This window comes from Pseudomonas sp. K5002, assembly GCF_013386655.1.
Classification (GTDB): domain Bacteria; phylum Pseudomonadota; class Gammaproteobacteria; order Pseudomonadales; family Pseudomonadaceae; genus Aquipseudomonas.
On sequence record NZ_JACARK010000172.1, the window covers coordinates 1 to 47,717 of the forward strand.

General features: G+C 56.8%; 56 protein-coding genes and 4 tRNA genes. 55 read left to right on the top strand and 5 right to left on the bottom strand.

All coding sequences use genetic code 11. The annotated features are described in order from the left end of the window. Positions 1 to 141: 141 nt before the first annotated feature. From birA to bfr, 49 genes are all read left to right on the top strand, one after another. The gene (gene birA, locus HX846_RS09535; RefSeq protein ID WP_178965314.1) at positions 142 to 1,101 is read left to right on the top strand and encodes a bifunctional biotin--[acetyl-CoA-carboxylase] ligase/biotin operon repressor BirA; all 960 of its coding nucleotides are present in this window, start codon (positions 142 to 144) and stop codon (positions 1,099 to 1,101) included. After that, a complete protein-coding gene (locus HX846_RS09540; protein ID WP_087692333.1) occupies positions 1,091 to 1,840 on the top strand; it encodes a pantothenate kinase in 750 nt (249 codons plus the stop codon). The genes birA and HX846_RS09540 overlap by 11 nt, the downstream gene beginning before the upstream one ends. Positions 1,841 to 1,847: 7 nt before the next feature. Beyond that, entirely contained in the window at positions 1,848 to 2,294 is a 447-nt protein-coding gene (locus HX846_RS09545; RefSeq protein ID WP_003210101.1) for a hypothetical protein, read from the top strand. Positions 2,295 to 2,437: 143 nt separating this feature from the next. Continuing rightward, positions 2,438 to 2,522: transfer RNA gene (locus HX846_RS09550), tRNA-Tyr, on the top strand. 23 nt (positions 2,523 to 2,545) lie between these two features. Further along, positions 2,546 to 2,619 (top strand) — tRNA-Gly (locus HX846_RS09555). Positions 2,620 to 2,645: 26 nt separating this feature from the next. Continuing rightward, positions 2,646 to 2,721: transfer RNA gene (locus HX846_RS09560), tRNA-Thr, on the top strand. 163 nt (positions 2,722 to 2,884) lie between these two features. Beyond that, positions 2,885 to 2,960, top strand: a tRNA-Trp gene (locus HX846_RS09565). A 45-nt stretch (positions 2,961 to 3,005) separates the two neighbouring features. Further along, positions 3,006 to 3,374: a preprotein translocase subunit SecE gene (gene secE / locus HX846_RS09570; RefSeq protein ID WP_003210099.1), complete on the top strand. Its 369-nt coding sequence runs from the start codon at positions 3,006 to 3,008 to the stop codon at positions 3,372 to 3,374. Between the two features lie 9 nt (positions 3,375 to 3,383). Further along, entirely contained in the window at positions 3,384 to 3,917 is a 534-nt protein-coding gene (gene nusG, locus HX846_RS09575; RefSeq protein ID WP_003176436.1) for a transcription termination/antitermination protein NusG, read from the top strand. Positions 3,918 to 4,034: 117 nt separating this feature from the next. Next, positions 4,035 to 4,466: a 50S ribosomal protein L11 gene (gene rplK / locus HX846_RS09580; RefSeq protein ID WP_003210097.1), complete on the top strand. Its 432-nt coding sequence runs from the start codon at positions 4,035 to 4,037 to the stop codon at positions 4,464 to 4,466. Beyond that, positions 4,466 to 5,161: a 50S ribosomal protein L1 gene (gene rplA, locus HX846_RS09585; RefSeq protein ID WP_003176434.1), complete on the top strand. Its 696-nt coding sequence runs from the start codon at positions 4,466 to 4,468 to the stop codon at positions 5,159 to 5,161. Before rplK ends, rplA begins: the two co-directional genes overlap by 1 nt. A gap of 198 nt (positions 5,162 to 5,359) precedes the next feature. Further along, a complete protein-coding gene (gene rplJ / locus HX846_RS09590) occupies positions 5,360 to 5,860 on the top strand; it encodes a 50S ribosomal protein L10 (protein WP_003210095.1) in 501 nt (166 codons plus the stop codon). Between the two features lie 78 nt (positions 5,861 to 5,938). After that, entirely contained in the window at positions 5,939 to 6,304 is a 366-nt protein-coding gene (gene rplL / locus HX846_RS09595; protein WP_003210093.1) for a 50S ribosomal protein L7/L12, read from the top strand. 220 nt (positions 6,305 to 6,524) lie between these two features. Then, positions 6,525 to 10,598 (top strand): DNA-directed RNA polymerase subunit beta, encoded by a 4,074-nt coding sequence (gene rpoB, locus HX846_RS09600; protein WP_008436421.1) that lies wholly within the window; start codon positions 6,525 to 6,527, stop codon positions 10,596 to 10,598. Positions 10,599 to 10,662: 64 nt separating this feature from the next. Continuing rightward, positions 10,663 to 14,862 (top strand): DNA-directed RNA polymerase subunit beta', encoded by a 4,200-nt coding sequence (gene rpoC / locus HX846_RS09605; RefSeq protein WP_003210090.1) that lies wholly within the window; start codon positions 10,663 to 10,665, stop codon positions 14,860 to 14,862. Between the two features lie 216 nt (positions 14,863 to 15,078). Beyond that, a complete protein-coding gene (gene rpsL / locus HX846_RS09610) occupies positions 15,079 to 15,450 on the top strand; it encodes a 30S ribosomal protein S12 (RefSeq protein WP_002555494.1) in 372 nt (123 codons plus the stop codon). Between the two features lie 118 nt (positions 15,451 to 15,568). Then, positions 15,569 to 16,039 (top strand): 30S ribosomal protein S7, encoded by a 471-nt coding sequence (rpsG, locus tag HX846_RS09615; protein ID WP_002555493.1) that lies wholly within the window; start codon positions 15,569 to 15,571, stop codon positions 16,037 to 16,039. A 30-nt stretch (positions 16,040 to 16,069) separates the two neighbouring features. Next, entirely contained in the window at positions 16,070 to 18,175 is a 2,106-nt protein-coding gene (gene fusA, locus HX846_RS09620; protein ID WP_003210087.1) for an elongation factor G, read from the top strand. Positions 18,176 to 18,205: 30 nt separating this feature from the next. Continuing rightward, positions 18,206 to 19,399 carry an elongation factor Tu gene (gene tuf / locus HX846_RS09625; protein ID WP_003210085.1) on the top strand — a complete coding sequence of 398 codons (1,194 nt, stop codon included), beginning with the start codon at positions 18,206 to 18,208 and terminating at the stop codon, positions 19,397 to 19,399. Between the two features lie 141 nt (positions 19,400 to 19,540). After that, the gene (gene rpsJ, locus HX846_RS09630; protein WP_003210084.1) at positions 19,541 to 19,852 is read left to right on the top strand and encodes a 30S ribosomal protein S10; all 312 of its coding nucleotides are present in this window, start codon (positions 19,541 to 19,543) and stop codon (positions 19,850 to 19,852) included. An 81-nt stretch (positions 19,853 to 19,933) separates the two neighbouring features. Continuing rightward, positions 19,934 to 20,569, top strand: a complete 636-nt coding sequence (rplC, locus tag HX846_RS09635; RefSeq protein ID WP_003194649.1) for a 50S ribosomal protein L3 — start codon at positions 19,934 to 19,936, stop codon at positions 20,567 to 20,569. Between the two features lie 12 nt (positions 20,570 to 20,581). Beyond that, positions 20,582 to 21,184, top strand: a complete 603-nt coding sequence (gene rplD / locus HX846_RS09640; protein WP_003210082.1) for a 50S ribosomal protein L4 — start codon at positions 20,582 to 20,584, stop codon at positions 21,182 to 21,184. Next, entirely contained in the window at positions 21,181 to 21,480 is a 300-nt protein-coding gene (gene rplW, locus HX846_RS09645) for a 50S ribosomal protein L23 (RefSeq protein ID WP_002555488.1), read from the top strand. The genes rplD and rplW overlap by 4 nt, the downstream gene beginning before the upstream one ends. A 14-nt stretch (positions 21,481 to 21,494) precedes the next feature. Beyond that, positions 21,495 to 22,319, top strand: coding sequence for a 50S ribosomal protein L2 (rplB, locus tag HX846_RS09650; protein ID WP_003210080.1), 825 nt, complete (start codon positions 21,495 to 21,497; stop codon positions 22,317 to 22,319). 16 nt (positions 22,320 to 22,335) lie between these two features. After that, a complete protein-coding gene (gene rpsS, locus HX846_RS09655; RefSeq protein ID WP_002555486.1) occupies positions 22,336 to 22,611 on the top strand; it encodes a 30S ribosomal protein S19 in 276 nt (91 codons plus the stop codon). Between the two features lie 13 nt (positions 22,612 to 22,624). After that, the gene (gene rplV, locus HX846_RS09660) at positions 22,625 to 22,957 is read left to right on the top strand and encodes a 50S ribosomal protein L22 (protein ID WP_003210077.1); all 333 of its coding nucleotides are present in this window, start codon (positions 22,625 to 22,627) and stop codon (positions 22,955 to 22,957) included. A gap of 13 nt (positions 22,958 to 22,970) precedes the next feature. Beyond that, complete coding sequence (rpsC, locus tag HX846_RS09665) at positions 22,971 to 23,657, top strand: 30S ribosomal protein S3 (protein ID WP_003176422.1); 687 nt, start codon at positions 22,971 to 22,973, stop codon at positions 23,655 to 23,657. Between the two features lie 12 nt (positions 23,658 to 23,669). Then, positions 23,670 to 24,083 (top strand): 50S ribosomal protein L16, encoded by a 414-nt coding sequence (rplP, locus tag HX846_RS09670; protein ID WP_003210075.1) that lies wholly within the window; start codon positions 23,670 to 23,672, stop codon positions 24,081 to 24,083. Beyond that, positions 24,083 to 24,274, top strand: coding sequence for a 50S ribosomal protein L29 (gene rpmC / locus HX846_RS09675; RefSeq protein ID WP_002555481.1), 192 nt, complete (start codon positions 24,083 to 24,085; stop codon positions 24,272 to 24,274). Before rplP ends, rpmC begins: the two co-directional genes overlap by 1 nt. Before the next feature lie 2 nt (positions 24,275 to 24,276). Continuing rightward, complete coding sequence (gene rpsQ / locus HX846_RS09680; RefSeq protein ID WP_003176419.1) at positions 24,277 to 24,543, top strand: 30S ribosomal protein S17; 267 nt, start codon at positions 24,277 to 24,279, stop codon at positions 24,541 to 24,543. A 23-nt stretch (positions 24,544 to 24,566) separates the two neighbouring features. Further along, a complete protein-coding gene (gene rplN, locus HX846_RS09685; protein WP_002555479.1) occupies positions 24,567 to 24,935 on the top strand; it encodes a 50S ribosomal protein L14 in 369 nt (122 codons plus the stop codon). 11 nt (positions 24,936 to 24,946) lie between these two features. Continuing rightward, positions 24,947 to 25,261, top strand: a complete 315-nt coding sequence (gene rplX, locus HX846_RS09690; RefSeq protein ID WP_007896770.1) for a 50S ribosomal protein L24 — start codon at positions 24,947 to 24,949, stop codon at positions 25,259 to 25,261. 20 nt (positions 25,262 to 25,281) lie between these two features. Continuing rightward, complete coding sequence (gene rplE / locus HX846_RS09695) at positions 25,282 to 25,821, top strand: 50S ribosomal protein L5 (protein WP_003210069.1); 540 nt, start codon at positions 25,282 to 25,284, stop codon at positions 25,819 to 25,821. 13 nt (positions 25,822 to 25,834) lie between these two features. Further along, positions 25,835 to 26,140, top strand: coding sequence for a 30S ribosomal protein S14 (rpsN, locus tag HX846_RS09700; RefSeq protein WP_003176414.1), 306 nt, complete (start codon positions 25,835 to 25,837; stop codon positions 26,138 to 26,140). A 208-nt stretch (positions 26,141 to 26,348) separates the two neighbouring features. Continuing rightward, positions 26,349 to 26,741 (top strand): 30S ribosomal protein S8, encoded by a 393-nt coding sequence (gene rpsH, locus HX846_RS09705; RefSeq protein ID WP_003186040.1) that lies wholly within the window; start codon positions 26,349 to 26,351, stop codon positions 26,739 to 26,741. Between the two features lie 12 nt (positions 26,742 to 26,753). Next, positions 26,754 to 27,287, top strand: a complete 534-nt coding sequence (gene rplF, locus HX846_RS09710; RefSeq protein WP_003176412.1) for a 50S ribosomal protein L6 — start codon at positions 26,754 to 26,756, stop codon at positions 27,285 to 27,287. 10 nt (positions 27,288 to 27,297) lie between these two features. Continuing rightward, the gene (rplR, locus tag HX846_RS09715; protein ID WP_003186037.1) at positions 27,298 to 27,648 is read left to right on the top strand and encodes a 50S ribosomal protein L18; all 351 of its coding nucleotides are present in this window, start codon (positions 27,298 to 27,300) and stop codon (positions 27,646 to 27,648) included. A gap of 3 nt (positions 27,649 to 27,651) precedes the next feature. After that, a complete protein-coding gene (gene rpsE / locus HX846_RS09720; RefSeq protein WP_003186035.1) occupies positions 27,652 to 28,152 on the top strand; it encodes a 30S ribosomal protein S5 in 501 nt (166 codons plus the stop codon). A 2-nt stretch (positions 28,153 to 28,154) separates the two neighbouring features. Beyond that, positions 28,155 to 28,331, top strand: coding sequence for a 50S ribosomal protein L30 (rpmD, locus tag HX846_RS09725; protein WP_003186033.1), 177 nt, complete (start codon positions 28,155 to 28,157; stop codon positions 28,329 to 28,331). Between the two features lie 4 nt (positions 28,332 to 28,335). Continuing rightward, positions 28,336 to 28,773: a 50S ribosomal protein L15 gene (gene rplO, locus HX846_RS09730; protein ID WP_003210066.1), complete on the top strand. Its 438-nt coding sequence runs from the start codon at positions 28,336 to 28,338 to the stop codon at positions 28,771 to 28,773. Next, on the top strand, positions 28,774 to 30,102 hold the full coding sequence (gene secY, locus HX846_RS09735; protein WP_003210064.1) for a preprotein translocase subunit SecY: 1,329 nt from the start codon (positions 28,774 to 28,776) through the stop codon (positions 30,100 to 30,102). Between the two features lie 27 nt (positions 30,103 to 30,129). After that, positions 30,130 to 30,246 carry a 50S ribosomal protein L36 gene (gene rpmJ, locus HX846_RS09740; RefSeq protein ID WP_002555468.1) on the top strand — a complete coding sequence of 39 codons (117 nt, stop codon included), beginning with the start codon at positions 30,130 to 30,132 and terminating at the stop codon, positions 30,244 to 30,246. Positions 30,247 to 30,375: 129 nt separating this feature from the next. Continuing rightward, on the top strand, positions 30,376 to 30,732 hold the full coding sequence (rpsM, locus tag HX846_RS09745) for a 30S ribosomal protein S13 (protein ID WP_003210063.1): 357 nt from the start codon (positions 30,376 to 30,378) through the stop codon (positions 30,730 to 30,732). Between the two features lie 30 nt (positions 30,733 to 30,762). Beyond that, positions 30,763 to 31,152, top strand: coding sequence for a 30S ribosomal protein S11 (rpsK, locus tag HX846_RS09750; RefSeq protein WP_002555466.1), 390 nt, complete (start codon positions 30,763 to 30,765; stop codon positions 31,150 to 31,152). Positions 31,153 to 31,170: 18 nt separating this feature from the next. Further along, entirely contained in the window at positions 31,171 to 31,791 is a 621-nt protein-coding gene (gene rpsD, locus HX846_RS09755; protein ID WP_003210056.1) for a 30S ribosomal protein S4, read from the top strand. Between the two features lie 22 nt (positions 31,792 to 31,813). Further along, entirely contained in the window at positions 31,814 to 32,815 is a 1,002-nt protein-coding gene (rpoA, locus tag HX846_RS09760) for a DNA-directed RNA polymerase subunit alpha (RefSeq protein ID WP_003176403.1), read from the top strand. A gap of 41 nt (positions 32,816 to 32,856) precedes the next feature. After that, on the top strand, positions 32,857 to 33,243 hold the full coding sequence (gene rplQ / locus HX846_RS09765; protein WP_003210053.1) for a 50S ribosomal protein L17: 387 nt from the start codon (positions 32,857 to 32,859) through the stop codon (positions 33,241 to 33,243). A 247-nt stretch (positions 33,244 to 33,490) separates the two neighbouring features. Beyond that, entirely contained in the window at positions 33,491 to 34,939 is a 1,449-nt protein-coding gene (locus tag HX846_RS09770) for a catalase (RefSeq protein WP_008436430.1), read from the top strand. Positions 34,940 to 35,094: 155 nt separating this feature from the next. Then, complete coding sequence (gene bfr / locus HX846_RS09775; protein ID WP_003210048.1) at positions 35,095 to 35,559, top strand: bacterioferritin; 465 nt, start codon at positions 35,095 to 35,097, stop codon at positions 35,557 to 35,559. 68 nt (positions 35,560 to 35,627) lie between these two features. On the opposite strand, the gene uvrA is transcribed toward bfr, so the two are convergent. After that, positions 35,628 to 38,462 carry an excinuclease ABC subunit UvrA gene (uvrA, locus tag HX846_RS09780; protein WP_178965315.1) on the bottom strand — a complete coding sequence of 945 codons (2,835 nt, stop codon included), beginning with the start codon at positions 38,460 to 38,462 and terminating at the stop codon, positions 35,628 to 35,630. A gap of 178 nt (positions 38,463 to 38,640) precedes the next feature. On the opposite strand from uvrA, the gene HX846_RS09785 reads away from it, so the two are divergent. Together HX846_RS09785 and HX846_RS09790 are read left to right on the top strand one after the other, a co-directional pair. Further along, positions 38,641 to 40,035, top strand: a complete 1,395-nt coding sequence (locus tag HX846_RS09785) for an MFS transporter (RefSeq protein ID WP_003210044.1) — start codon at positions 38,641 to 38,643, stop codon at positions 40,033 to 40,035. A 9-nt stretch (positions 40,036 to 40,044) separates the two neighbouring features. Then, positions 40,045 to 40,563, top strand: a complete 519-nt coding sequence (locus tag HX846_RS09790; protein ID WP_003210042.1) for a single-stranded DNA-binding protein — start codon at positions 40,045 to 40,047, stop codon at positions 40,561 to 40,563. A gap of 91 nt (positions 40,564 to 40,654) precedes the next feature. On the opposite strand, the gene HX846_RS09795 is transcribed toward HX846_RS09790, so the two are convergent. Next, a complete protein-coding gene (locus tag HX846_RS09795; RefSeq protein WP_178965316.1) occupies positions 40,655 to 41,563 on the bottom strand; it encodes a LysR family transcriptional regulator in 909 nt (302 codons plus the stop codon). Positions 41,564 to 41,666: 103 nt separating this feature from the next. Here HX846_RS09795 and tam point away from each other — a divergent pair, with 103 nt between their 5' ends. Further along, the gene (gene tam, locus HX846_RS09800; protein ID WP_178965317.1) at positions 41,667 to 42,428 is read left to right on the top strand and encodes a trans-aconitate 2-methyltransferase; all 762 of its coding nucleotides are present in this window, start codon (positions 41,667 to 41,669) and stop codon (positions 42,426 to 42,428) included. Between the two features lie 12 nt (positions 42,429 to 42,440). On the opposite strand, the gene HX846_RS09805 is transcribed toward tam, so the two are convergent. Beyond that, the gene (locus tag HX846_RS09805) at positions 42,441 to 42,992 is read right to left on the bottom strand and encodes a cysteine hydrolase family protein (protein WP_178965318.1); all 552 of its coding nucleotides are present in this window, start codon (positions 42,990 to 42,992) and stop codon (positions 42,441 to 42,443) included. Positions 42,993 to 43,087: 95 nt separating this feature from the next. On the opposite strand from HX846_RS09805, the gene HX846_RS09810 reads away from it, so the two are divergent. The 3 genes from HX846_RS09810 (at position 43,088) to HX846_RS09820 (ending at position 46,091) form a co-directional block, all read left to right on the top strand. Continuing rightward, positions 43,088 to 44,068 (top strand): GlxA family transcriptional regulator, encoded by a 981-nt coding sequence (locus HX846_RS09810; RefSeq protein ID WP_008436451.1) that lies wholly within the window; start codon positions 43,088 to 43,090, stop codon positions 44,066 to 44,068. Positions 44,069 to 44,239: 171 nt separating this feature from the next. Further along, complete coding sequence (locus HX846_RS09815; RefSeq protein ID WP_178965319.1) at positions 44,240 to 45,349, top strand: DUF3182 family protein; 1,110 nt, start codon at positions 44,240 to 44,242, stop codon at positions 45,347 to 45,349. Then, positions 45,339 to 46,091: a S9 family peptidase gene (locus HX846_RS09820; protein WP_003210032.1), complete on the top strand. Its 753-nt coding sequence runs from the start codon at positions 45,339 to 45,341 to the stop codon at positions 46,089 to 46,091. The genes HX846_RS09815 and HX846_RS09820 overlap by 11 nt, the downstream gene beginning before the upstream one ends. On the opposite strand, the gene HX846_RS09825 is transcribed toward HX846_RS09820, so the two are convergent. Further along, positions 46,078 to 47,058: a lysylphosphatidylglycerol synthase domain-containing protein gene (locus HX846_RS09825; RefSeq protein WP_003210030.1), complete on the bottom strand. Its 981-nt coding sequence runs from the start codon at positions 47,056 to 47,058 to the stop codon at positions 46,078 to 46,080. The two genes, HX846_RS09820 and HX846_RS09825, sit on opposite strands and share 14 nt — an antisense overlap. Beyond that, a partial coding sequence (clsB, locus tag HX846_RS09830) for a cardiolipin synthase ClsB (protein ID WP_178965320.1) occupies positions 47,036 to 47,717 on the bottom strand: 682 nt, incomplete at its 5' end. The genes clsB and HX846_RS09825, both read right to left, overlap by 23 nt.

A 47,717-nucleotide genomic window follows, 5' to 3' on the forward strand; every position in this document is an offset into this window, starting at 1 on the left:
TGCAGTCAGGGGTTTTGTTTTGGGCGGTCGGAAAATTTGGGCGGTCGAATTTCAAGCATCTTCAATGCTAACGTCCTGCCTTTCTATGCAATGGCCTAATGCATGGCTATCATGCGTGCCTCATTGTGAGGCGAGACCTGCATGCTGACGTTGTTGAAACTTCTAAAAGATGGTCGATTCCACTCCGGGGAGGCGCTCGGTGCTGCCTTGGGTGTCAGTCGCAGTGCTGTATGGAAGCAGCTTCAGCATCTCGAGGCGGAATTGGGTCTACCTATCCATAAAGTGCGCGGCAGGGGGTATCAGTTGGCTGCGCCCCTGATACTGTTAAGTGCCGATGAAATAGCTCGGCATGTACCTGTTCCTGCATGGCCTGTTCATATCTCTGACTCCATTGACTCTACCAATGCCGAGGCATTGCGGCTGATTGAATCGGGTCGCACTGCGCCATTTCTTGTGCTTTCAGAACAGCAAACTGCAGGCAGGGGAAGGCGCGGACGAAAGTGGGTCAGTCCTTTCGCTCAAAACGTCTACTACAGCCTTGTGATGCGGATCGAAGGCGGCATGCGTCAGTTGGAAGGGCTAAGCCTGGTGGTCGGACTTGCAGTTATGCAGGCGCTGCGCGACGCGGGTGTTCGTGGTGCAGGATTGAAGTGGCCAAATGACGTTTTGGTCGGGCAGAAAAAAATCGCCGGAATTCTCCTGGAACTGGTCGGGGATCCCGCTGACATCTGTCACGTCGTTATTGGTATCGGCATCAACGTGAACATGCAGAAGGCGGATGAGGTCGATCAGCAATGGAGCTCCGTACAGTTGGAGAGCGGCAGTGCTGTTGATCGCAACTACCTGGTAGCGCGTCTTGGAGTGCAGCTGCAGGCTTATCTTGAGCGTCACCAGGCATCTGGATTTTCGGCAATCCAGGGTGAGTGGGAGCAAAGCCATTTATGGCAGGGCCGGCCTGTATCGCTCATCGCGGGCGTGAACCAGATTGACGGCGTGGTGTTGGGGGTCGATGGGCAAGGTGCATTGCGGTTGAGCGTGGATGGTGTTGAGAAAGTATATAGCGGTGGTGAGCTAAGCCTGAGGTTGCGTGATGATTCTTGAGCTCGACTGTGGGAATAGCTTTATCAAATGGCGGGTACTTGAGTCGGATAAGGCTCGTATCTTTGCCGAAGGTGTCGTTGGGTCGGATGCCTCGCTGATCGACAGCCTGTTCGCGCTCACGGGGCTCGCGTTAAAAGACTGCCGGCTGGTGAGTGTTCGCGCTTCGGATGAGACAAGTCAACTGGTCGCTACCCTGGTCGAGGCATTTGGCGTCAAGGTGCTGTGTGCTGCTTCGGCGAGGCAGATGGGTGGGGTGCGGAACGGGTACGAAGATTTCGAGCGCCTGGGACTGGATCGTTGGCTCGCGATGCTGGGTGGGTTTCAGCTGGCGTCGGGCGCGTGCCTGGTGCTCGATTTTGGCACCGCCGCAACAGCGGACTTCATTTCCGCAGACGGTGAGCATCTCGGCGGTTTCATTTGTCCGGGGATGCCGCTGATGCGTAATCAGCTTCGAACACATACCCGCAAAATACGCTATGACGATATCGCCGCTGAACGGGCTCTTGAGGCGCTGTCTCCAGGGCGCACAACTGTGGAGGCGGTAGAGCGCGGCTGTACGCTCATGCTGAGGGGTTTTGTGTTGACCCAGCTGGAGTTGGCTCGAAGCTATTGGGGGAGCGATTTTACCGTCTTCCTTACCGGTGGGGACGCTGAGCTCGTGGCTGACGCTGTGCCTCACGGTAGGCTTGTCCCTGATCTGGTTTTTGTTGGCTTGGCGATGGCGTGCCCTTTGTCCTGAGGTTTTTATGCGTTGGCTGTTTCTGCTTTTGCTGGTCCTCAATGTCTTCTATTACATCTGGCATCAGCAGGAGGCCCCTCTGCGCGCTAAAGATGTCACGCCTTTGGCTCTCTATCGTGGTTCTCAGCAAGATATCCGCCTGTTGAGCGAATCGGCTGATGCGATGGTTCGGCGAGACAGGGCAAAAGCGCCTGATGCGCAGGCGATGTGCTTGTATATCGGCGGTTTGCCTGATCAGAAAGAGGCTCAATCCGTTGAGCAGCGCCTCACGAGCCTGGATATCAAGGTCAGGCTGCAGTCTCTGAACCTGCCTGATGCGTCGGGATACTGGCTGCGAGTGGCCCCTGAAAGCAGGCGTCTGGCCGATGATCTGCCCTTTGAAAACCTTGCTAATGAATTCAATGAGTTAAAACATAAAATAATGCCGTGCGAAGGCATTGCAACCTTCGAATAGTTTGCATAGAATGGCGCCCGCTTCGCAGTGAAGACCTTCTAGGTCGACAGGGTGAAGTGAAGGTCAACGCAGCTAACCTCATATTTTTTAATGAGAAAATGCTTGACAGAAGGCTGGCATGATGTAGAATGCCGGCTCGCTTAGGAGGGGTTCCCGAGCGGCCAAAGGGATCAGACTGTAAATCTGACGTCTACGACTTCGAAGGTTCGAATCCTTCCCCCTCCACCATTTTAGCGTGAGCTGCAAGCTCCGCGGGTATAGTTTAGTGGTAGAACCTCAGCCTTCCAAGCTGATGATGCGGGTTCGATTCCCGCTACCCGCTCCAGGTTTGCAGGTTGTGCAAGTTGTTTCGCTCTTGTAGCTCAGTTGGTAGAGCACACCCTTGGTAAGGGTGAGGTCAGCGGTTCAAATCCGCTCAAGAGCTCCATATAACAAGGCAGATATGAAAATATCTGCCTTTGTTTTAACAGCTACCTCCGGTTGAATATGCCCTCTCTCGCTGTTTTGTTTGGGTGGGTTTCAGGTCTGCAGGGGTTTGTTGTTGTAAAGTCTTTTTCAGATCGGCATAATTGTCGGCCTGATTTTGTTTTAGGTCAGTAGCTCAATTGGCAGAGCGACGGTCTCCAAAACCGTAGGTTGGGGGTTCGATTCCCTCCTGACCTGCCAGATTCACTTGGTGTGTCTGGCTTTCTTTTCACAGGATCTTCATAGATGACTCCTAAGGCTGAAGCTCAAGGCTCTCGCTTCGATCTGCTCAAGTGGCTTGTAGTAGTCGCTGTTGTGGTTGTAGGCGTTGTTGGCAACCAGTACTACTCTGGGTCGCCAATCCTGTACCGTGTCCTCGCATTGCTCGCCCTTGCTGCTGTTGCTGCCTTTGTTGGCCTGCAGACTGCAAAAGGCAAGTCGTTTGCGGTCCTGGTGAAGGAAGCTCGTACCGAGATCCGTAAAGTCGTTTGGCCGACTCGCCAAGAAACCACGCAGACCACGTTGATCGTGGTAGCTGTTGTTCTGGTTATGGCGTTGCTGTTGTGGGGGCTTGATTCCCTGCTCGGCTGGCTTGTTTCCTTGATTGTTGGCTAAGGGTGTCCCGTGGCTAAGCGTTGGTACGTTGTGCATGCTTACTCGGGTTACGAGAAGCATGTCATGCGCTCTTTGCTAGAGCGCGTAAAGCTGGCAGGCATGGAAGATGGCTTCGGCGAAATTCTGGTTCCCACTGAAGAAGTGGTTGAAATGCGTAATGGCCAGAAACGCAAAAGCGAACGTAAGTTCTTCCCTGGCTACGTGCTGGTTCAAATGGACATGAATGAGGGTACTTGGCACTTGGTCAAGGACACTCCTCGCGTCATGGGTTTCATCGGCGGTACCGCTGATAAGCCTGCTCCGATCACTGACAAAGAAGCAGAAGCAATTCTGCGTCGCGTTGCTGACGGTAGCGACAAGCCCAAGCCGAAGACGTTGTTCGAGCCGGGTGAGGTTGTTCGTGTCACAGATGGTCCGTTCGCTGATTTTAACGGCACCGTCGAAGAAGTTAACTACGAAAAGAGCCGGATCCAAGTGGCAGTGCTCATTTTCGGTCGCTCTACTCCGGTAGAGCTAGAGTTCAGCCAGGTCGAAAAAGTCTAGCTGAGCAAGCATCCCAACCCCGCAGCCTTAGGCTGTGGGGTTTTGTCGTCACTGGGATAAACGCGCAAGTAACCGGGGAGCCTTTCGAGGCGTTCGAACCCGTAATTGGAGTGCCTCATGGCCAAGAAGATTACCGCTTACATCAAGCTGCAAGTGAAGGCCGCTCAGGCCAACCCAAGCCCACCTGTTGGTCCAGCTCTGGGTCAGCACGGCGTGAACATCATGGAATTCTGCAAGGCCTTCAACGCCCGTACTCAGGGTATTGAGCCAGGTCTGCCGACTCCAGTGATCATCACTGTATACAGCGACCGTAGCTTCACCTTCGAAACCAAGTCGACCCCGGCTTCGGTTCTGTTGAAGAAAGCTGCTGGTCTGACTAGCGGTTCCGCTCGTCCTAACACCGTTAAGGTTGGCACCGTGACCCGTGCTCAGCTGGAAGAAATCGCGAAAACCAAAAACGCGGATCTGACTGCAGCTGATATGGATGCAGCCGTGCGTACCATCGCCGGTTCTGCTCGTAGCATGGGCCTTAACGTGGAGGGTGTGTAATGGCTAAGCTGACCAAGCGCCAAAAGGCTATCGCCGGCAAAATCGAAGCGGGCAAGTCCTACAATTTTGTAGACGCTGCTGCTCTGCTGACCGAGCTGTCGACTGTCAAGTTCAGCGAGTCTGTTGACGTTGCTGTAAACCTGGGCGTTGACCCACGTAAATCCGACCAGGTCGTTCGTAGCGCTACTGTGCTGCCACACGGTACTGGCAAGACCGTACGTGTAGCTGTCTTCACCCAAGGCCCAGCAGCTGAAGCTGCTCTGGCCGCCGGCGCCGATCGCGTTGGCATGGACGACCTGGCTGCCGAAATGAAAGGCGGCGACCTGAACTATGACGTCGTAATTGCTTCCCCGGATGCAATGCGCGTTGTAGGTCAGCTGGGTCAGATCCTTGGTCCACGTGGTCTGATGCCTAACCCTAAAGTCGGCACCGTGACTCCAGACGTAGCTACCGCGGTTAAAAACGCCAAGGCTGGTCAGGTTCGTTATCGCACCGACAAAAACGGCATCATTCACACCTCCGTTGGCAAAGTCGGCTTTGATGCCGTCAAGCTGAAGGAAAACGTTGAAGCCCTGATCGCTGATCTGAAGCGTATCAAGCCAGCTTCCTCGAAAGGTATCTACGTCAAGCGCGTTACCCTGAGCACCACTATGGGCCCAGGTCTGGTCATCGACCAAGGCTCGCTGGACGTATAAGACACAAATTGGCGCAAGTAATTGCGCCAATTGAAAGATTGGGGTCCCTGCCTGGCGGGGGCTATCCAAGACCGTAGGCGACGCAAGTCTTAAACCACAAGCCTACGCAGATGGTGCTCCCGGTTCCTTACCGAATCAGACACCAAAACGACATCCGGCCCAGGCCAGATGAAACGGTAACAAGCAGGAGTTAAACCCGTGGCAATTAATCTCGAAGACAAGAAGGCCATCGTCGCTGAAGTCAACGAGGCTGCCAAAGCTGCTCTGTCCGCTGTCGTGGCTGATGCCCGTGGTGTGACAGTAAGCGCTATGACCGGACTCCGTAAAGAGGCTCGTGAAGCTGGCGTATACGTACGTGTTGTACGTAACACCCTGCTCAAGCGCGCTGTTGCTGACACTGAATACAGTGTCCTCAACGACGTGTTCACTGGCCCGACCCTGATTGCGTTCTCCAAGGAACATCCTGGCGCTGCTGCCCGTTTGTTCAAGGAATTCGCCAAGGGTCAGGATAAGTTCGAGATCAAGGCAGCTGCGTTCGAGGGCAAGTTCCTCGCAGCTAACCAAATCGACGTACTGGCAACACTGCCGACCCGTAACGAAGCTATTTCTCAGCTGATGAGCGTGATTCAAGGCGCTACCAGCAAGTTGGCTCGTACTCTGGCCGCAGTTCGCGAGCAAAAAGAAGCTGCCGCAGCCTAAGGCTGAGCATCTCCTCTCGCGTATTTTTGTTTATTTCGATGGCCGCGTAGGCCGTCCCCCAATTCAGGAATTACAGCAATGTCTATCTCCCAAGACGATATCCTCAACGCCGTAGCTGAAATGTCGGTTCTGCAGGTTGTTGAGCTGATCAAAGCTTTCGAAGAAAAATTCGGTGTTTCCGCTGCCGCTGCTTCGGCTGGCCCAGCTGTTGCCGCTGTTGCTGCTGAAGAGCAAACCGAATTCAACGTCATGCTGCTGGAAGCTGGCGAGAAGAAAGTAAACGTGATCAAGGCAGTACGTGAACTGACCGGTCTGGGCCTGAAAGAAGCCAAGGCAGTAGTTGACGGCGCCCCTGCCCAGGTTCTGGAAGCAGTGTCGAAAGACGCAGCTGACAAAGCTAAAGCAGTGCTGGAAGAAGCAGGCGCTAAAGTCGAGCTGAAGTAAGCATCGACCTTGCGTCTCCAGCCCAAGCGTTAAGCTGAAGGCTGATGGCTGGTGGCTCTTGCCACCGGCCTTTTTCCGTTATTGGCAATCGACTCGGTCGTCGCCTATAACGCGCTGTAACCACCCGATGCGGTGGCGCAAACCATGGGGTTTGCAAGATTTTCTGGCTGCTCCCGTCGGGAGGGGCCAAACAAGCAGGTGACCAAGCTGGGGAACGCTGATGGCTTACTCATATACTGAGAAAAAACGTATCCGCAAGGACTTTAGCAAGTTGCCGGACGTCATGGATGTCCCGTACCTTCTGGCTATCCAGCTGGATTCGTATCGTGAATTCTTGCAGGCGGGAGCGACCAAAGATCAGTTCCGCGACGTGGGCCTGCATGCGGCCTTCAAATCCGTTTTCCCGATCATCAGCTACTCCGGCAATGCTGCGCTGGAGTACGTCGGTTATCGCCTGGGCGAACCGGCATTTGATGTCAAAGAATGCGTGTTGCGCGGTGTTACGTACGCCGTACCTTTGCGGGTAAAAGTCCGTCTGATCATCTTCGACAAAGAGTCGTCGAACAAAGCGATCAAGGACATCAAAGAGCAAGAAGTCTACATGGGTGAAATCCCCCTGATGACTGAGAACGGTACCTTCGTTATCAACGGTACCGAGCGCGTTATCGTTTCCCAGCTGCACCGTTCCCCGGGCGTGTTCTTTGACCACGACCGCGGCAAGACGCACAGCTCCGGCAAGCTCCTGTACTCCGCGCGGATCATTCCGTACCGCGGTTCGTGGTTGGACTTCGAGTTCGACCCGAAAGACTGCGTGTTCGTGCGTATCGACCGTCGTCGCAAGCTGCCGGCCTCGGTACTGCTGCGCGCGCTCGGCTATACCACTGAGCAAGTGCTGGACGCTTTCTACACCACTAACGTATTCCACCTGAGCGGCGAAACCCTCAGCCTGGAACTGGTGCCTCAGCGCCTGCGTGGTGAGATTGCCGTTCTGGACATCCAGGACGACAAAGGCAAGGTCATCGTTGAAGCCGGCCGTCGTATTACCGCGCGCCACATCAACCAGATCGAAAAAGCCGGTATCAAGACGCTGGAAGTGCCTCTGGACTACGTCCTGGGTCGCACCACCGCCAAGGTCATCGTGCACCCGGCCACCGGCGAAATCCTGGCTGAATGCAACACCGAGCTGAACACCGAGATCCTGGCGAAAATCGCCAAGTCCCAGGTTGTTCGCATCGAGACCCTGTACACCAATGACATCGACTGCGGCCCGTTCGTCTCCGACACCCTGAAGATCGACTCCACCAGCAACCAATTGGAAGCGCTGGTCGAGATCTATCGCATGATGCGTCCTGGCGAGCCACCAACCAAAGACGCTGCCGAGACCCTGTTCAACAACCTGTTCTTCAGCCCTGAGCGCTATGACCTGTCTGCGGTCGGCCGGATGAAGTTCAACCGTCGTATCGGTCGTACCGAGATCGAAGGTTCGGGCGTGCTGTGCAAGGAAGACATCGTCGCGGTACTGAAGACCCTGGTCGACATCCGTAACGGCAAAGGCATCGTCGATGACATCGACCACCTGGGTAACCGTCGTGTTCGCTGCGTAGGCGAAATGGCCGAGAACCAGTTCCGCGTTGGCCTGGTACGTGTTGAGCGTGCGGTCAAAGAGCGTCTGTCGATGGCCGAAAGCGAAGGCCTGATGCCGCAAGACCTGATCAACGCCAAGCCAGTGGCTGCGGCGGTGAAAGAGTTCTTCGGTTCCAGCCAGCTCTCGCAGTTCATGGACCAGAACAACCCGCTCTCCGAGATCACCCACAAGCGCCGTGTTTCCGCACTGGGCCCGGGCGGTCTGACTCGTGAGCGTGCAGGCTTTGAAGTCCGTGACGTACACCCGACTCACTACGGTCGTGTATGCCCGATTGAAACGCCGGAAGGTCCGAACATCGGCCTGATCAACTCCCTGGCTGCCTATGCGCGCACCAACCAGTACGGCTTCCTCGAGAGCCCGTACCGCGTGGTGAAAGACGCACTGGTCACCGACGAGATCGTGTTCCTGTCCGCCATCGAAGAAGCTGATCACGTGATCGCTCAGGCTTCGGCCACGATGAACGACAAGAAAATGCTGATCGACGAGCTGGTAGCTGTTCGTCACTTGAACGAGTTCACCGTCAAGGCGCCGGAAGACGTCACCTTGATGGACGTATCGCCGAAGCAGGTAGTTTCGGTTGCAGCGTCGCTGATCCCGTTCCTGGAACACGATGACGCCAACCGTGCGTTGATGGGTTCCAACATGCAGCGTCAAGCTGTACCGACCCTGCGCGCTGACAAGCCGCTGGTAGGTACCGGCATGGAGCGTAACGTAGCCCGTGACTCCGGCGTTTGCGTCGTGGCTCGTCGTGGCGGCGTGATCGACTCCGTTGATGCCAGCCGTATCGTGGTTCGTGTTGCCGATGACGAAGTTGAAACTGGCGAAGCCGGTGTCGACATCTACAACCTGACCAAATACACCCGCTCCAACCAGAACACCTGCATCAACCAGCGTCCGCTGGTCAGCAAGGGTGATCGGGTTCAGCGCAGCGACATCATGGCAGACGGTCCGTCCACCGATATGGGTGAGCTGGCACTGGGTCAGAACATGCGCATCGCGTTCATGGCCTGGAACGGTTACAACTTCGAAGACTCCATCTGCCTGTCCGAGCGTGTGGTTCAGGAAGATCGCTTCACCACGATCCACATTCAGGAACTGACCTGTGTGGCGCGTGACACCAAGCTTGGGCCAGAGGAAATCACTGCAGACATCCCGAACGTGGGTGAAGCTGCACTGAACAAGCTGGACGAAGCCGGTATCGTTTACGTAGGTGCTGAAGTTGGCGCAGGCGACATTCTGGTAGGTAAGGTCACTCCGAAAGGCGAGACCCAACTGACTCCGGAAGAGAAGCTGTTGCGTGCCATCTTCGGTGAAAAAGCCAGCGACGTTAAAGACACTTCCCTGCGTGTACCTACCGGTACCAAGGGCACTGTCATCGACGTACAGGTCTTCACCCGTGACGGCGTTGAGCGTGATGCTCGTGCACTGTCCATCGAGAAGACCCAGCTCGACGAGATCCGCAAGGACCTGAACGAAGAGTTCCGTATCGTTGAAGGCGCGACCTTCGAACGTCTGCGTTCCGCCCTGGTAGGCCACAAGGCTGAAGGCGGCGCAGGTCTGAAGAAAGGTCAGGACATCACCGACGAAGTACTCGACGGTCTTGAGCACGGCCAGTGGTTCAAACTGCGCATGGCTGAAGATGCTCTGAACGAGCAGCTCGAGAAGGCCCAGGCCTACATCGTCGATCGTCGCCGTCTGCTGGACGACAAGTTCGAAGACAAGAAGCGCAAACTGCAGCAGGGCGATGACCTGGCTCCAGGCGTGCTGAAAATCGTCAAGGTTTACCTGGCAATCCGTCGCCGCATCCAGCCGGGCGACAAGATGGCCGGTCGTCACGGTAACAAAGGTGTGGTCTCCGTGATCATGCCGGTTGAAGACATGCCGCACGATGCCAATGGCACCCCGGTAGACGTCGTCCTCAACCCGTTGGGCGTACCTTCGCGTATGAACGTTGGTCAGATCCTTGAAACCCACCTGGGCCTCGCGGCCAAAGGTCTGGGCGAGAAGATCAACCGTATGATCGAAGAGCAGCGCAAGGTCGCAGACCTGCGTAAGTTCCTGCACGAGATCTACAACGAGATCGGCGGTCGCAACGAAGAACTGGACACCTTCTCCGACCAGGAAATCCTGGATCTGGCGAAGAACCTGCGCGGCGGCGTTCCAATGGCTACCCCGGTGTTCGACGGTGCCAAGGAAAGCGAAATCAAGGCCATGCTGAAACTGGCAGACCTGCCAGAAAGCGGCCAGATGCAGCTGTTCGACGGCCGTACCGGCAACAAGTTTGAGCGCCCGGTTACTGTTGGCTACATGTACATGCTGAAGCTGAACCACTTGGTAGACGACAAGATGCACGCTCGTTCTACCGGTTCGTACAGCCTGGTTACCCAGCAGCCGCTGGGTGGTAAGGCTCAGTTCGGTGGTCAGCGTTTCGGGGAGATGGAGGTCTGGGCACTGGAAGCATACGGTGCTGCTTACACTCTGCAAGAAATGCTCACAGTGAAGTCGGACGATGTGAACGGTCGGACCAAGATGTACAAAAACATCGTGGACGGCGATCACCGTATGGAGCCGGGCATGCCCGAGTCTTTCAACGTGTTGATCAAAGAAATTCGTTCCCTCGGCATCGATATCGATCTGGAAACCGAATAACACGTGACGCGAATCGAGAGCGGGGCTGTTTAGCCCGCTCTCTGCTCCGCCAGGAGGAAAGGCCTTGAAAGACCTACTGAATTTGCTGAAAAACCAGGGTCAAGTCGAAGAGTTCGACGCCATCCGTATTGGGTTGGCATCGCCTGAGATGATCCGTTCGTGGTCGTTCGGTGAAGTTAAAAAGCCGGAAACCATCAACTACCGTACGTTCAAACCAGAGCGTGACGGCCTGTTCTGCGCCAAGATCTTTGGCCCGGTAAAGGATTACGAGTGCCTGTGCGGTAAGTACAAGCGCTTGAAGCACCGTGGTGTGATCTGCGAGAAGTGCGGCGTTGAAGTTGCACTGGCCAAGGTTCGTCGTGAGCGCATGGCGCACATCGAGCTGGCTTCGCCGGTTGCCCACATCTGGTTCCTGAAATCACTGCCGTCCCGTATCGGCTTGCTGATGGACATGACCCTGCGTGATATCGAACGCGTTCTCTACTTCGAGAGCTATGTCGTTATCGATCCAGGCATGACCACCCTTGAAAAGGGTCAGCTGCTGAACGACGAGCAGTATTTCGAAGCGCTGGAAGAGTTCGGCGACGATTTCGATGCCCGCATGGGTGCCGAAGCTGTCCGCGAACTGCTGCACGCTATCGACCTGGAACACGAGATTGGCCGTCTGCGTGAAGAAATTCCGCAAACCAACTCCGAAACCAAGATCAAGAAACTGTCCAAGCGTCTGAAGTTGATGGAAGCCTTCCAGGGTTCCGGCAACTTGCCAGAGTGGATGGTGCTGACCGTTCTGCCGGTTCTGCCGCCAGACCTGCGTCCGCTGGTACCGTTGGATGGTGGTCGCTTCGCGACTTCCGACCTCAACGACCTGTACCGTCGCGTGATCAACCGTAACAACCGCTTGAAGCGTCTGCTCGACCTGTCCGCTCCGGACATCATCGTGCGCAACGAAAAGCGTATGTTGCAGGAAGCTGTCGATGCCCTGCTCGACAACGGTCGTCGTGGCCGCGCTATCACCGGTTCGAACAAGCGTCCTCTGAAATCCCTGGCTGACATGATCAAGGGTAAGCAGGGTCGTTTCCGTCAGAACTTGCTCGGTAAGCGTGTTGACTACTCCGGTCGTTCGGTAATTACCGTAGGCCCGACCCTGCGTCTGCACCAGTGTGGTCTGCCGAAGAAGATGGCTCTCGAGCTGTTCAAGCCGTTCATTTTCGGCAAGCTGGAAATGCGTGGTCTCGCGACCACCATCAAAGCTGCCAAGAAAATGGTCGAGCGCGAGCTGCCAGAGGTTTGGGACGTTCTCGCTGAAGTGATCCGTGAACACCCGGTTCTCCTCAACCGTGCACCGACCCTTCACCGTCTGGGTATCCAGGCGTTTGAACCAGTACTGATCGAAGGTAAGGCTATCCAGCTGCACCCGCTGGTCTGTGCTGCGTACAACGCCGACTTCGACGGCGACCAAATGGCCGTGCACGTACCGCTGACGCTGGAAGCCCAGCTGGAAGCGCGTGCGTTGATGATGTCGACCAACAACATTCTGTCGCCAGCCAACGGTGAGCCAATCATCGTTCCGTCGCAGGACGTTGTATTGGGTCTGTACTACATGACTCGTGAAGCGATCAACGCCAAGGGCGAAGGTCGTGTGTTCGCGGATCTGCAGGAAGTTGACCGTGTGTTCCGTGCCGGCGAAGCCGCACTGCACGCCAAGGTTAAAGTCCGCATCCACGAAACCATCAACGATCGTGACGGTGGCAGCGTCAAGAACACCCGTATCGTCGACACCACTGTCGGCCGTGCGCTGCTGTTCCAGGTTGTTCCACCTGGCCTGTCGTACGACGTGGTCAACCAGCCAATGAAGAAAAAGGCGATCTCCAAGCTGATCAACCAGTGCTACCGCGTGGTTGGTTTGAAAGAGACCGTTATCTTCGCTGACCAGTTGATGTACACCGGTTTTGCTTATTCGACCATTTCCGGCGTTTCCATCGGTGTTAACGACTTCGTTATCCCGGACGAGAAAGCCGCCATCATCGGTGCTGCCACCGATGAAGTGAAAGAGATCGAAAGCCAGTACGCCTCCGGCCTGGTAACCCAGGGCGAGAAGTACAACAAAGTGATCGACCTTTGGTCCAAGGCCAACGACGAAGTGTCGAAGGCGATGATGTCGAACCTCTCGAAAGAGCGTGTTATCGACCGTCATGGCGTGGAAGTCGATCAAGAGTCGTTCAACTCGATGTACATGATGGCCGACTCGGGCGCACGGGGTTCTGCTGCGCAGATCCGTCAGCTCGCCGGTATGCGTGGCCTGATGGCCAAGCCGGACGGTTCCATCATCGAAACGCCGATTACTGCGAACTTCCGTGAAGGTTTGAGCGTACTTCAGTACTTCATCTCGACTCACGGTGCTCGTAAAGGTCTGGCGGATACCGCGTTGAAAACCGCTAACTCCGGTTACCTGACTCGTCGTCTGGTAGACGTTGCGCAAGACTTGGTTGTGACTGAAGTTGACTGCGGCACCGAACACGGTCTGCTGATGACTCCGCACATCGAAGGCGGCGACGTTGTAGAACCGTTGGGTGAGCGCGTACTGGGTCGAGTAATCGCCCGTGACGTATTCAAGCCAGGTACCGAGGAAGTCATCGTTCCTGCCGGCACCCTGGTAGACGAGAAGTGGGTCGAGTTCATCGAACTCAACAGCATCGACGAAGTGATTGTTCGCTCGCCGATCAGCTGCGAAACCCGCTACGGCATTTGTGCCAAGTGCTACGGCCGTGACTTGGCTCGTGGTCACCAGGTGAACATCGGTGAAGCGGTCGGCGTTATCGCTGCCCAGTCCATCGGTGAGCCGGGTACCCAGCTGACCATGCGTACGTTCCACATCGGTGGTGCGGCAAGCCGGACCTCCGCAGCCGACAGCGTTCAGGTGAAGAATGGCGGTACCGTCCGTCTGCACAACCTGAAGCACGTTGAGCGAGTGGATGGCCACTTGGTTGCTGTGTCCCGTTCCGGTGAGCTGGCAATCGCTGATGACTACGGTCGTGAGCGCGAGCGTTACAAGCTGCCTTACGGTGCTGTGATTTCGGTTAAAGAAGGTGACAAGGTCGACGCTGGCGCAATCGTGGCCAAGTGGGATCCGCACACTCACCCAATCGTTACCGAAATGAAAGGTACCGTGACCTACGTGGGCATGGAAGAAGGCATCACGATCAAGCGTCAGACTGACGAATTGACCGGTATGACCAACATTGAAGTACTCGACGCCAAAGACCGTCCAGCTGCAGGCAAAGATATCCGTCCTGCCGTGAAGATGGTTGATGACAACGGCAAGGATCTGTTGCTGCCAGGCACTGACGTTATCGCTCAGTACTTCCTGCCAGCCAACGCCCTGGTCGGTGTTGCGGATGGTGCGAAGATCGCGATCGGTGATGTTATCGCTCGTATCCCGCAAGAAACTTCGAAGACCCGTGACATCACCGGTGGTCTGCCGCGTGTTGCCGACTTGTTCGAAGCTCGTCGTCCGAAAGAAGCGTCGATTCTGGCTGAAGTCAGCGGCACCATCGCGTTCGGTAAAGAGACCAAGGGCAAGCGCCGCCTGGTTATCACCCCGAACGACGGTAGCGATCCGTACGAAGAGCTGATTCCGAAGTGGCGTCACCTGAACGTCTTCGAAGGCGAACAGGTAAACCGCGGCGAAGTTATCTCCGACGGCCCGAGCGATCCACACGACATCCTGCGTCTGCTGGGTGTGAGTGCGCTGGCCAAGTACATCGTTAACGAGATCCAGGACGTTTACCGTCTGCAAGGCGTGAAGATCAACGATAAGCACATCGAGACCATCCTGCGTCAGATGCTGCGTAAAGTTGAAATCGCTGAATCCGGCGATTCGAGTTTCATCAAGGGCGACCAGATGGAACTGACTCACGTACTGGTAGAGAACGAGCGCCTGGCGAACGACGAGAAATTCGTTTCCAAGTTCACTCGTGTGTTGCTGGGTATCACCAAGGCGTCGTTGTCCACTGAGTCGTTCATCTCGGCGGCCTCCTTCCAGGAGACCACTCGCGTACTGACCGAAGCAGCGGTAACCGGCAAGCGCGATTACCTGCGCGGCCTGAAAGAAAACGTGGTTGTGGGTCGTCTGATCCCGGCCGGTACCGGTTTGGCCTACCACAGCGAGCGTAAGCGTCGCCGTGAACTCGACAAGCCGTTGCGCGTAAGCGCCAGTGAAGTGGAAGCTGCACTGACCGAAGCGCTGAACTCAAGCGGTAACTGAGTTCTGCGGTAAATAAGACCGGGCCCTGGCAGCCCCGTTCGTCGGATCGAGACAGATTTGTCCCGGTTCGATGGAAGGGGAGGTCGGGGCCTTGCCTTGACTGGGGACAAGATCCTCTTTAGACTCTTGTACCCCTAAATTTGGCGGGAATTCGTTCCTGCCATTTTGCTTTTCTTGCAAGACAATAGCGTCGCAAGACAACAGTGGAGCTAGTAGATGGCAACTATCAACCAGCTGGTACGTCAGCCGCGTAAGCGTATCGTCGAGAAATCCGACGTGCCTGCGCTGCAGAACTGCCCGCAACGTCGTGGCGTATGCACTCGCGTGTATACCACTACGCCGAAAAAACCTAACTCGGCACTGCGTAAAGTATGCCGTGTGCGCCTGACCAACGGTTTCGAGGTTTCCTCGTACATCGGCGGTGAAGGTCACAACCTGCAAGAGCACAGCGTGGTACTGATCCGCGGCGGTCGTGTAAAAGACTTGCCAGGTGTTCGTTACCACACCGTACGCGGCTCCTTGGATACTTCCGGCGTTAAAGGTCGTAACCAGGGTCGTTCGAAGTACGGTACCAAGAAGCCTAAGTAGTAGCGGCTTTTTGTAAAACTGAATCATCTTATTTTCTGAGTCGATAAGAGTAAGGTCGGAGGCGTCCCGAAAGGGCACCGATTCCGAGCGAACCTGAAGACCGTTTGAGGGCTTATCCATGCCAAGAAGACGCGTAGCAGCCAAGCGCGAAGTGCTTGACGATCCAAAATACGGAAGCCAAATCCTGGCCAAGTTCATGAACCACGTAATGGAAAGCGGCAAGAAAGCCGTTGCCGAGCGTATCGTTTATGGCGCGCTGGAAAAGGTTAAAGAACGCAAGAACAGCGACCCCCTGGAAATCTTCGAGAAAGCTCTCGACGCCATCGCTCCGCTGGTCGAAGTGAAGTCGCGCCGTGTAGGCGGTGCTACTTACCAGGTTCCGGTTGAAGTTCGCCCGTCCCGTCGTAACGCTTTGGCAATGCGCTGGTTGGTAGACTTCGCCCGTAAGCGCGGCGAGAAGTCTATGGCCCTGCGTTTGGCTGGCGAACTGTTGGACGCTGCTGAAGGTAAAGGTGCTGCTGTTAAGAAGCGTGAAGACGTGCACCGTATGGCTGAAGCCAACAAAGCTTTCTCGCACTACCGCTTCTAATTCTAGCTTCACTAATTTTGCGAGGGCTTTATGGCTCGTACTACTCCGATTAGCCGCTACCGTAACATCGGTATCGTTGCTCACGTGGATGCTGGTAAAACCACCACCACCGAGCGCGTACTGTTTTACACCGGCAAAAGTCACAAAATGGGCGAGGTGCATGACGGCGCCGCGACCACAGACTGGATGGTTCAGGAGCAGGAGCGTGGTATTACCATTACTTCTGCTGCTATTACCGCCTTCTGGAAAGGTTCCGAGAAGCAGTACAAGGACGAGCACCGCTTCAACGTAATCGATACCCCGGGCCACGTAGACTTCACCATTGAAGTTGAGCGTTCCCTGCGCGTACTCGACGGCGCTGTCGTTGTGTTCTGCGGTACTTCGGGTGTTGAGCCTCAGTCGGAAACCGTATGGCGTCAGGCCAACAAGTACGGCGTTCCACGTCTTGTTTACGTAAACAAGATGGACCGTGCTGGTGCCAACTTCCTGCGCGTGATCGGTCAGATCAAACAGCGTCTGGGTCACACTCCGGTGCCAATCCAGTTGGCTATCGGTTCCGAAGACAACTTCCAGGGTCAGATCGATCTGATCAACATGGAAGCTGTTTACTGGAATGACGCTGACAAAGGCATGGTTCCTGTTCGTAAGCCTATCCCTGCAGAACTGCAGGAGCTGGCTGACGAGTGGCGTAACAACATGGTTGAGGCTGCTGCTGAAGCCAGCGAAGAGCTGATGAACAAGTACCTCGAAGGTGAAGAACTCACCAACGTGGAAATCAAGGCCGCTCTGCGTCAGCGTACTATCGCTGGTGAGATCGTTCTGGCTGTTTGCGGTTCTTCCTTCAAGAACAAGGGTGTTCCCCTGGTTCTCGACGCCGTTATCGACTACCTGCCTGCTCCAACCGACATTCCTGCTATCAAGGGTACCAACCCTGATAACGAGGAAGAAGAGATGGAGCGTCACGCCGATGACAGCGAGCCGTTCTCGGCTCTGGCGTTCAAGATCGCTACTGACCCATTCGTGGGTACTTTGACCTTCGTCCGCGTTTACTCGGGCGTGTTGGCCTCCGGCGACGGCGTGATCAACTCGGTTAAAGGCAAGAAAGAGCGTGTGGGTCGTATGGTGCAAATGCACGCAAACGCCCGTGAAGAGATCAAGGAAGTACGCGCTGGTGACATCGCGGCCCTGATCGGCATGAAGGACGTCACCACTGGTGAGACCTTGTGCGACGCTGCCAAGCCAATCATCCTGGTTCGCATGGACTTCCCGGAGCCGGTTATTTCGGTTGCCGTTGAGCCTAAGACCAAGGATGACCAGGAAAAAATGGGTATCGCTCTGGGCAAGCTTGCTCAGGAAGATCCATCTTTCCGCGTCAAGACTGATGAAGAGACTGGTCAAACGATCATCTCCGGCATGGGCGAGCTTCACCTGGACATCCTGGTTGACCGGATGCGCCGTGAGTTCAACGTCGAAGCCAACATCGGTAAGCCTCAGGTTTCCTATCGTGAGCGCATCACGAAGAACTGCGAAATCGAAGGCAAATTCGTTCGTCAGTCCGGCGGTCGTGGCCAGTTCGGCCATTGCTGGATCCGTTTTGCTCCTGCTGATGAAGGTCAGGAAGGTCTGCAATTCGTGAACGAAGTAGTGGGCGGTGTTGTTCCTAAGGAATACATCCCGGCTATCCAGAAGGGTATCGAAGAGCAGATGAAGAACGGTGTTGTTGCCGGCTATCCGCTCATCGGCCTGAAGGCGACCGTTTTTGACGGTTCTTACCACGACGTCGACTCCAACGAGATGGCGTTTAAGGTGGCTGCTTCCATGGCTACCAAGCAACTGGCCCAGAAGGGCGGTGGTGAGTTGCTTGAGCCAATCATGGCAGTAGAAGTCGTTACGCCTGAAGACTACATGGGTGACGTGATGGGCGACCTTAACCGTCGTCGCGGCATGATCTTGGGTATGGAAGATACGGTTTCCGGCAAAGTGATTCGTGCCGAGGTTCCGTTGGGCGAGATGTTCGGTTATGCGACCGACGTTCGTTCCATGTCTCAGGGTCGCGCAAGCTACTCTATGGAATTCAAAAAATACAACACAGCTCCGGCGCACATCGCTGAAACTGTATCCAAAAAACAAGGCTGATTCAGTCCTTTAGGCAAGGAGTTAATTGTCGTGGCTAAAGAAAAATTTGATCGTTCCCTACCGCACGTAAACGTTGGCACTATCGGCCACGTTGACCACGGTAAAACCACTCTGACCGCTGCTCTGACTCGCGTCTGCTCCGAAGTTTTCGGTTCGGCTCGTGTTGACTTCGACAAGATCGACAGCGCACCAGAAGAAAAAGCTCGTGGTATCACCATCAACACCGCGCACGTTGAATACAACTCGCTGATCCGTCACTACGCTCACGTTGACTGCCCAGGTCACGCTGACTATGTGAAGAACATGATCACCGGTGCTGCCCAGATGGACGGCGCGATCCTGGTTTGCTCGGCCGCTGATGGTCCGATGCCACAAACCCGTGAGCACATCCTGCTGTCCCGTCAGGTAGGCGTTCCGTACATCGTGGTTTTCCTGAACAAGGCTGACCTGGTAGACGACGCTGAGCTGCTGGAACTGGTTGAGATGGAAGTGCGCGATCTGCTGAGCACTTACGACTTCCCAGGCGACGACACTCCGATCATCATCGGTTCTGCTCGTATGGCTCTGGACGGTCTTGACGACAACGAAATGGGCACCACTGCCGTTCGTAAACTGGTTGAGACTCTGGACAGCTACATCCCAGATCCAGTTCGTGTTATTGACAAGCCGTTCCTGATGCCAATCGAAGACGTATTCTCGATCTCCGGTCGTGGTACTGTTGTGACTGGTCGTATCGAGCGCGGTATCGTTAAGGTTCAAGATCCACTGGAAATCGTTGGTCTGCGTGACACTACCGTCACCACCTGCACCGGTGTTGAAATGTTCCGTAAACTGCTCGACGAAGGTCGTGCAGGCGAGAACTGCGGCGTTCTGCTGCGTGGTACCAAGCGTGACGACGTTGAGCGTGGCCAGGTTCTGGTCAAGCCAGGTTCGGTTAAGCCGCACACTACCTTCGAAGCTGAAGTGTACGTGTTGAGCAAAGAAGAAGGCGGTCGTCACACTCCGTTCTTCAAAGGCTACCGTCCACAGTTCTACTTCCGGACCACTGACGTGACCGGTAACTGCGAACTGCCGGAAGGCGTTGAAATGGTAATGCCAGGCGACAACATCAAAATGGTTGTCACCCTGATCAAAACCATCGCAATGGAAGATGGTCTGCGTTTCGCTATCCGTGAAGGCGGTCGTACCGTCGGCGCTGGCGTCGTAGCCAAAATCATCGCTTAATAAGTGATGACTTGAAAAAGCCCCCGCTCAGCGGGGGCTTTTTTATTGAGTTGACACCCATATGGGGCGTCTATAGAATTGCGCCTCCTTTTAACGGGCGTGTTGCGCTCGCTGGGAATAGCAGCCGGAGTCTGAAATCCAATGGCAAATCAGCAAATTCGTATCAGGTTGAAGGCTTTTGACCACAAACTGATCGACCAATCCACCCAGGAAATCGTGGAAACCGCGAAACGTACTGGTGCTCAAGTGCGTGGTCCAATTCCACTGCCTACCCGTAAAGAGCGGTTCACCGTTCTGGTCTCCCCGCACGTCAACAAAGACGCGCGTGACCAGTACGAGATCCGTACTCATAAGCGCGTGCTGGACATCGTCCTGCCAACGGATAAAACCGTTGATGCACTTATGAAGCTTGATCTGGCGGCCGGTGTGGAAGTACAGATCAGCCTCGGCTAAGACTTGGGTCTTAGTCGTGTAACGCTCTGAAATGGGCGGCCATAGCGGGTGAAAGCCCCGTACACTCATGAGGTTTACAACATGACTATTGGTGTAGTCGGTCGTAAATGCGGTATGACCCGTATTTTCACCGAAGAAGGTGTCTCCATTCCGGTCACGGTCATTGAGATCGAACCGAATCGCGTCACCCAGTTTAAAACTGAAGAAACCGATGGCTATCGTGCAGTGCAAGTCACTGTCGGCGAGCGTCGTGCTTCGCGTGTGACTGCTGCTCAAGCAGGTCACTTCGCTAAAGCAAACGTTGCAGCTGGTCGTACTGTCATGGAGTTCCGTCTTGAAGACGGCGACTACCAGGCTGGCGATCTGATCAACGCTGAAATCTTCGCCGCTGGTCAACTGGTTGATGTAACCGGTCAGTCCAAGGGTAAAGGCTTCCAGGGTACGATCAAGCGTTGGAATTTCCGTGGCCAAGACAACACTCACGGTAACTCCGTTTCCCACCGCGTCCCGGGCTCTATTGGCCAGTGCCAGACTCCTGGTCGTGTATTCAAGGGCAAAAAAATGTCCGGTCATATGGGCGCTGAGCGCGTGACCGTGCAGTCCCTCGAAGTAGTGCGCGTCGACGCTGAACGCAATCTGTTGTTGGTCAAGGGTGCTGTTCCTGGCGCTACTGGCGGCAACCTGGTTGTACGTCCAGCGGCCAAGGCTCGCGGTTAAGGGGAAGCTGACATGCAATTAAACGTAAATGACGCTCAAGCGATCGAAGTTTCCGAACTGACATTTGGCGGCGAATTCAACGAGACGCTGGTTCACCAAGCAGTCGTGGCCTACATGGCCGGCGGCCGTCAAGGTAGCAAGCAGCAAAAGACCCGTTCCGACGTTCGTGGTGGCGGTAAGCGCCCTTGGCGTCAGAAAGGTACTGGCCGCGCTCGTGCCGGTACTATCCGTAGCCCAATCTGGCGTGGCGGCGGTACCACTTTCGCAGCACGTCCACAGGATCACACCCAGAAGCTCAACAAGAAGATGTATCGCGCAGCACTGCGCTCCATCCTTGCTGAACTCGTGCGTACTGATCGTCTGGTCGTGGTTCAGGACTTCGCTGTTGAAGCGCCGAAAACCAAAGATCTGCTGAACAAGCTGAACGGCATGGGCCTGACTGACGTCCTGATCGTGTCTGAAGCTGTTGATCAGAACCTGTACCTGGCTGCTCGCAACCTGCCACACGTTGATGTACGTGACGTGCAAGGTTCCGATCCAGTTAGTCTGATCGCATACGACAAGGTGTTGATCACCGTGTCGGCCGTGAAGAAATTCGAGGAGCTGCTGGGATGAACCAGGAACGCGTATTTAAAGTTCTGCTTGGCCCGCACGTTTCCGAAAAGGCTACGGTTCTGGCTGACAAGAAAGGCCAGTTCGTTTTCAAGGTTGCAACTGACGCAACCAAGCTGGAAATCAAGAAGGCCGTCGAAAGCCTGTTCAGCGTGAAAGTAGAGCGTGTTACTACCCTGAATGTTCTGGGTAAGAGCAAGCGCACTGCTCGCGGTCTGGGCAAGCGTAATGACTGGAAGAAGGCAGTTATCTCCCTTCAGCCAGGCCAAGATCTCGATTTCAGCAGCAGTGCTGAGTAAGGAAGGGGTGCATCATGGCAATCGTTAAATGCAAACCGACTTCCCCTGGCCGCCGTTTTGTGGTCAAGGTGGTCAACCAGGAGCTGCATAAAGGCGCTCCTCACGCACCGCTGCTCGAGAAGAAATCGAAGACTGGTGGTCGTAACAACAATGGTCGTATTACCACTCGTCACATCGGTGGTGGCCATAAGCAGCATTATCGTCTGGTCGACTTCCGTCGCAACGACAAAGATGGCATCGCTGCCACTGTCGAGCGTATCGAATACGATCCAAACCGTACTGCTCACATCGCTCTGCTGCTGTACGCAGATGGCGAGCGTCGCTACATCATCGCCCCTAAAGGCGTGAGTGCTGGTGACCAGCTGATCGCAGGTGCTTTGGCACCGATCAAGCCGGGCAACGCTCTGCAACTGCGCAACATTCCAGTTGGTAGCACCGTACACGGCATCGAATTGAAGCCGGGTAAAGGCGCGCAAATCGCTCGTTCCGCTGGTGCTTCGGCTCAGCTGATCGCTCGTGAAGGTGTCTACGTGACCCTGCGTCTGCGCTCTGGTGAAATGCGTAAAGTATTGGCTGAATGCCGTGCGACCCTGGGCGAAGTCTCGAACTCCGAGCACAGCCTGCGTTCGCTGGGTAAAGCTGGTGCCAAACGCTGGCGTGGCGTTCGCCCAACCGTTCGTGGTGTTGCCATGAACCCGGTTGACCACCCACACGGTGGTGGTGAAGGTCGTACCTCTGGTGGTCGTCATCCGGTATCGCCATGGGGCTTCCCGACTAAGGGCGCGAAGACTCGTGGTAATAAGCGTACCGACAAAATGATCGTCCGTCGTCGCAAGTAAATAGAGGGATACGACAGTGCCACGTTCTCTGAAAAAAGGTCCTTTTATTGATCTTCACCTACTGAAGAAGATCGAAGTGGCGGCGGAAAAGAACGATCGCAAACCGGTGAAAACCTGGTCGCGTCGTTCGATGATCCTGCCACAAATGGTCGGTCTGACCATTGCAGTGCATAACGGTCGTCAACATGTTCCAGTTCTCGTGAACGAAGACATGGTCGGCCACAAACTAGGCGAGTTTGCCGGTACCCGCACATATCGTGGGCACGTGGCAGACAAGAAAGCCAAGCGTTAAGGGGTAAGGAACGATGGAAGTAGCCGCTAAGTTGTCGGGCGCTCGAATCTCCGCCCAGAAAGCCCGCTTGGTCGCCGACCAGATCCGCGGGAAGAAGGTGGGCGAAGCGCTCAACCTGTTGGCTTTCAGCAGTAAGAAAGCCGCCGAGATCATCAAGAAAGTGCTGGAGTCGGCCGTAGCCAACGCCGAGCACAACGAAGGCGCAGACGTTGATGACCTGAAGGTCAGCACCGTTTTCGTCAACGAAGGGCGTTCGCTGAAGCGCATCATGCCTCGTGCCAAAGGCCGAGCTGATCGCATCGTCAAGCGGTCTTGCCATATCACTGTCAAGGTTGCTGACAAGTAACGGAGTCGAAGAGATGGGTCAGAAAGTACATCCCATTGGCATTCGCCTGGGAATCGTCAAGGAGCACACCTCCGTCTGGTACGCAGACGGTCGGACTTATGCGGACTACTTGTTCGCTGATCTGAAGGTGCGTGAGTATCTCCAAGACAAACTAAAAAGCGCGTCCGTGAGCCGTATCGATATCCATCGTCCTGCTCAAACTGCACGTATCACCATCCACACCGCTCGTCCAGGTATCGTTATCGGGAAGAAAGGTGAAGATGTTGAGAAACTGCGTCAGGACCTGACCAAGCAAATGGGTGTGCCTGTGCACATCAATATCGAAGAGATCCGCAAGCCGGAGCTCGACGGTATGCTGGTTGCGCAGAGCGTAGCTCAGCAGCTGGAGCGTCGCGTTATGTTCCGTCGCGCTATGAAGCGCGCAGTACAGAACGCCATGCGCATTGGTGCCAAAGGCATCAAAATCCAAGTGAGCGGTCGTCTCGGCGGTGCTGAAATCGCACGTACTGAATGGTATCGCGAAGGTCGTGTGCCACTGCACACCCTGCGTGCCGACATCGACTATGCCAACTACGAAGCTCACACCACCTACGGTGTGATCGGTGTAAAGGTTTGGATCTTCAAAGGCGAAGTAATTGGTGGTCGCCAAGAAGAACTGAAACCACAAGCACCAGCGCCTCGTAAAAAAGCTGCTAAGTAAGGGGTACGCCAAATGTTGCAACCAAAGCGTACGAAGTTCCGCAAGCAGATGACAGGCCACAACCGTGGTCTGGCTCAGCGCGGTAGCAAAGTCAGCTTCGGCGAATATGCGCTGAAGTCTGTAGCTCGTGGTCGTCTCACCGCTCGTCAGATCGAGTCAGCGCGTCGTGCACTGACCCGTCACGTTAAACGTGGCGGCAAGATCTGGATCCGTGTATTCCCGGACAAGCCTATCTCCAAAAAGCCCCTCGAAGTTCGGATGGGTAAAGGTAAGGGTAACGTGGAATATTGGGTTGCCCAGATTCAGCCAGGCAAAGTCCTGTATGAAATCGAGGGTGTTACTGAAGAGCTGGCGCGTGAGGCTTTCGCCCTGGCTGCTGCAAAGCTGCCGCTCGCCACCTCCTTTGTTAAACGGACGGTGATGTGATGAAAGCGAATGAACTTCGTGAAAAATCCGCACAGCAGCTGAACGAGCAACTGCTCGGCCTGCTGCGCGACCAGTTCAATCTGCGTATGCAGAAAGCAACTGGCCAGTTGGGGCAGTCTCATCTGCTCTCGCAAGTTAAGCGTGACATTGCTCGCGTGAAGACTGTGCTCAACCAGCAGGCAGGTAAGTGATCATGGCTGAAGCCGAAAAGACTGTCCGTACGCTGACTGGCCGTGTTGTCAGCGACAAGATGGACAAAACCATCACCGTTTTGATCGAGCGTCGCGTTAAGCACCCGATCTACGGTAAATACGTTAAGCGTTCGACTAAGCTGCACGCGCACGACGAAACCAATCAGTGCCACATCGGCGACAAAGTCACTATTCGTGAAACTCGTCCGTTGGCCAAGACCAAGTCTTGGGCCCTGGTTGATGTTCTCGAACGCGCTGTGGAAGTCTAAGGACTAGGGGTCGGAGAAATTATATGATTCAGACTCAATCCATGCTCGATGTGGCCGATAACAGCGGCGCACGCCGCGTTATGTGCATCAAGGTGCTGGGTGGCTCCCATCGTCGTTACGCTGGTATCGGTGACATCATCAAAGTTACCGTGAAGGAAGCAATTCCTCGCGGTAAAGTGAAAAAAGGCCAAGTGATGACTGCTGTTGTAGTCCGCACTCGTCACGGCGTACGCCGTGCAGATGGCTCCATTATCCGCTTTGATGGCAACGCTGCTGTTCTTCTGAACAACAAGCAAGAGCCGATCGGCACCCGTATCTTTGGGCCAGTGACCCGTGAACTTCGTACTGAGAAGTTCATGAAGATCGTCTCGCTCGCCCCAGAAGTGCTGTAAGGAGATCCGACATGCAAAAGATTCGTCGTGACGACGAGATCATCGTGATCGCCGGCAAAGACAAAGGTAAGCGCGGTAAGGTGCTGAAGGTTCTTGCTGATGACCGTCTGGTCGTTGGTGGTCTGAACCTGGTCAAGCGTCATACCAAGCCTAACCCGATGTCGGGCGTACAAGGCGGTATCGTCGAGAAAGAAGCGCCACTGCACGCTTCTAACGTCGCCATCTTCAACGGCGAAACCAACAAGGCTGACCGCGTTGGTTTCAAAGTAGAAGACGGTAAGAAAATTCGTGTCTTCAAGTCGACCCAAAAAGCGGTTGATGCTTGAACACTGCTAGGTAGAAGACCATGGCACGACTAAAAGAGATTTACCGGAAGGAAATCGCACCGAAACTTAAGGAAGAACTTAAGCTTTCGAACGTGATGGAAGTTCCGCGCGTTACCAAAATCACCCTGAACATGGGTCTGGGCGAAGCGATCGGCGACAAAAAAGTCATCGAGCACGCTGTTGCTGACCTGGAAAAGATCACCGGCCAAAAAGTCGTTGTGACCTACGCTCGTAAATCCATCGCTGGCTTTAAAGTCCGTGAAGGATGGCCGATCGGCGTCAAAGTGACTCTGCGCCGTGAGCGTATGTACGAATTCCTGGATCGTCTGCTGTCGATCTCCCTGCCTCGGGTCCGCGACTTCCGCGGCCTGAATGCCAAGTCCTTCGATGGTCGTGGTAACTACAGCATGGGCGTTAAAGAGCAGATCATCTTCCCGGAAATCGACTACGACAAGATCGATGCTCTCCGCGGTCTGGACATCACCCTGACCACCACTGCCAAGAACGATGATGAAGGCCGCGCTCTGCTGCGTGCGTTCAAATTCCCGTTCCGCAACTGATTGGAGTAGGACCATGGCCAAGATGAGCATGAAAAACCGCGAGCTGAAGCGTCAGCTCACGGTTGCCAAGTACGCCAAGAAGCGTGCAGCACTGAAAGCAATCATCGTTGATCTGAACGCAAGTCCAGAAGCGCGTTGGGAAGCTACAGTTGCTCTGCAGAAGCAGCCACGTGACGCAAGCGCTTCGCGCATGCGTAACCGCTGCCGCCTGACCGGTCGTCCACACGGCGTTTACCGCAAGTTCGGCCTCGGCCGTAACAAACTGCGTGAAGCGGCAATGCGTGGTGACGTACCAGGTCTGGTTAAAGCCAGCTGGTAAGTACGTTCGAAGTCTCGGTGGCCAGGATCGCAAGATACTGACCGCCGGTGGCCTAGAATCTGGAACAAGCCCCTTTTGGGGCTTGTTTCATTTCCGGAGTGTGTCTAAAATACGCGGCTCGCCTGAGCCCGTGTGTTTTGTGCTCGGAGATTCTCGGCGACACGTAATGGCCGCAAGGCTAATTTTTTTGTATTAGGAGCGTCTAGCCATGAGTATGCAGGACCCGTTAGCGGACATGCTAACTCGTATCCGTAATGCCCAGATGGCTGAAAAGTCCGTCGTAAGCATGCCATCTTCCACGTTGAAGGTTGCTGTTGCCAAAGTCCTGAAAGACGAAGGCTACATTGCGGGTTATCAGATCAGCAGCGAAATCAAACCACTGCTGTCCATCGAGCTGAAGTACTTCGAAGGCCGTCCGGTCATCGAAGAAGTGAAGCGCGTTAGCCGTCCAGGCCTGCGTCAGTACAAGTCCGTTGATGATCTGCCAAAAGTTCGTGGCGGTCTCGGTGTGTCTATCGTCTCCACCAACAAAGGTGTGATGACGGATCGTGCTGCGCGCGCTGCCGGTGTCGGCGGCGAAGTTCTTTGCACTGTGTTCTAAGGGGGGATAAGCATGTCACGCGTCGCTAAGAACCCCGTTAAGCTGCCAGCCGGTGTCGAAGTAAAATTCGCAGGCCAACAGCTTTCGGTGAAGGGTGCCAAGGGCACTCTGGAACTGAACATCCATTCGTCCGTTGAGATCGTTGAAGAAGCTGGTGAGCTGCGTTTCGCTGCTCGCAATGGCGATCAACAAACTCGCGCAATGGCCGGTACCACTCGTGCGTTGGTAAACAACATGGTCCAAGGCGTAAGCCAAGGCTTCGAGCGCAAGCTCCAGCTGGTCGGTGTTGGTTACAAAGCGCAAGCAAAAGGCACGGTTCTGAACCTGGCCCTTGGCTTCTCGCACCCAGTGGATTACGAACTGCCGGAAGGCATCACCGCTGAGACCCCTAGCCAAACCGATATCCTGATCAAGGGTATTGATAAGCAGCTGGTAGGTCAGGTGGCCGCTGAGATCCGCGACTTCCGTCCACCAGAGCCGTACAAAGGCAAAGGTGTGCGCTACGCGGACGAAGTCGTCCGTCGTAAAGAAGCCAAGAAGAAGTAGGGCATAGCAAATGACCGACAAAAAAGTTACTCGACTGCGTCGCGCTCGCAAAGCACGCCTGAAAATGCACGAACTCGAAGTCGTGCGTCTCTGCGTGTTCCGCTCGTCGCAGCACATCTACGCCCAGGTCATCTCGGCCGACGGCAACAAAGTCCTGGCAAGCGCCTCGACTTTGGATAAAGAACTGCGTGATGGTGCCACTGGCAACATCGACGCGGCCACTAAGGTTGGCCAGCTGGTCGCTACGCGTGCTAAGGCCGCCGGCGTCTCGCAAGTGGCTTTCGACCGCTCTGGCTTCAAGTACCACGGCCGCGTGAAAGCGCTGGCTGATGCTGCTCGTGAAGCTGGGCTGGAGTTCTAAGTTATGTCAAATAACGACCAAAAGCGCGACGAAGGCTACATTGAGAAGCTGGTTCAAGTTAACCGCGTAGCCAAAACCGTTAAAGGCGGCCGTATCTTCACTTTCACCGCGTTGACCGTGGTAGGTGATGGTAAAGGGCGCGTTGGCTTCGGCCGTGGCAAGTCACGTGAAGTGCCTGCTGCGATCCAGAAGGCAATGGAAGCTGCTCGTCGCAACATGATCCAAGTTGATCTGAACGGCACTACTCTGCAGTACGCAATGAAGTCCGCTCACGGCGCTTCGAAGGTGTACATGCAGCCTGCCTCTGAAGGTACCGGTATCATCGCTGGCGGCGCTATGCGTGCTGTCCTCGAAGTTGCTGGCGTTCAGAACGTTCTGGCCAAGTGCTACGGCTCGACTAACCCGGTAAACGTGGTTCACGCCACTTTCAAGGGTTTGAAAGCAATGCAGTCTCCTGAATCCATTGCCGCCAAGCGTGGCAAAAGCGTCAAGGAGATCTTCTGATCATGGCTACCGTTAAAGTAACGCTGATCAAAAGCATGACCGGCCGCATCCCTAACCACAAATTGTGCGTTAAGGGTTTGGGTCTGCGTCGCATCGGTCACACTGTAGAAGTACTTGATACTCCCGAGAATCGCGGGATGATCAACAAGGCTTACTACATGCTGCGTGTCGAGGGTTAATTCGATGAAACTCAATGATCTGAGTCCAGCGCCGGGTTCCCGTCGCGAAAAGCATCGTCCGGGCCGTGGTATCGGTAGTGGTTTGGGCAAGACCGGTGGCCGTGGCCACAAAGGTCAGTCCTCCCGCTCCGGTGGCACCATCGCTCCTGGCTTTGAAGGCGGTCAACAGCCGCTGCATCGTCGCCTGCCGAAGTTCGGTTTCGTTTCCCTGAAAGCCATGGACCGCGCAGAAGTGCGTCTGTCCGAGCTGGCCAAAGTGGAAGGCGACATCGTTACCGTGCAGACCCTGAAAGATGCCAACGTGATCAACGTCAACGTACAGCGTGTGAAAATCATGCTGTCCGGTGAAGTGACTCGCGCTGTCACTATCGGCAAGGGAATCGGCGCCACCAAAGGTGCGCGTTCGGCTATCGAAGCAGCTGGCGGCAAGTTCGAGGAATAAATGGCTAAGCAAGGTGCTCTCTCAGCGCTCGGCAAAGGCGGTATGTCTGAACTTTGGGCTCGTCTGCGTTTTCTGTTCCTGGCGATTATCGTCTACCGAATAGGCGCACACATCCCGGTTCCAGGTATCAACCCGGACCGACTCGCAGACCTGTTTCGACAGAATGAGGGGACCATTCTTAGCTTGTTCAACATGTTTTCCGGCGGCGCGCTGGAACGGATGAGCATCTTTGCACTGGGGATCATGCCGTACATCTCGGCATCGATCATCATGCAACTGATGACCGCCGTCAGTCCGCAGTTGGAGCAGTTGAAGAAGGAAGGTGAAGCTGGCCGTCGCAAGATAAGCCAGTACACCCGCTACGGCACTGTCATCCTCGCCCTGGTCCAGGCTATCGGCATGTCCGTTGGCCTGGCCGGGCAGGGTGTTGCGTTCACTGGTGACTTTGGCTTCCATTTCGTCGCGGTATCCACATTTGTGGCTGGTGCGATGTTCATGATGTGGCTGGGTGAGCAGATTACTGAGCGTGGTGTTGGTAACGGTATCTCGATGTTGATTTTCGCAGGTATCGTTGCCGGTCTTCCGAGAGCGATTGGGCAGTCTTTCGAGTCTGCACGTCAGGGTGATATCAATATCTTCGCCCTGGTTGCCATCGGTTTGTTGGCAGTAGCGATTATCGGTTTTGTGGTGTTCATTGAGCGTGGCCAGCGTCGTATTGCTGTTCACTACGCCAAGCGTCAGCAGGGCCGCAAGGTCTTTGCCGCGCAGACCAGCCACCTGCCGCTGAAAGTGAACATGGCGGGGGTTATTCCTGCCATTTTCGCGAGCAGCATTTTGCTGTTTCCGGCTTCGTTGGGTGCCTGGTTCGGTCAGTCTGAAGGTATGGGCTGGTTGCAGGACATCTCGCAGTCGATCGCTCCTGGTCAGCCGTTGAATATTCTGCTGTTTAGTGCAGGGATTATTTTCTTCTGCTTCTTCTATACGGCGTTGATGTTCAATCCGAAAGACGTAGCGGAAAACCTGAAGAAGTCCGGTGCCTTTATTCCGGGTATTCGTCCAGGTGAGCAGTCTGCGCGCTACATTGATGGCGTTCTGACTCGCTTGACCATGTTCGGTGCTCTATATATGACGGCCGTCTGCCTGTTGCCCCAGTTCCTGGTGGTTGCAGCAAACGTTCCGTTCTACCTTGGCGGGACCTCGTTGCTGATCGTCGTCGTGGTTGTGATGGACTTCATGTCCCAAGTACAATCGCACCTCGTTTCGCACCAGTACGAATCCCTGATGAAGAAAGCCAACCTGAAGGGTTACGGCAGCGGCATGTTGCGCTGAGTACCCATAAGGTTCGAGGAGTTGGTGATGAAAGTTCGTGCATCGGTGAAAAAGCTGTGCCGTAACTGCAAGATTATTCGCCGCGAAGGTGTTGTTCGAGTAATTTGCAGCGCGGAACCGCGTCACAAACAGCGCCAAGGCTGAGTGTGATCCGCTTGAAGCCCGGCAGCTAGTGCGCTGCCGGGTTGATTATTTGTTATTACAGCGATATTATCTCGCGCCCTATTTCTTGGCTTCCGGGGCGTAGGTAGCTGTCAATTGGAGTCCCACTGAATGGCCCGTATTGCAGGCGTTAACATTCCAGATAACAAGCACACTGTTATCTCGCTGACCTACATCTATGGTGTTGGTCGCACTACTGCGCAGAAAATTTGCGCAGATACTGGGGTAAACCCAGCCGCAAAGATCAAGGATCTGAGCGACGAGCAGATTGAGCTGTTGCGTGGCGAAGTGGCGAAGTTCACCACTGAAGGTGACCTGCGTCGCGAAATCAACATGAAAATCAAGCGTTTGATGGACCTCGGTTGCTACCGTGGTCTGCGTCATCGTCGTGGTCTTCCAGTACGCGGTCAGCGTACCAAGACTAACGCGCGTACCCGTAAAGGTCCGCGTAAGCCGATCCGCAAGTAATCGCCCACGCGAATCGACAGGAAATTAATCATGGCAAAACCTGCTGCTCGTCCTCGTAAAAAAGTTAAAAAGACAGTGGTTGATGGCATCGCCCACATCCATGCATCTTTTAACAACACAATCGTGACCATCACCGACCGTCAAGGTAACGCGCTTTCTTGGGCTACCTCCGGTGGTTCGGGTTTCCGCGGTTCCCGCAAGTCCACCCCGTTTGCTGCTCAAGTAGCTGCTGAACGTGCTGGTCAAGCTGCGCTGGAATATGGCCTGAAAAACCTCGACGTCAACGTCAAAGGTCCAGGTCCAGGTCGTGAGTCTGCTGTCCGTGCATTGAACGGCTGTGGCTATAAGATCGCCAGCATCACCGACGTGACGCCAATCCCGCACAACGGGTGCCGTCCGCCGAAGAAGCGCCGCGTGTAATCCAGGAGATTGTAAAGAATGGCTCGTTACATTGGTCCAAAATGCAAACTCGCTCGTCGTGAAGGCACCGATCTCTTTCTGAAGAGCGGCGTGCGCGCGATCGAATCGAAGTGCAACATTGAAGCAGCACCTGGTATCCACGGCCAACGCCGCGGTCGCCAGTCCGACTACGGCACCCAACTGCGTGAAAAGCAGAAGGTCCGTCGTATCTACGGCGTTCTCGAGCGTCAGTTCAGCGGCTACTACAAAGAAGCTGCTGGCAAGAAAGGTGCAACCGGTGAAAACCTGCTGCAACTGCTCGAATGCCGTCTGGACAACGTTGTATACCGTATGGGCTTTGGTTCGACTCGTGCCGAATCCCGTCAGCTGGTATCGCACAAATCCGTCAGCGTAAACGGCCAAACCGTTAACGTCCCGTCGTACCAGGTTCGTGCTGGTGACGTGGTCGCGATTCGCGAGAAAGCAAAAAATCAACTTCGCATTGTCCAAGCTCTCGATCTGTGTGCCCAACGTGGCCGCGTAGAATGGGTAGAAGTAGACACTGAGAAGAAGTCGGGCGTTTTCAAGAACGTTCCTGCTCGCAGTGATCTGTCCGCCGACATCAACGAAAGCCTGATTGTCGAGCTCTACTCCAAGTAAGGGCTAGAAAATAGGTGCATCCATGCAGATTTCGGTAAATGAGTTCCTGACACCCCGTCACATTGATGTGCAGGTTGTCAGTCCAACCCGCGCCAAGATCACTCTCGAGCCTCTCGAGCGTGGTTTTGGCCACACCCTGGGCAACGCGCTGCGCCGCATCCTGTTGTCCTCAATGCCCGGCTGTGCAGTAGTCGAGGCCGAGATTGACGGTGTGCTCCACGAGTACAGCGCCATCGAAGGTGTACAGGAAGACGTAATTGAAATCCTGTTGAACCTTAAAGGTCTGGCTATCAAGCTGCACGGCCGTGACGAAGTTACGCTGACCTTGTCGAAGAAGGGTTCGGGGGTGGTTACCGCTGCCGATATTCAGCTGGATCATGATGTCGAGATCGTTAATCCCGATCACGTAATCGCTAACCTGGCGTCTAACGGCGCCCTGAACATGAAGCTCACCGTAGCTCGTGGTCGTGGTTATGAACCGGCCGACTCGCGTCAGAGCGATGAAGACGAAAGCCGCAGCATTGGTCGCTTGCAGCTCGACTCTTCGTTCAGCCCGGTTCGCCGTATCGCATACGTGGTGGAAAACGCCCGTGTCGAACAGCGTACTAACCTGGACAAGCTGGTTATTGATCTGGAAACCAACGGTACTCTGGATCCTGAAGAGGCTATCCGCCGCGCTGCAACCATTCTGCAACAGCAGTTGGCTGCGTTCGTCGACCTCAAGGGTGACAGCGAACCAGTGGTAATCGAGCAGGAAGACGAGATCGATCCGATCCTGCTTCGCCCGGTTGACGATCTGGAACTGACTGTACGTTCGGCTAACTGCCTTAAGGCGGAAAACATTTACTACATCGGTGATCTGATTCAGCGCACCGAAGTAGAACTGTTGAAGACTCCGAACCTGGGCAAGAAATCCTTGACTGAAATCAAGGACGTTCTGGCCTCCCGCGGTCTGTCCCTCGGCATGCGCCTCGACAACTGGCCGCCTGCAAGTCTTAAGAAGGACGACAAGGCGACTGCCTGATCGTCGTAATCACCGAACGTGAGTTTGGTAAGGAATGAACCATGCGTCATCGTAAAAGTGGTCGTCACCTGAGCCGTACCAGCTCGCACCGTAAGGCTATGTTCCAGAACATGGCGGTGTCGCTGTTCGAGCACGAGCTGATCAAAACTACACTGCCGAAAGCTAAAGAACTGCGTCGCGTTGCTGAGCCGCTGATTACTTTGGCCAAGACAGACAGCCTGGCTAACCGCCGTCTGGCTTTCGACCGTACTCGTTCGAAAGCTATCGTTGGTAAGCTCTTCAACGACCTGGGCAAGCGTTACGCTACCCGTGAGGGTGGCTACCTGCGCATCCTCAAGTGCGGTTTCCGCGCTGGTGACAACGCGCCTATGGCGTACGTTGAGCTGATCGATCGTCCAGTTGGCGGTGAAGCTGTATCCGCTGAGTAAGACGTCAGTCTGTAACGAAGAACCGGGCCTAGTGCCCGGTTTTTTGTGCGCGTTGAAAACTGGAATTACCTCGAGCGAATACACGTTCAGCCCGTGCAGCAACTTTTGATATCCGTTCGGATGTATCGTTAGTTAATTTCTATCGGTGGGTATGATTTAATAAATTTGATGGTGTCATCTTCCTGATCAATAATCGCTCCAAGCCGATTAGCCGGCAGTTCCAAGACTGACCTGAGGAAGATTGAGCATGAGCCAGAATAAAACCCTTACTACCGCCAGCGGCGCACCTGTCGCGGATAACCAGAATTCCCGTTCCGCCGGCCCACGCGGCCCGCTGCTGCTCGACGACTTTCACCTGATCGAGAAGCTCGCTCACTTCAACCGTGAAAACATTCCTGAGCGTCGTGTACACGCCAAAGGCTCGGGCGCTTACGGTACCTTCACCGTCACTCAAGACATCACGCAGTACACCAGCGCCAAGCTCTTCGATTCTGTGGGCAAGCAAACTCCGACTTTCCTGCGCTTCTCCACGGTGGGTGGCGAGCGTGGTTCGGCTGATACTGAGCGCGACCCGCGTGGTTTCGCGTTGAAGTTCTACACCGAAGAAGGCAACTGGGACATCGTTGGTAACAACACCCCGGTGTTCTTCATCCGCGACCCGCTGAAGTTTCCCGACTTTATCCACACCCAAAAGCGCCTGCCGCAAAGCAACCTGAAAAGTGCACAGATGATGTGGGACTTCTGGTCGCACTCCCCTGAGGCGCTGCACCAGGTCACCATCCTGTTTTCGGACCGTGGCATCCCGGACGGCTACCGTCACATGCACGGCTTCGGCAGTCACACCTACAGCTTGATTAACGCCAAAGGCGAGCGTCACTGGGTGAAGTGGCACTACAAGACCAAGCAAGGTATCAAGAACCTGGCGCCGGCTGACGCTGCACGCCTGGCGGGTACCGACCCTGATTACGCTCAGCGCGATCTGTTCGGTGCTATTGAGCGTGGTGACTTCCCGAAATGGCGCGTGTGCATTCAGATCATGACTGAGGCCCAGGCCAACGCTCACTACGAAAACCCGTTCGACGTGACCAAGACCTGGTCGCAGAAAGAGTTCCCGCTGATCGAAGTGGGTGAGCTGGAACTGAACCGCAACCCGCTGAACTACTTCGCTGAAGTTGAACAGGCGGCTTTCGGTCCAAGCAACATGGTCCCGGGTGTTGGCCTGTCGCCAGACCGCATGCTGCAAGGGCGCGTGTTCGCTTACGCCGATGCCCATCGCTACCGCGTAGGTACCAATCACCAGCAACTGCCGGTAAATGCGCCACGCAGCCCGGTCAATAGCTACCAGCGTGATGGTTCGATGGCATTCGGCTCCAATGGTGGTGCGGCCCCCAATTACGAGCCAAACAGCTACGCCGATGCGCCGAAGCAGGCTCCTCAGTATGCCGAGCCAGCCTTGGCCCTGAGCGGTGCGGCTGATCGTTACGATCACCGCGAAGATACCGACTACTACAGCCATGCCGGTGCGCTGTTCCGCCTGATGAACGATGAGCAGAAAGCCCTGCTGATCAACAATATCGCCGGCGCAATGGCGGGTGTTTCCAGCGACGTGGTGCAGCGCCAGTTGCAGTACTTCTTCAAGGCCGACCCGGCTTATGGAGAAGGGATCGCATCTGCACTGGGTGTATCGCTTAACTGACTCTAAACGATAAGCAGAACCGCCCTCATTTGGGCGGTTTTTGCGTTATTTAAGCTACTTTTCACCGGAAATCTTCACTTTTCTGCCGTTGGTCCCGTGACCTCCGGGTCATCATGGTTCAAACTACAGACTTTCAAGCAGGGAGATGTAGGGCGATGCAAGGTCACCCCGACGTAATCGATTACCTCAACACGTTGCTGACGGGCGAACTGGCAGCTCGTGACCAATATTTCATTCACTCGCGGATGTACGAAGACTGGGGCTTTACCGAGCTCTACGAGCGTATCAACCATGAAATGGAAGAAGAGGCACAGCACGCCGACGCACTGATGCGCCGTATCCTGATGCTCGAAGGCACGCCCCGTATGCGTCCCGACGACCTGGATACCGGCACCACGGTGCCTGAGATGCTCGCCAGCGACTTGCGCCTTGAGTACAAGGTCCGTGCCGCGCTCTGCAAGGGCATTGAGCTCTGCGAGCAGCACAACGACTACGTCACGCGGGAAATCCTGCGGGTGCAGTTGAATGACACCGAAGAAGATCACACCTACTGGCTGGAAAAGCAGTTGGGCCTGATCAAGCTGATTGGCCTGGAGAATTACCTGCAATCGCAGTTCTGATTCCTCCAGCTACTAAAAGGCCCCTGTCACTTACACGGTGACAGGGGCTTTTTCGTGGGGCTGAACAATCAGTCCTTGTCGCGAGCCAGCAGAGGCTTGAGGTAGAAGCCGGTGTGAGACTGCTTCATCTCCGAGACTTGCTCCGGTGTGCCGACCGCAATGATCTGCCCACCTTTGGAACCGCCTTCCGGCCCCAGGTCCACCAGCCAGTCGGCGGTCTTGATCACATCCAGATTGTGCTCGATCACTACCACCGTGTTGCCGTGGTCACGCAGGCGATGCAGCACGTCCAGCAATTGCTGAATATCCGCGAAGTGCAGGCCTGTGGTCGGCTCGTCGAGGATGTACAGCGTCTTGCCGGTGTCACGCTTGGACAGCTCGCGAGACAGCTTGACCCGCTGGGCCTCGCCGCCCGACAGCGTCGTCGCCGACTGACCCAGCTTGATGTACGACAGGCCAACATCCATCAGTGTCTGCAGCTTGCGCGCCAGGGCCGGTACCGCGTCGAAGAACACCCGCGCTTCCTCGATCGTCATCTCGAGGGTTTCGTGGATGCTCTTGCCCTTGTACTTGATCTCCAGGGTTTCGCGGTTATAGCGTTTGCTCTTGCACACGTCGCACGGCACGTAGATGTCCGGCAGGAAGTGCATCTCCACCTTGATCAAGCCATCGCCCTGGCACGCTTCGCAGCGGCCGCCCTTGACGTTGAACGAGAACCGGCCAGGCCCGTAGCCACGGGAGCGCGATTCCGGCACGCCGGCGAACAGCTCGCGAATCGGCGTGAACAGCCCGGTGTAGGTCGCCGGGTTGGAGCGCGGTGTGCGGCCAATCGGGCTTTGGTCGATATCGACCACCTTGTCCAGGTGTTCCAGGCCCTTGATGCTGTCGTGAGCGGCGGCTTCCAGGGTGGTCGCGCCGTTCAGTGCAGTGGCACTCAACGGGAACAGCGTGTTGTTGATCAGCGTTGATTTGCCCGAACCGGATACACCGGTCACACAGGTCAGCAGGCCCAGCGGGATCTCCAGGTCGACATTGCGCAGGTTGTTGCCACGCGCGCCCTTGAGGTGCAGTGCCATCTTCTTGTTGCGCGGGGTGCGTTTGGCCGGCACGGCGATCTTCACGCGACCCGACAGGTACTTACCGGTCAGCGAGTCAGGATGCGCCATCACTTCAGCCGGCGTGCCCTCGGCGACAATATGCCCACCGTGAACACCCGCTCCCGGGCCGATATCGACCACATAATCGGCCAGGCGAATCGCGTCTTCATCGTGCTCGACCACGATCACCGTATTGCCGATGTCCCGCAGGTGCTTCAGCGTGCCCAGCAAGCGGTCGTTGTCCCGTTGATGCAATCCAATCGACGGTTCATCGAGGATGTACAACACGCCCACCAGGCCGGCACCGATCTGGCTGGCCAAGCGAATCCGCTGGGCTTCACCGCCGGAAAGCGTGTCGGCACTGCGGTCCAGCGACAGGTAGTCCAGGCCCACGTTGACCAGGAACTGCAGCCGTTCACGAATCTCCTTGAGGATCTTGTCGGCAATTTCCCCGCGGCGGCCCGTCAGTTTCAGCGTGCCGAAGTATTCGCAGGCATCGCCAATCGGCAGGTTGGTCACTGCCGGCAGGGTCTTCTCGCCAACCCACACATGCCGTGCCTCACGGCGCAGGCGTGTGCCACGGCAATCCGGGCAAGGCTGGGTGCTGAGGAACTTGGCCAGTTCCTCGCGCACGCTGGCGGACTCCGTCTCGCGGTAGCGCCGCTCCAGGTTCGGCACGATGCCTTCGAACGGGTGCGAGCGTTTGACGATATCGCCACGGTCGTTCAAATACTTGAAGTCGACGTTCTGTGAACCGCTGCCATGCAGGATGAATTTCTGCTGTTCGGCGGGCAGTTCGTTGAACGGCACTTCCAGGCTGAACTTGTAGTGCGAAGCCAACGACCCCAGCATCTGGAAGTAATAGACGTTACGCCTGTCCCAGCCACGTATCGCACCCTCCGCCAGTGTGAGGTCACCGTTGACCAGGCGCTTGATGTCGAAGAATTGCTTAACCCCCAGGCCATCACAGGTCGGGCAAGCGCCGGCCGGGTTGTTGAAGGAAAACAGCTTCGGTTCCAGCTCGCTGATGGCATGGCCGCAGATCGGGCAGGCGAAGCGCGCGGAGAAGATAATTTCTTCCCCGGGTTCGTCGTCCATCGGCGCCACCAGGGCGATACCGTCTGCCAGCTTCAGCGCGGTCTCGAAAGACTCCGCCAGGCGCTGCTGCAAATCGGCACGCACCTTGAAACGGTCGACGACCACATCAATCGAGTGCTTCTTCTGTTTATCCAGCTTCGGCGCTTCGTCCAGCTCGTAGAGCTTGCCGTTGATGCGGGCACGCACGAAACCCTGGGCACGCAGTTCTTCAAAGACCAAAAGGTGTTCACCCTTGCGCTCGCGAATCACCGGTGCCAGCAGCATCAGCTTGGCGCCCTCCGGCTGGGCCAGCACCAGGTCGACCATCTGGCTGACGGTCTGGGCTTCCAGGGGAATGTCGTGGTCCGGGCAGCGGGGAATACCCACGCGGGCATACAGCAGGCGCAGGTAGTCGTAGATCTCGGTGATGGTGCCCACGGTGGAACGCGGGTTGTGGGAGGTGGATTTCTGTTCGATGGAAATCGCAGGCGACAGGCCTTCAATGGTGTCGACGTCGGGCTTTTCCATCATCGACAGGAACTGGCGGGCATAGGCCGACAGGGATTCCACATAGCGGCGCTGGCCTTCGGCGTACAGCGTGTCAAACGCCAGGGACGACTTGCCGGACCCGGACAAGCCGGTGATGACGATCAGTTTGTCCCGTGGCAGGGTCAGGTCGATGTTCTTCAGGTTGTGGGTTCGAGCCCCACGAATCAGGATCTTGTCCAAGATGGCCTCGCACGGCGGGCGTAAATAATGCAGGAGTATACGGCTAAAGACTGGATGAATATACACTGTCAAAGTGCCGGGTGCAGCCTTACATGAAAGCTGCGCGGCAAAGCGCCGCATATACCCTCTCAATCGATGGGACTGGTAGAATCGCCGCCGGTTCACACGAGGTTTATCCATGCACGATCCCCACAGCGAACGCATGAGTGGCAGCGAGACCCGCGCAGCAAGCGGTCTGGCCCTGGTGTTCGCATTCCGTATGCTTGGCATGTTTATGGTGTTGCCGGTGCTGGCAACCTATGGAATGGATCTCGCAGGAGCGACCCCGGCCCTGATCGGCCTGGCGATTGGCGCCTATGGCCTGACCCAGGCGCTGTTTCAGATTCCGTTCGGCGTCATTTCCGACCGCATCGGCCGCCGGCCGGTGATCTACCTCGGCCTGATCGTCTTCGCCCTGGGCAGTGTGCTTGCGGCCAATGCCGACTCTATCTGGGGCGTGATCGCCGGACGCGTCCTGCAAGGCGCCGGCGCGATTTCCGCCGCCGTCATGGCACTGCTCTCCGACCTGACCCGCGAACAACACCGTACCAAGGCCATGGCGATGATCGGCATGACCATCGGTCTTTCGTTCGCCGTGGCGATGGTAGTCGGCCCGCTGCTGACCCGCGCGTTCGGCTTGCACGGTCTGTTCCTGGCCACCGGTGGCATGGCGCTGTTCGGCATCGTGATTGTCGCCTTCATGGTTCCGCATTCCACGGGGCCGTTGCAGCACCGTGAGTCGGGCGTCGCCAAGCAGGCATTGCTGCCGACACTCAAGCACCCGGACCTGTTGCGCCTGGATTTGGGTATCTTCGTATTACACGCAATGCTGATGTGCAGCTTCGTCGCCTTGCCCCTGGCCCTGGTACAAAAAGCCGGGCTGCCCAAGGAGCAGCACTGGTGGGTGTACCTGACCGCGCTGCTGATTTCGTTCTTCGCCATGATCCCGTTCATCATCTACGGCGAGAAGAAACGCAAAATGAAACGAGTTCTGCTGGGCGCCGTCGCGACATTGATGCTCACTGAGCTATTCTTCTGGCAGTTCGGCGACAGCCTGCGGGCGCTGGTGATCGGCACGGTGGTGTTCTTCACCGCGTTCAACCTGCTGGAGGCTTCACTGCCTTCGCTGATCAGTAAGGTTTCACCGGCCGGCGGCAAAGGCACGGCGATGGGCGTGTATTCCACCAGCCAGTTCCTCGGTTCTGCACTGGGCGGGATCATGGGCGGCTGGATGTTCCAGCATGGCGGTTTGTCGGTTGTGTTCCTGGGATGCGCAGGTCTGGCTGCCCTCTGGCTAGCCTTTGCTGTTACCATGCGCGAACCTCCCTATGTGACGAGCCTGCGCTTGCCGTTATCGCCCGAAGCGATCCGCGAAGCCGGTCTGGTCGAGCGCCTTAAGGCCGTTGTTGGGGTTACGGATGCTGTGGTTGTTACTGAAGAAGCCGCCATCTACATCAAATTGGACACCGAATTATTGGATCGCGCGACGCTCGAGCAACTGGTCAACCCAGTGCCGACAGCGCGCCCAGCCTAGGAGAACGTTATGGCCCGTGGGGTTAACAAAGTCATATTGGTCGGTACATGCGGCCAGGATCCCGAAGTTCGCTACTTGCCGAACGGTAACGCCGTGACCAACCTGAGTCTGGCGACCAGCGAACAGTGGACCGACAAGCAAACCGGCCAGAAGGTCGAGAAAACCGAATGGCACCGTGTGTCGATGTTCGGCAAGGTTGCAGAGATCGCCGGTGAGTACCTGCGCAAAGGTTCGCAGGTCTACATCGAAGGCAAGCTGCAAACCCGCGAGTGGGAAAAAGACGGCATCAAGCGTTACACCACCGAAATCGTGGTCGACATGCAAGGCACCATGCAACTGCTGGGCGGCCGTCCACAGGGCGACCAACAGGGCCAGGGCGGCATGTCCAACTCGGCGCCGCGTCCACAGCAGCAGTCCCGTCCGCAGCCAACCCAGCAGCCACAGCGTGAGTCGCGTCCAGCGCCACAGCAGGCCGCTCCTCAGCCGGCAGCCGACTTCGACAGCTTTGATGACGATATTCCGTTCTAAGGTCGCTTGAGACCCAGAACTGTCGCGTAACACCAGAAAACCCCCGGTGGCCTTGGCCCCGGGGGTTTTTCATTGCGGACACGGCAATCCGCTAAACGTCAGTAGAAGCGGCGCCCACCACCAACTCCCGAAACCTCTCCAATACCGACGACGTATCACCTACCCGGGTAGCCAGGTGCAACGGCGCCACCAGGCTCCGGCACTCCGAAAGCTCGCGATAAACAATCCCGTCGCCCCGCAACCGTTGCATTGAGGCAGGCACAATCGAAACCCCAAGCCCCGCAGCCACCAGGCTCAACGTCGCCGTCATGCGCGGCGCCTCTTGCACAACTTGCGGGCTGAAACCCGCTTCGCGACACGCCACCAGAATCGCGTCATACAACCCAAGCCCTACCCGGCGCCGATACAGCACAAACGCCTCGGTGGCCAATGCCGCCAATGGCAGCGGCGTCGACGGGTTGATAGCCAGTGGGTGGTCGGTAGGCAGCGCCAGCAACATTGGCTCCACCAGAATTGGCTGGTCCTGCAACGCCTGCGTCCCGCTCAGCGGCGAGCGAATGAACGCCGCGTCGAGCTTTTCGTGCAGCAACGCGTCCAGCAGTTCACCGGTACCGGCTTCTTCCAGTACCACTGAAACGCCGACAAAGGTTTCCCGAAACAGGCGCAGTACGCTGGGCACAAACGGATGCAAGGCGGCAGAGCTGGTGAAACCAATCGCCAGGCGTCCGCGTTCACCTCGGGCGGCGCGGCGCACAATGTCGGCCACACCATCGACGCTGGCCAAGATATGCCGCGCCTCTTCCAGCAAGGCCAGCCCCGCAGTGGTCGGGCGCACGCCTCGTGGCAGGCGCTCCATCAGCACCACACCCAACTCGGCTTCAAGACTTTGCAACAGGCGGGTCAGCGGCGGTTGCTGCATGCCCAGTCGTTCTGCCGCGCGGGTGATATAGCCTTCTTCGGCAATCGCGACGAAGGCCCTGAGCTGCCTGAGTTCCAGCATAGGAATACTTTTCAGGTATGGGAGGTGATCAATCGTGGCATTTGTTCTCATGGATCACAAGATTTAGGCTGTCCTCACTCCTCACAGAAGAAGGAATGCCGCAATGACCTGGTCAGCCAAGCAATACTCGATGTTCGAACAACAGCGCACTCGTCCCGTCCGGGATCTGGTAGCAGCCATCCCTGAGGGTGACGTGCGTACCGCTGTCGACCTGGGTTGCGGCCCGGGCAATTCGACTGAAGTCCTGGCTGATCGCTTTCCGCAGGCATTGGTCACCGGCATGGACAGTTCCGATGACATGCTGGTCGACGCCCGCAAGCGCCTGCCCGCGTTGACTTTCGAATTGGCTGATATCGGCGCCTGGAACCCTGTGCAGAAATTCGACGTCATCCTCGCCAATGCATCGCTGCAATGGCTGCCTGATCACGCCACGCTGTATCCGCATTTAGTCAATCAACTGACCTCCGGCGGCACCCTGGCGGTGCAGACGCCCGACAATCTTGACGAGCCGGCCCACAAGCTGGCGCGGGAAGTCGCGGCGGACGGCCCGTGGGCCGCAAAGATCGGCAGCGTCAAACACAATGAACGCCATACCGCGAGCTACTACTTTGAGTTGCTGAGCCAACACTGTTCCACCGTGGATGTATGGCGCACCACTTACCACCATCCGCTGGCAGGTTCTGCCGCGGTGGTGGAGTGGTTCAAGGGGTCGGCATTGCGTCCGTTCCTGGCGCCCCTGACCGAGTCAGAAAGGAACGCCTTCCTCGACGAGTACCTGGCGCGGATCACCAAGGCTTATCCAGCGCTGGCCGATGGCACTGTGTTGCTGCCGTTTCCGCGCCTGTTCATCATCGCTACCCGGTAAGCGCGGAGAAGGTCAATCGGCGGACAAGAACTGTTCCGCCGATACCACGCTCGCATAAGCAAACCCCAGCGACGACATAAACGCCGCATGCACCTGGGCTGCCGGCACGACGCTGCCATTGAATTCCAGGTCCCGCGTGGCGCAGGCATCGTGGATCACGGTCACGCTGTAGCCCAGGTCCGACGCGGCGCGCACCACGCCGTCGATGCACATATGGCTCATGCTGCCCACCACCACCAGTTCGGTGATGCTGCATTGTTCCAGCAGGGCCCGCAGGTTGGTTTCGCGGAACGCATTGACGAAATGCTTGAGCACCACGGGCTCGTCGGCCTGGTTCAGCACCTTGGGGTGCAGGTGTGCACCTTCCGAGCCCGGGGTGAAGAAGGGGGCATCGTCGGAGGTGAATTCGTGGCGTACGTGAATCACCGTATCGCCTGCCTGGCGAAATGCCTGTAGCACTTGCTGCGCCTTGTCTGCCGCCGCGTCCACTCCGTCTAGCGGCCACTTGCCCTGGGGGAAGTAGTCGTTCTGGATATCGATTAGGATGAGCGCTTGCTTGGCCATGTTGGTTTCCTTGTGAGGGTTGATGCGTCCAGTATCCTGGCTGGCGTGACGCCTGGGGATTGGCCGCACCGACAATAACAGAGGGAAAACTGACAATGGCGATCGTCGAGCTCGGCGTGCTGATCTACAGTGGTGCGCAAATGGCCGCCGTGCATGGCTTGACCGACCTGTTCGCGGTCGCCAACCGGATTGCGACCGAGCATCAGTCGGAGCAACTGCCGTCCCTGCGCATCAGCCATTGGCAGGCTGAAACAGGCGGTGCGCCGACCCGTGTATTCGATAGCGAGCCCGGTAGCGGGGATAGGTTGACGGCCTTGCTGATTCCACCCTCCATTGCCGGCTTTTCCGAGGGCCAGGCGTCCGCCGAATTGCTGGATTGGCTGCGCCAGCAACATCGCTCCGGGACCATTCTGGGCGGGGTGTGCGTAGGTTCGATCCTGATGGCGGAAAGCGGCCTGTTGGACGGTCGCAGCGCCACCACGCACTGGACGTCGGCGAAAACCTTCGCCGCCCGTTATCCGGCGATTCGCCTGGAAGCCGACAAACCCATCGTCGACGACGGCGACTTGATCACCACCGCCGGCCTCATGGCCTGGTCCGAATTGGGCCTGCGCCTGGTGGACCGTTTGCTCGGCCCGAGCATCGCTGCCAGCACCGCGCGTTTCCTGGTGATCGAACACAGTGACAGCGCCAGTGAGTGCGGCAGTAACTTTGCGCCGATCCTTGCCCATGGCGACGCTGCGATTCTCAAGGTGCAACATTGGCTGCAGGCCAGCGGTGCGGTGGATGTTTCGTTGGCTGCCATGGCGCAGGAGGCGGGACTTGAGGAACGCACCTTCCTGCGACGGTTTCGCGCCGCCACCGGTTTGAAACCCACCGAATATTGCCAGCACCTGCGTGTCGGCAAGGCGCGGCAGATGCTCGAGTTCACCAACGGCACCATTGATCACATCGCCTGGACCGTGGGTTACCAGGATCCCGGCGCCTTCCGCGCCACCTTCAAGAAAATCACCGGGCTGGCGCCAAGCGACTACCGCAGCCGTTTCGGCGTAACCCCAACCAAGGCCCAAGCCTGAATCGTGCAGAAAACCGCGACACCGGGATCACATCGTGCAGAATAAAACAGGCCAAGTGCTATCGCTTTTCCCGCAACTGATTGATTCCCCGCGCGTTTAGACAAACGCCGCCTTGGCTTGATCCCTGCTACCGTTTCCTTACACACATGGCAGCAGAGCCAAGGGGGACGCATGACCCCGACAAATCGCAAAAAAATCGTGGTGGCGCATTCAATCCGTCCGCAAGCGCCATTGCACGAAGTGGAGACCAACCGCGCCCTGGCCCGTTGGCTGGCGCACGTCCTCGGGCTCAAATATGGCGGCAGCTATAACCCTGAGCTGCACAGTGGGCGCGAGCTCTACCTGTTACCCACTCAGACGCTGGTCGGTGCGGCCCAGGCGCGGCAATTCGGCGTCAAAGGCCCTGAGGATCTGTGGGGCGGCTACGTCGATCACGATTTCATCTGCACCAAGGCCATCAGCCACGGTTTGCTGAATAAAAACGCGGTTGCGCCCGAAGGCTGGTCGCCGCTGTTTTCCGAGCGCATCCGCAATGTGGTGCTGGATGGGTTGAGTGTGCACGCCCTGGCAGATGCGCGGCCGGCGGCGACCCATTTGCTGTACACCGGCCCGATCCGTCTCAAGCCCGTGCATGCCTGCGCCGGTCGCGGCCAGGAAGTGATCCGCAGCCTCGACGAGTTCGATGCCATCCTCGCGCGCCCTGATGCGGCGCAATTGTTCAGCGACGGCGTGGTGCTGGAGCAGGACCTGAGTGACGTGGTCACCCACAGTGTCGGCCAGAGCTTTATCGGCGATCACGTCATCAGCTACTGCGGCGATCAATACCTGACCCGGGACGGGCAGGGCGAAGAGGTCTATGGTGGTTCCAACCTGTTGGTGGTCCAGGGCTACTACGAAGACCTGCTCAAGCTCGACCTGCCCGCTGACGTGCGCCTGGCCATCCAGCAAGCGCAGGTCTTCGATAACGCGGCGGATGAGGCCTATCCCGGGTTCTACGCTTCGCGGCGCAATTACGATATCGCCCAGGGCCTGGACAGCGACGGCCAACGCCGCAGCGGCGTGCTCGAGCAATCCTGGCGCATGGGCGGGGCCAGCAGCGCGGAAGTCGCGGCGCTGCAAAGCTTCGTCAACAATCCCGGGCTGCGGGCGATTTATGTCTCGTCGGTAGAAACCTACGTCGACCAGCCACTGCCGGCTGACGCGATCGAGGTGTACCGGGGCCCGGCAGAAAACAGCGACTTTCTTCTCAAGTACGTGACGGTCAAATCCTATGACGGCTAGAAGCGAAACCATTGCCATTGATATCGACGACGAACAGATGAGCGGGACCTTCCTCAGTCCCAAATCGAAAGTACCGGGGGTGTTGTTTGTGCACGGCTGGGGCGGGAGCCAGGAGCGTGACCTGGAACGCGCCAAGGGTATCGCCGGGCTCGGTTGTGTATGCCTTACATTCGACCTGCGGGGCCATGCCGGCAACGGCATTCCGTTATCCCGCGTCACCCGCGAAGACAACCTGCGCGACCTGCTCGCGGCCTACGACCGCCTGTTGTCACACCCGGCCATCGACACCTCGGCGGTGGCGGTGGTGGGCACCAGCTACGGCGGTTACCTGGCCGCCATCCTCACGTCACTGCGCCCCGTGCGCTGGCTGGCTTTGCGGGTGCCGGCGCTGTACCGCGACCAGGAATGGCTCAAGCCCAAGCGCGACCTCGATAAAGCCGACCTGATGGATTATCGCGGCACCTTTGTGCACGCCGAAACCAATCGCGCCCTGCATGCTTGCGCGGCGTTTACCGGTGATGTGTTGATCGTGGAGTCGGAGACCGACGACCACGTGCCCCACGCCACCATCATGAGCTACCGCGCCGCCTGCCAGCAGACGCATTCGCTGACTCACCGGATTATCGACGGTGCGGATCATTCCCTGAGTGATCCGGTTTCCCAGCAGGCCTACACCTCGATCCTGGTGGACTGGATTACCGAGATGGTGGTGGGCGAGCGCTTGAGCATCATCCAGTCGTAGGCGTTTTCTTCACGCGCAATGCCTTGGCCTTGGCTTCGACCGCGAGGTACATCACCAGGGCCACCAGCAGCGGCAGGATGAAGTAGATTGCGCGGTAGGCGATCAGCCCCGCGAGCAGACTGCCGCGGGACGCTTCGTGCTGCAGCAAGGCAATGAAGACAGCCTCCAGCACACCCAGCCCCGCCGGGATGTGTGTGACCACTCCGGCAATGCTGCTGATCAGCAACACCCCGAGCACCACGGGGTAATCCAGCTGCTTGGGCAGCAGGGTAAAAATCACTGCTGCCATCAGCGACCAGTTCAGCGCGCCGAGCGCCAACTGCAACACTGCCATGCGCAGCGACGGCAGGCTGATTTCAATCCCGCGTATCGACCATGCGCGCTTTTTCGACAAGCGACAGGCCAGCAGGTAACCCAGGCTCGCCAGTACCAACAGCACGCCGACGCCTTGCAACGCACCGCTGCTGAGCTTCCACCCCGGCGGCAATGTCACCAGCCCGCTGCTGAATACCGCGCCGGCGATCGCCATGTAGCCGAACCAGTTGGTGGCCAGGCTCAAGCCGAGGATCTTCGCGATGTTCCCGTTGCTCACCCCGAGTCGGGAATACAACCGATAGCGCATGGCGATGCCACCTACCCACGCGCTCAGGTTGAGGTTGAACGCATAGCTGATGATGCCCACCGGCAAAATCTGCTTCCAGCCCAACGGCTGGCGGATGTAGGTGCGGCCGATCAGGTCGAAGCACGAATACACCAGGAAACTGCACAGGGTCAGCGCACCCGCGATGAGCAGCGTGCGCAGCTTGAAGTCGCCCAGGGTGTCGAGCACTTCGCTCCAGTCGATACGCCGGGCGAGCAGGGTGAACAACACGATCAGCACCAGGAAAAACACCACCGTCAGCGGTTTTTTCCAGCGTTTCAAGAAGCCGGGGCGAGCGCTTTCTTCAGCGATGCGAGCTTGGGTCATGATCCGCACGCTCCTCAAGAACGAAGGGTTTCAACCTCGGCTTGTGGGCCGGCAACCAGCCGGTCCACGACGGAAAATGCCGCAGCACATGGAACACCACGAAACCCACGGTCACCCGCCAGAACCAGCCGCGAGGCGCGCGGTTTTCCGGCATGGTCTTGCAGTGGTTCTGGCTCAGATATCCCAGGCGCTCGAACAACTGCTGGTTGAAGCCACGATCACGAACCAGCACATTCGCCTCCAGGTTCAGTGACAGGCTCAGCGGGTCGAGATTGCTCGAACCCACCGTGCTCCACTCTTCATCCACCAGCGCCACCTTGCCGTGCAACGGACGCTGGCAGTACTCGTGGATCACCACGCCCTCCTTGAGCAAATAGTCATAGAGCATGCGTGCCGCCAGCTTGGCCAGCAGCACATCCGGCTGGCCCTGCATGATCAACTGCACGTGCACGCCGCGCCGCGCGGCATTACGAATTTCCCGCAGCAGGCGGTAGCCGGGAAAGAAATAGGCGTTGGCGATCACCACCCGCCGCTCGGCCTTGCGCAGGGCGTGCAGGTAGGCCTCTTCGATATCGGTACGGTGTTGCAGATTGTCCCGGTAGATCAGCCGTACCAGGCCATCGCCTTCGCCGGCAGCCCATGGCGACGGGCGTTGCTCG

Excerpts from the sequence above, each read along its gene's own strand:
- rpoA (WP_003176403.1), top strand. The coding sequence starts at position 31,814 with ATGCAGATTTCGGTAAATGAGTTCCTGACACCCCGTCACATTGATGTG.
- HX846_RS09805 (WP_178965318.1), bottom strand. The coding sequence starts at position 42,992 with ATGGCCAAGCAAGCGCTCATCCTAATCGATATCCAGAACGACTACTTC.
- secE (WP_003210099.1), top strand. The coding sequence starts at position 3,006 with ATGACTCCTAAGGCTGAAGCTCAAGGCTCTCGCTTCGATCTGCTCAAG.
- rpmD (WP_003186033.1), top strand. The coding sequence starts at position 28,155 with ATGGCTACCGTTAAAGTAACGCTGATCAAAAGCATGACCGGCCGCATC.
- HX846_RS09545 (WP_003210101.1), top strand. The coding sequence starts at position 1,848 with ATGCGTTGGCTGTTTCTGCTTTTGCTGGTCCTCAATGTCTTCTATTAC.
- rplN (WP_002555479.1), top strand. The coding sequence starts at position 24,567 with ATGATTCAGACTCAATCCATGCTCGATGTGGCCGATAACAGCGGCGCA.
- rplC (WP_003194649.1), top strand. The coding sequence starts at position 19,934 with ATGACTATTGGTGTAGTCGGTCGTAAATGCGGTATGACCCGTATTTTC.
- HX846_RS09770 (WP_008436430.1), top strand. The coding sequence starts at position 33,491 with ATGAGCCAGAATAAAACCCTTACTACCGCCAGCGGCGCACCTGTCGCG.
- rplB (WP_003210080.1), top strand. The coding sequence starts at position 21,495 with ATGGCAATCGTTAAATGCAAACCGACTTCCCCTGGCCGCCGTTTTGTG.
- rpsK (WP_002555466.1), top strand. The coding sequence starts at position 30,763 with ATGGCAAAACCTGCTGCTCGTCCTCGTAAAAAAGTTAAAAAGACAGTG.
- rpsH (WP_003186040.1), top strand. The coding sequence starts at position 26,349 with ATGAGTATGCAGGACCCGTTAGCGGACATGCTAACTCGTATCCGTAAT.
- rplQ (WP_003210053.1), top strand. The coding sequence starts at position 32,857 with ATGCGTCATCGTAAAAGTGGTCGTCACCTGAGCCGTACCAGCTCGCAC.
- rpsG (WP_002555493.1), top strand. The coding sequence starts at position 15,569 with ATGCCAAGAAGACGCGTAGCAGCCAAGCGCGAAGTGCTTGACGATCCA.
- rplL (WP_003210093.1), top strand. The coding sequence starts at position 5,939 with ATGTCTATCTCCCAAGACGATATCCTCAACGCCGTAGCTGAAATGTCG.
- rplX (WP_007896770.1), top strand. The coding sequence starts at position 24,947 with ATGCAAAAGATTCGTCGTGACGACGAGATCATCGTGATCGCCGGCAAA.
- bfr (WP_003210048.1), top strand. The coding sequence starts at position 35,095 with ATGCAAGGTCACCCCGACGTAATCGATTACCTCAACACGTTGCTGACG.
- rpsQ (WP_003176419.1), top strand. The coding sequence starts at position 24,277 with ATGGCTGAAGCCGAAAAGACTGTCCGTACGCTGACTGGCCGTGTTGTC.
- birA (WP_178965314.1), top strand. The coding sequence starts at position 142 with ATGCTGACGTTGTTGAAACTTCTAAAAGATGGTCGATTCCACTCCGGG.
- fusA (WP_003210087.1), top strand. The coding sequence starts at position 16,070 with ATGGCTCGTACTACTCCGATTAGCCGCTACCGTAACATCGGTATCGTT.
- rplA (WP_003176434.1), top strand. The coding sequence starts at position 4,466 with ATGGCTAAGCTGACCAAGCGCCAAAAGGCTATCGCCGGCAAAATCGAA.
- rplD (WP_003210082.1), top strand. The coding sequence starts at position 20,582 with ATGCAATTAAACGTAAATGACGCTCAAGCGATCGAAGTTTCCGAACTG.
- rpsD (WP_003210056.1), top strand. The coding sequence starts at position 31,171 with ATGGCTCGTTACATTGGTCCAAAATGCAAACTCGCTCGTCGTGAAGGC.
- HX846_RS09815 (WP_178965319.1), top strand. The coding sequence starts at position 44,240 with ATGACCCCGACAAATCGCAAAAAAATCGTGGTGGCGCATTCAATCCGT.
- rpmC (WP_002555481.1), top strand. The coding sequence starts at position 24,083 with ATGAAAGCGAATGAACTTCGTGAAAAATCCGCACAGCAGCTGAACGAG.
- rplW (WP_002555488.1), top strand. The coding sequence starts at position 21,181 with ATGAACCAGGAACGCGTATTTAAAGTTCTGCTTGGCCCGCACGTTTCC.
- HX846_RS09795 (WP_178965316.1), bottom strand. The coding sequence starts at position 41,563 with ATGCTGGAACTCAGGCAGCTCAGGGCCTTCGTCGCGATTGCCGAAGAA.
- rpsL (WP_002555494.1), top strand. The coding sequence starts at position 15,079 with ATGGCAACTATCAACCAGCTGGTACGTCAGCCGCGTAAGCGTATCGTC.
- rpsJ (WP_003210084.1), top strand. The coding sequence starts at position 19,541 with ATGGCAAATCAGCAAATTCGTATCAGGTTGAAGGCTTTTGACCACAAA.
- rplR (WP_003186037.1), top strand. The coding sequence starts at position 27,298 with ATGACCGACAAAAAAGTTACTCGACTGCGTCGCGCTCGCAAAGCACGC.
- HX846_RS09790 (WP_003210042.1), top strand. The coding sequence starts at position 40,045 with ATGGCCCGTGGGGTTAACAAAGTCATATTGGTCGGTACATGCGGCCAG.
- rpmJ (WP_002555468.1), top strand. The coding sequence starts at position 30,130 with ATGAAAGTTCGTGCATCGGTGAAAAAGCTGTGCCGTAACTGCAAGATT.
- rpsC (WP_003176422.1), top strand. The coding sequence starts at position 22,971 with ATGGGTCAGAAAGTACATCCCATTGGCATTCGCCTGGGAATCGTCAAG.
- rplF (WP_003176412.1), top strand. The coding sequence starts at position 26,754 with ATGTCACGCGTCGCTAAGAACCCCGTTAAGCTGCCAGCCGGTGTCGAA.
- rpsN (WP_003176414.1), top strand. The coding sequence starts at position 25,835 with ATGGCCAAGATGAGCATGAAAAACCGCGAGCTGAAGCGTCAGCTCACG.
- tam (WP_178965317.1), top strand. The coding sequence starts at position 41,667 with ATGACCTGGTCAGCCAAGCAATACTCGATGTTCGAACAACAGCGCACT.
- rplO (WP_003210066.1), top strand. The coding sequence starts at position 28,336 with ATGAAACTCAATGATCTGAGTCCAGCGCCGGGTTCCCGTCGCGAAAAG.
- HX846_RS09810 (WP_008436451.1), top strand. The coding sequence starts at position 43,088 with ATGGCGATCGTCGAGCTCGGCGTGCTGATCTACAGTGGTGCGCAAATG.
- HX846_RS09825 (WP_003210030.1), bottom strand. The coding sequence starts at position 47,058 with ATGACCCAAGCTCGCATCGCTGAAGAAAGCGCTCGCCCCGGCTTCTTG.
- HX846_RS09820 (WP_003210032.1), top strand. The coding sequence starts at position 45,339 with ATGACGGCTAGAAGCGAAACCATTGCCATTGATATCGACGACGAACAG.
- rpsE (WP_003186035.1), top strand. The coding sequence starts at position 27,652 with ATGTCAAATAACGACCAAAAGCGCGACGAAGGCTACATTGAGAAGCTG.
- rpoB (WP_008436421.1), top strand. The coding sequence starts at position 6,525 with ATGGCTTACTCATATACTGAGAAAAAACGTATCCGCAAGGACTTTAGC.
- rplV (WP_003210077.1), top strand. The coding sequence starts at position 22,625 with ATGGAAGTAGCCGCTAAGTTGTCGGGCGCTCGAATCTCCGCCCAGAAA.
- HX846_RS09785 (WP_003210044.1), top strand. The coding sequence starts at position 38,641 with ATGCACGATCCCCACAGCGAACGCATGAGTGGCAGCGAGACCCGCGCA.
- rplP (WP_003210075.1), top strand. The coding sequence starts at position 23,670 with ATGTTGCAACCAAAGCGTACGAAGTTCCGCAAGCAGATGACAGGCCAC.
- rplK (WP_003210097.1), top strand. The coding sequence starts at position 4,035 with ATGGCCAAGAAGATTACCGCTTACATCAAGCTGCAAGTGAAGGCCGCT.
- HX846_RS09540 (WP_087692333.1), top strand. The coding sequence starts at position 1,091 with ATGATTCTTGAGCTCGACTGTGGGAATAGCTTTATCAAATGGCGGGTA.
- rpsM (WP_003210063.1), top strand. The coding sequence starts at position 30,376 with ATGGCCCGTATTGCAGGCGTTAACATTCCAGATAACAAGCACACTGTT.
- rplE (WP_003210069.1), top strand. The coding sequence starts at position 25,282 with ATGGCACGACTAAAAGAGATTTACCGGAAGGAAATCGCACCGAAACTT.
- secY (WP_003210064.1), top strand. The coding sequence starts at position 28,774 with ATGGCTAAGCAAGGTGCTCTCTCAGCGCTCGGCAAAGGCGGTATGTCT.